This is a genomic window from Croceitalea sp. MTPC6 (genome assembly GCF_036985525.1).
In the GTDB taxonomy this organism is placed as follows: Bacteria; Bacteroidota; Bacteroidia; order Flavobacteriales; family Flavobacteriaceae; genus Croceitalea.
Genome location: NZ_BTGR01000001.1, coordinates 692,059 through 749,729, shown reverse-complemented (window position 1 = coordinate 749,729; position 57,671 = coordinate 692,059). Strand labels below are relative to the sequence as shown.

The 57,671-nt window shown below is 35.9% G+C and carries 51 protein-coding genes (2 of these 51 only partly in view); 17 read left to right on the top strand and 34 right to left on the bottom strand.

Annotation, left to right across the window (positions count from 1 at the left end; genetic code table 11):
- The 6 genes from AACP56_RS03495 to AACP56_RS03470 form a co-directional block, all read right to left on the bottom strand.
- On the bottom strand, positions 1 to 1,671 hold the 5' portion of the coding sequence (locus AACP56_RS03495) for an OstA-like protein (RefSeq protein ID WP_339333380.1). 51 nt of this gene lie to the left of the window's left edge; only the first 1,671 of its 1,722 coding nucleotides appear in the window; it begins with the start codon at positions 1,669 to 1,671; the stop codon falls past the left edge of the window.
- A 67-nt stretch (positions 1,672 to 1,738) separates the two neighbouring features.
- Positions 1,739 to 3,007: an adenylosuccinate synthase gene (locus tag AACP56_RS03490; protein ID WP_339333382.1), complete on the bottom strand. Its 1,269-nt coding sequence runs from the start codon at positions 3,005 to 3,007 to the stop codon at positions 1,739 to 1,741.
- Between the two features lie 12 nt (positions 3,008 to 3,019).
- The gene (locus AACP56_RS03485) at positions 3,020 to 3,475 is read right to left on the bottom strand and encodes a Fur family transcriptional regulator (RefSeq protein WP_339333384.1); all 456 of its coding nucleotides are present in this window, start codon (positions 3,473 to 3,475) and stop codon (positions 3,020 to 3,022) included.
- A 41-nt stretch (positions 3,476 to 3,516) separates the two neighbouring features.
- Positions 3,517 to 5,721 (bottom strand): RelA/SpoT family protein, encoded by a 2,205-nt coding sequence (locus tag AACP56_RS03480; protein ID WP_339333386.1) that lies wholly within the window; start codon positions 5,719 to 5,721, stop codon positions 3,517 to 3,519.
- A gap of 44 nt (positions 5,722 to 5,765) precedes the next feature.
- A complete protein-coding gene (locus AACP56_RS03475) occupies positions 5,766 to 6,998 on the bottom strand; it encodes a M48 family metallopeptidase (protein WP_339333388.1) in 1,233 nt (410 codons plus the stop codon).
- Positions 6,999 to 7,004: 6 nt separating this feature from the next.
- Positions 7,005 to 7,790, bottom strand: a complete 786-nt coding sequence (locus tag AACP56_RS03470; protein ID WP_339333390.1) for a TrmH family RNA methyltransferase — start codon at positions 7,788 to 7,790, stop codon at positions 7,005 to 7,007.
- 66 nt (positions 7,791 to 7,856) lie between these two features.
- Between AACP56_RS03470 and AACP56_RS03465 the strand changes: the two genes are divergently transcribed.
- Positions 7,857 to 8,663, top strand: coding sequence for a DUF6503 family protein (locus AACP56_RS03465; RefSeq protein WP_339333392.1), 807 nt, complete (start codon positions 7,857 to 7,859; stop codon positions 8,661 to 8,663).
- A 47-nt stretch (positions 8,664 to 8,710) separates the two neighbouring features.
- On the opposite strand, the gene AACP56_RS03460 is transcribed toward AACP56_RS03465, so the two are convergent.
- The 7 genes from AACP56_RS03460 to AACP56_RS03430 all read right to left on the bottom strand — a co-directional run bounded on the left by AACP56_RS03460 (position 8,711) and on the right by AACP56_RS03430 (position 17,512).
- On the bottom strand, positions 8,711 to 9,232 hold the full coding sequence (locus AACP56_RS03460; RefSeq protein WP_339333394.1) for a hypothetical protein: 522 nt from the start codon (positions 9,230 to 9,232) through the stop codon (positions 8,711 to 8,713).
- Between the two features lie 84 nt (positions 9,233 to 9,316).
- Positions 9,317 to 10,597 (bottom strand): amidohydrolase family protein, encoded by a 1,281-nt coding sequence (locus tag AACP56_RS03455; protein ID WP_339333396.1) that lies wholly within the window; start codon positions 10,595 to 10,597, stop codon positions 9,317 to 9,319.
- Between the two features lie 141 nt (positions 10,598 to 10,738).
- A complete protein-coding gene (locus AACP56_RS03450) occupies positions 10,739 to 13,687 on the bottom strand; it encodes an amidohydrolase family protein (RefSeq protein WP_339333398.1) in 2,949 nt (982 codons plus the stop codon).
- 66 nt (positions 13,688 to 13,753) lie between these two features.
- The gene (locus AACP56_RS03445) at positions 13,754 to 14,824 is read right to left on the bottom strand and encodes a DUF3810 domain-containing protein (RefSeq protein WP_339333400.1); all 1,071 of its coding nucleotides are present in this window, start codon (positions 14,822 to 14,824) and stop codon (positions 13,754 to 13,756) included.
- Positions 14,825 to 14,829: 5 nt separating this feature from the next.
- A complete protein-coding gene (locus tag AACP56_RS03440; protein WP_339333402.1) occupies positions 14,830 to 15,939 on the bottom strand; it encodes a peptidylprolyl isomerase in 1,110 nt (369 codons plus the stop codon).
- Between the two features lie 5 nt (positions 15,940 to 15,944).
- Positions 15,945 to 16,499 carry a gliding motility-associated peptidyl-prolyl isomerase GldI gene (gene gldI, locus AACP56_RS03435; RefSeq protein ID WP_339333405.1) on the bottom strand — a complete coding sequence of 185 codons (555 nt, stop codon included), beginning with the start codon at positions 16,497 to 16,499 and terminating at the stop codon, positions 15,945 to 15,947.
- Positions 16,499 to 17,512, bottom strand: a complete 1,014-nt coding sequence (locus AACP56_RS03430) for a DHH family phosphoesterase (protein ID WP_339333407.1) — start codon at positions 17,510 to 17,512, stop codon at positions 16,499 to 16,501. The genes gldI and AACP56_RS03430 overlap by 1 nt, the downstream gene beginning before the upstream one ends.
- A gap of 77 nt (positions 17,513 to 17,589) precedes the next feature.
- On the opposite strand from AACP56_RS03430, the gene AACP56_RS03425 reads away from it, so the two are divergent.
- Positions 17,590 to 18,606, top strand: coding sequence for an alkaline phosphatase D family protein (locus tag AACP56_RS03425; protein WP_339333409.1), 1,017 nt, complete (start codon positions 17,590 to 17,592; stop codon positions 18,604 to 18,606).
- 50 nt (positions 18,607 to 18,656) lie between these two features.
- Positions 18,657 to 19,076 (top strand): nucleoside-diphosphate kinase, encoded by a 420-nt coding sequence (locus AACP56_RS03420; protein WP_339333411.1) that lies wholly within the window; start codon positions 18,657 to 18,659, stop codon positions 19,074 to 19,076.
- Between the two features lie 55 nt (positions 19,077 to 19,131).
- On the opposite strand, the gene AACP56_RS03415 is transcribed toward AACP56_RS03420, so the two are convergent.
- Genes AACP56_RS03415 through recF form a run of 3 tightly spaced genes read right to left on the bottom strand, consistent with a single transcriptional unit; the run spans position 19,132 to position 20,925 of the window.
- Positions 19,132 to 19,428 (bottom strand): DUF721 domain-containing protein, encoded by a 297-nt coding sequence (locus AACP56_RS03415; protein ID WP_339333413.1) that lies wholly within the window; start codon positions 19,426 to 19,428, stop codon positions 19,132 to 19,134.
- Positions 19,428 to 19,844 (bottom strand): hypothetical protein, encoded by a 417-nt coding sequence (locus AACP56_RS03410; protein WP_339333415.1) that lies wholly within the window; start codon positions 19,842 to 19,844, stop codon positions 19,428 to 19,430. The genes AACP56_RS03415 and AACP56_RS03410 overlap by 1 nt, the downstream gene beginning before the upstream one ends.
- A 1-nt stretch (position 19,845) precedes the next feature.
- Positions 19,846 to 20,925, bottom strand: a complete 1,080-nt coding sequence (gene recF / locus AACP56_RS03405; RefSeq protein ID WP_339333416.1) for a DNA replication/repair protein RecF — start codon at positions 20,923 to 20,925, stop codon at positions 19,846 to 19,848.
- A gap of 114 nt (positions 20,926 to 21,039) precedes the next feature.
- Between recF and AACP56_RS03400 the strand changes: the two genes are divergently transcribed.
- The 7 genes from AACP56_RS03400 to AACP56_RS03370 all read left to right on the top strand — a co-directional run bounded on the left by AACP56_RS03400 (position 21,040) and on the right by AACP56_RS03370 (position 27,158).
- On the top strand, positions 21,040 to 21,801 hold the full coding sequence (locus tag AACP56_RS03400; RefSeq protein ID WP_339333418.1) for a tetratricopeptide repeat protein: 762 nt from the start codon (positions 21,040 to 21,042) through the stop codon (positions 21,799 to 21,801).
- Positions 21,802 to 21,804: 3 nt separating this feature from the next.
- On the top strand, positions 21,805 to 22,287 hold the full coding sequence (gene ribH, locus AACP56_RS03395; protein ID WP_339333420.1) for a 6,7-dimethyl-8-ribityllumazine synthase: 483 nt from the start codon (positions 21,805 to 21,807) through the stop codon (positions 22,285 to 22,287).
- A gap of 106 nt (positions 22,288 to 22,393) precedes the next feature.
- The gene (locus tag AACP56_RS03390) at positions 22,394 to 22,678 is read left to right on the top strand and encodes a riboflavin synthase subunit beta (protein ID WP_339333422.1); all 285 of its coding nucleotides are present in this window, start codon (positions 22,394 to 22,396) and stop codon (positions 22,676 to 22,678) included.
- A complete protein-coding gene (gene mutL, locus AACP56_RS03385; RefSeq protein ID WP_339333424.1) occupies positions 22,678 to 24,510 on the top strand; it encodes a DNA mismatch repair endonuclease MutL in 1,833 nt (610 codons plus the stop codon). Before AACP56_RS03390 ends, mutL begins: the two co-directional genes overlap by 1 nt.
- Positions 24,511 to 25,245 carry a rhomboid family intramembrane serine protease gene (locus AACP56_RS03380; protein WP_339333426.1) on the top strand — a complete coding sequence of 245 codons (735 nt, stop codon included), beginning with the start codon at positions 24,511 to 24,513 and terminating at the stop codon, positions 25,243 to 25,245.
- A gap of 1 nt (position 25,246) precedes the next feature.
- Positions 25,247 to 26,122, top strand: coding sequence for a rhomboid family intramembrane serine protease (locus AACP56_RS03375; RefSeq protein WP_339333428.1), 876 nt, complete (start codon positions 25,247 to 25,249; stop codon positions 26,120 to 26,122).
- Positions 26,123 to 26,126: 4 nt separating this feature from the next.
- Positions 26,127 to 27,158 (top strand): endonuclease/exonuclease/phosphatase family protein, encoded by a 1,032-nt coding sequence (locus tag AACP56_RS03370; protein ID WP_339333430.1) that lies wholly within the window; start codon positions 26,127 to 26,129, stop codon positions 27,156 to 27,158.
- A 4-nt stretch (positions 27,159 to 27,162) separates the two neighbouring features.
- Here AACP56_RS03370 and AACP56_RS03365 read toward each other — a convergent pair whose 3' ends face one another.
- The 8 genes from AACP56_RS03365 to udk form a co-directional block, all read right to left on the bottom strand.
- Positions 27,163 to 27,741, bottom strand: a complete 579-nt coding sequence (locus AACP56_RS03365) for a WbqC family protein (protein WP_445227692.1) — start codon at positions 27,739 to 27,741, stop codon at positions 27,163 to 27,165.
- Between the two features lie 51 nt (positions 27,742 to 27,792).
- The gene (gene lepB, locus AACP56_RS03360) at positions 27,793 to 29,490 is read right to left on the bottom strand and encodes a signal peptidase I (RefSeq protein ID WP_339333434.1); all 1,698 of its coding nucleotides are present in this window, start codon (positions 29,488 to 29,490) and stop codon (positions 27,793 to 27,795) included.
- A 136-nt stretch (positions 29,491 to 29,626) separates the two neighbouring features.
- A complete protein-coding gene (gene dapB / locus AACP56_RS03355; RefSeq protein ID WP_339333436.1) occupies positions 29,627 to 30,328 on the bottom strand; it encodes a 4-hydroxy-tetrahydrodipicolinate reductase in 702 nt (233 codons plus the stop codon).
- Between the two features lies 1 nt (position 30,329).
- Positions 30,330 to 30,977, bottom strand: a complete 648-nt coding sequence (locus tag AACP56_RS03350) for a DUF5683 domain-containing protein (RefSeq protein ID WP_339333438.1) — start codon at positions 30,975 to 30,977, stop codon at positions 30,330 to 30,332.
- Positions 30,970 to 31,878, bottom strand: a complete 909-nt coding sequence (locus AACP56_RS03345) for a ParB/RepB/Spo0J family partition protein (RefSeq protein ID WP_339333440.1) — start codon at positions 31,876 to 31,878, stop codon at positions 30,970 to 30,972. The genes AACP56_RS03350 and AACP56_RS03345 overlap by 8 nt, the downstream gene beginning before the upstream one ends.
- Positions 31,879 to 32,652, bottom strand: coding sequence for a ParA family protein (locus AACP56_RS03340; protein ID WP_339333442.1), 774 nt, complete (start codon positions 32,650 to 32,652; stop codon positions 31,879 to 31,881).
- A gap of 190 nt (positions 32,653 to 32,842) precedes the next feature.
- The gene (locus tag AACP56_RS03335; protein WP_339333444.1) at positions 32,843 to 33,172 is read right to left on the bottom strand and encodes an FtsB family cell division protein; all 330 of its coding nucleotides are present in this window, start codon (positions 33,170 to 33,172) and stop codon (positions 32,843 to 32,845) included.
- Between the two features lie 3 nt (positions 33,173 to 33,175).
- Positions 33,176 to 33,784, bottom strand: a complete 609-nt coding sequence (gene udk / locus AACP56_RS03330; protein ID WP_339333446.1) for a uridine kinase — start codon at positions 33,782 to 33,784, stop codon at positions 33,176 to 33,178.
- 136 nt (positions 33,785 to 33,920) lie between these two features.
- Here udk and AACP56_RS03325 point away from each other — a divergent pair, with 136 nt between their 5' ends.
- A complete protein-coding gene (locus tag AACP56_RS03325) occupies positions 33,921 to 35,129 on the top strand; it encodes a multidrug effflux MFS transporter (RefSeq protein WP_339333448.1) in 1,209 nt (402 codons plus the stop codon).
- Here the strand turns inward: AACP56_RS03325 and AACP56_RS03320 are convergent.
- From AACP56_RS03320 to AACP56_RS03290, 7 genes are all read right to left on the bottom strand, one after another.
- Complete coding sequence (locus AACP56_RS03320; protein WP_339333450.1) at positions 35,126 to 36,205, bottom strand: anhydro-N-acetylmuramic acid kinase; 1,080 nt, start codon at positions 36,203 to 36,205, stop codon at positions 35,126 to 35,128. The genes AACP56_RS03325 and AACP56_RS03320 overlap by 4 nt on opposite strands.
- Entirely contained in the window at positions 36,202 to 36,870 is a 669-nt protein-coding gene (locus AACP56_RS03315; RefSeq protein WP_339333452.1) for a class I SAM-dependent methyltransferase, read from the bottom strand. The genes AACP56_RS03320 and AACP56_RS03315 overlap by 4 nt, the downstream gene beginning before the upstream one ends.
- Positions 36,863 to 38,422, bottom strand: coding sequence for a glycoside hydrolase family 3 protein (locus AACP56_RS03310; RefSeq protein ID WP_339333454.1), 1,560 nt, complete (start codon positions 38,420 to 38,422; stop codon positions 36,863 to 36,865). Before AACP56_RS03310 ends, AACP56_RS03315 begins: the two co-directional genes overlap by 8 nt.
- On the bottom strand, positions 38,415 to 39,689 hold the full coding sequence (locus AACP56_RS03305) for an MFS transporter (protein ID WP_339333456.1): 1,275 nt from the start codon (positions 39,687 to 39,689) through the stop codon (positions 38,415 to 38,417). Before AACP56_RS03305 ends, AACP56_RS03310 begins: the two co-directional genes overlap by 8 nt.
- Positions 39,686 to 41,194: a glycoside hydrolase family 10 protein gene (locus tag AACP56_RS03300; protein WP_339333458.1), complete on the bottom strand. Its 1,509-nt coding sequence runs from the start codon at positions 41,192 to 41,194 to the stop codon at positions 39,686 to 39,688. The genes AACP56_RS03305 and AACP56_RS03300 overlap by 4 nt, the downstream gene beginning before the upstream one ends.
- A gap of 106 nt (positions 41,195 to 41,300) precedes the next feature.
- Positions 41,301 to 42,641, bottom strand: a complete 1,341-nt coding sequence (locus AACP56_RS03295; RefSeq protein WP_339333460.1) for a RagB/SusD family nutrient uptake outer membrane protein — start codon at positions 42,639 to 42,641, stop codon at positions 41,301 to 41,303.
- 10 nt (positions 42,642 to 42,651) lie between these two features.
- Positions 42,652 to 45,627, bottom strand: coding sequence for a SusC/RagA family TonB-linked outer membrane protein (locus AACP56_RS03290; protein ID WP_339333462.1), 2,976 nt, complete (start codon positions 45,625 to 45,627; stop codon positions 42,652 to 42,654).
- A 201-nt stretch (positions 45,628 to 45,828) separates the two neighbouring features.
- On the opposite strand from AACP56_RS03290, the gene AACP56_RS03285 reads away from it, so the two are divergent.
- Positions 45,829 to 46,578: a DeoR/GlpR family DNA-binding transcription regulator gene (locus tag AACP56_RS03285; protein ID WP_339333464.1), complete on the top strand. Its 750-nt coding sequence runs from the start codon at positions 45,829 to 45,831 to the stop codon at positions 46,576 to 46,578.
- 31 nt (positions 46,579 to 46,609) lie between these two features.
- Here AACP56_RS03285 and nagB read toward each other — a convergent pair whose 3' ends face one another.
- On the bottom strand, positions 46,610 to 48,541 hold the full coding sequence (gene nagB / locus AACP56_RS03280; RefSeq protein WP_339333466.1) for a glucosamine-6-phosphate deaminase: 1,932 nt from the start codon (positions 48,539 to 48,541) through the stop codon (positions 46,610 to 46,612).
- Positions 48,542 to 48,744: 203 nt separating this feature from the next.
- On the opposite strand from nagB, the gene AACP56_RS03275 reads away from it, so the two are divergent.
- From AACP56_RS03275 to AACP56_RS03260, 4 genes are all read left to right on the top strand, one after another.
- The gene (locus AACP56_RS03275; RefSeq protein ID WP_339335472.1) at positions 48,745 to 49,494 is read left to right on the top strand and encodes a DeoR/GlpR family DNA-binding transcription regulator; all 750 of its coding nucleotides are present in this window, start codon (positions 48,745 to 48,747) and stop codon (positions 49,492 to 49,494) included.
- A gap of 1 nt (position 49,495) precedes the next feature.
- Positions 49,496 to 50,311 (top strand): N-acetylmuramic acid 6-phosphate etherase, encoded by an 816-nt coding sequence (gene murQ / locus AACP56_RS03270; RefSeq protein WP_339333468.1) that lies wholly within the window; start codon positions 49,496 to 49,498, stop codon positions 50,309 to 50,311.
- A 5-nt stretch (positions 50,312 to 50,316) separates the two neighbouring features.
- Positions 50,317 to 51,411, top strand: a complete 1,095-nt coding sequence (locus AACP56_RS03265) for a hypothetical protein (protein ID WP_339333470.1) — start codon at positions 50,317 to 50,319, stop codon at positions 51,409 to 51,411.
- 122 nt (positions 51,412 to 51,533) lie between these two features.
- Positions 51,534 to 53,156: an alanine/glycine:cation symporter family protein gene (locus AACP56_RS03260; RefSeq protein ID WP_339333472.1), complete on the top strand. Its 1,623-nt coding sequence runs from the start codon at positions 51,534 to 51,536 to the stop codon at positions 53,154 to 53,156.
- A 10-nt stretch (positions 53,157 to 53,166) separates the two neighbouring features.
- Here AACP56_RS03260 and AACP56_RS03255 read toward each other — a convergent pair whose 3' ends face one another.
- Both AACP56_RS03255 and AACP56_RS03250 read right to left on the bottom strand, forming a co-directional pair.
- The gene (locus AACP56_RS03255) at positions 53,167 to 53,589 is read right to left on the bottom strand and encodes a c-type cytochrome (RefSeq protein WP_339333474.1); all 423 of its coding nucleotides are present in this window, start codon (positions 53,587 to 53,589) and stop codon (positions 53,167 to 53,169) included.
- Positions 53,582 to 54,703: a PQQ-dependent sugar dehydrogenase gene (locus AACP56_RS03250; protein WP_339333476.1), complete on the bottom strand. Its 1,122-nt coding sequence runs from the start codon at positions 54,701 to 54,703 to the stop codon at positions 53,582 to 53,584. Before AACP56_RS03250 ends, AACP56_RS03255 begins: the two co-directional genes overlap by 8 nt.
- Positions 54,704 to 54,863: 160 nt before the next feature.
- Here AACP56_RS03250 and AACP56_RS03245 point away from each other — a divergent pair, with 160 nt between their 5' ends.
- On the top strand, positions 54,864 to 57,671 hold the start of the coding sequence (locus AACP56_RS03245; protein ID WP_339333478.1) for a T9SS type B sorting domain-containing protein. Its footprint extends 5,844 nt past the window's final position; only the first 2,808 of its 8,652 coding nucleotides appear in the window; its start codon is at positions 54,864 to 54,866; its stop codon lies off the right edge, out of view.

The window sequence follows — 57,671 nt, the reverse complement described above, 5'->3', positions numbered from 1 at the left end:
GTTAGTATTTGATATTTTGGAATTTGAATTCTTACCTCCACTACGTTCCTGTTCTTCTGCATCAATATCAATAGGGTCATCAATGCCTCTAATTTTGACCAATTCTATATTGTTGTCATCCTCATCAAAAATACCTTCCTTACTAAAAATTCGTTCTTCACCTCGCCATATAAAACCTTTCAATTTTCTACTATCCACCGGTAAATCCTTTTCTGGGAAAATATCCCCATCTGGATTTACATAAAAATTAAGCTCATCTACATCATTATTCTCCATTATCATCCTGATTTTACTGCAAATGGTCTTATCAATGCCAATCAATTCTTGGTCATCGTTGTACATGTAGTAAATGACTTCGGTATTTTTAACTAAATCAATGATTTTTAATTCATTGTCTATGAATTTGCCAAACAAATCCTTCCCTTTTGCTTGATTGTAACCATTCTTTCCAATGGTATCAAATGCTATGATAAATGCATTGTTGATGACCTTAAGGGAATCCAGTTTTTCTGTTTCCAAATCTGAAATCAAATGAATACTGTCCCCTGTCATTTGATTGTCTACATTCCACAGAATGGGATTGGTAATGAGTTGGGTGATACCTGTTTTCTCCTCAGAATGGATGGAATCACATTTACCACTCAAGTCTTTTTTATAAAATTTTGAATTCCTGAATGCTCTTAATATCCTTGACTCTGGTGGACCAGTAACTAGTAATGTATCTCCATGGATGTATAAAGAATCTTGCTCTACAAGATTTATGGCAACCGCCCTTTTTGTAGCAAAAACGGAATCTTTTTCTTTATGTACTTCTGCATAATGTGCACGAATAACTCCTTTGTTGATAGTATCCGTAACAATAATATTGTTTGTTGCAGATGCGAATGATGCTACTTTGTCAAAATAAACACTATCACCTTCTATGATTCGATTACTGTAATTGATTTTAGTATTCTTAACCCCATAACCCTGCTCAATTTTCGTGTCATAAAACCCACGTTCACAGTAAATGGTGTATTCCTCCCCAACTATTGTGGAAGGTCCGTACATATATGCATTTTTTGATATTCTATAGTAGTCTAACTGCTCAGAATCGATGACATACTCTGGATTATCTACATGAACATTTTTTCTAAACTGCACTTTTTTCAGTTCTGTGAAATAAGTCCCTATAAGACTGGTAAGTACATTTACAGAATCGACAACTTTTCCCCCTGAACGATAAAAGGATTCCTGTTTTTCCCTGTTGAAATACAGCGTATCTGTGGTCAAGGTCATTTGACCATCTGTTAAATCAACTTTCTCCCATGCTTTGGCAAGTTTAGTGTCTCCATCATAATCCATTTTCCCACTATTCATCTCTATGGAGTCGCCTTGTTGCATTCTAACATTGCCAACAGCTTTTAGGCGGTTTTCCTTGGAATAAAATATAGCTACGTCACACCATAAATCGGCACCTTGGTGTTCAAACTGAACCTGTCTTTCATCATCTTTACTAAAAATAGAAGCCCCCGGAAATCTGTCTTCATCCTTTGTGAAGTTTGCTCCATAGATAATGTTTATTTGTCTTCCACCTTTAATTTTTGTTGTATCGCTTTTCGTTTGTTCTTGAGCTATAGACAGCAAAAATGAAAACAGAGCTAGAAAAAGGAATATTTTTTTCAAATCCATAAGAATTTAGCCAAAAGTAGGATTTTTGGTTAAAGTAGGTGCTTAGATTTAGAAAGGTTTAGGAAACCTATCGATGTATTGTCTGTGTTCTATCTGGTCCTACAGAAACAATTTTTATTGGAATATTCAATTCTTTTTCCAAAAACGAAATATACTCGTTGAGCTCTTTGGGGAATTCTGAAGCATTTCTCATTTTGGTCAAATCTTCTTTCCAACCTTTGAATTCTGTATAGATTGGACTTACATTACTTTCTTCGATATTAAATGGCAAATGTGTAATGGTTTCTCCTTTGTATTTGTATGCCGTACAAACTTTTAAAGTTTTAAAACCAGAAAGCACGTCACCTTTCATCATGCTTAGCTGTGTAACACCGTTTACTTGGCAAGCATATTTAAGAGCCACCAAATCTAACCATCCGCAACGTCTGGGACGACCAGTTACAGCACCAAATTCATGTCCAATACGTGCCATTTCGGCTCCAGTTTCATCAAATAGTTCTGTAGGGAAAGGTCCAGAACCAACACGAGTGGTATATGCCTTGAAAATTCCAAAGACTTCACCAATTCTGTTTGGGGCAACTCCTAGACCAGTACAAGCTCCGGAAGCGGTAGTATTGGAAGATGTCACATAGGGATAGGTTCCAAAGTCTATGTCCAACAAGGAACCTTGTGCACCTTCAGCTAAAATGGTTTTGTTGTTTAGCAAAGCTTGGTTTAGGTATTCCTCACTATCTATATATTGTAATTCTTTTAAGCGCTCAATGGCAGAAAAGAACTCATCTTCCATTTCTTTTAAATTGTACTGAATATCTACATTGTAGAATCTAATCATGGCTTCATGCTTGTTAGCTAAAGCTCTATATTTCTCTTTCCAATTTGGTAACTCCAAGTCGCCTATTCTAATTCCATTACGACCTGTTTTGTCCATATATGTTGGTCCAATCCCCTTTAATGTAGATCCAATTTTTGCCTTCCCTTTGGAAGTTTCAGAGGCTGCATCCAACAAACGGTGTGTAGGTAGAATAACATGGGCTTTTCTGGAAATTATCAGCTTGGATTTATAATCCAAGTTAAACTGGTCCAAACCATCCAATTCTTGTACGAAAACCACGGGATCTATAACAACCCCATTACCAATGACATTTATGGAATCATCATGAAAAATACCTGAAGGAATAGTCCTTAAAACGTGCTTTATGCCATCAAATTCTAAAGTATGCCCCGCATTAGGACCTCCTTGAAAGCGTGCAATTATGTTATAGTCTTTGGTAAGTACATCAACAATTTTTCCTTTTCCTTCGTCTCCCCATTGGAGTCCAAGCAATAAATCTACCATGAAGTTTTTTGGTTAGTCTGTTACGTTTTCTTCTTTGTTTCTGGTTCCGTAAAAGTATAGTGAATGGTTATTGATTTTAATATCAAAAACCTCTTCTATTGTTTTCTTTATAGATTGGATACGTGGGTCACAAAACTCTACCACCTCGCCTGTATCCGTTAAGATGACATGATCGTGTTGCCTGTCAAAATAGGACTTTTCGTATTGTGCTTGATTTTTTCCAAATTGATGTTTTCTTACCAATTTGCAATCCAACAATAATTCTATAGTGTTGTACAAGGTGGCCCTGCTAACACGATAGTTTTTAGTCTTCATTTTAATGTACAAAGATTCTACATCAAAATGGTCATCACTTTCATAAATCTCTTGTAGAATTGCATATCGTTCAGGGGTTTTCCGGTGCCCGTTCTCTTCTAAAAACGTGGTGAATACGTTTTTTACAATTTCCTGATTTTTGGTGTTTCCCATGGCAATGTCCCAATACTATCTTGCAAATGTACAGTTAAAAATTAAATCCTGCTCACTTTGTCTATACCTTCAATTTGCTTTAGATTGGTGACCAATTTTTTAAGGATAACATTGTTTTTTACCACAACTGTAATCTTACCTGAGAAGGTACCTCCATCTGTGCTAAAATTAAGGTTTCGCATGTTTACATGCATATTGTCCGATATCACATTGGTAATTTCATTCACCAGACCAAGGTTGTCTATCCCTGTAAGTTCTATTTCTGCTGAAAAATCTTCTTGAGTGGAATCTATCCACCTTGCGGACATAATGCGGTAAGCATAATGGGATTGAAGTGAAATTGCGTTAGGGCAATTTTTGGTGTGCACTTTTATACCATCTGAAACACTAACAAAGCCAAATACTTCATCCCCAGGAATTGGATTACAACATTTGGATAGTTTGTAGTTGAGCTTTTCTTCCTCACTCCCAAAAACAAGCATGTCATACTTAGCAGTAATCTCATCTTTATTGATGTCCTCTGGAACTGGAGAACGTCTAATTTTATTCTTGAAAAAATTGATAAAAGAGTTGTTGTACGAGGCTACAAAATCCTTGATTTTTTGGTTATCGATCGCTCCATTACCAACTCTAAAAAATAAGTCCAGACTGGTTTTTAATTTGAAGAAAATGACCATTTTGTTGACCACATCTTCATTTAAAGTTACTTTTTGAGATTTAAGTTTTCTTCTTAAAATCTCTCTTCCATCTTCTGCAACTTCTTTTTTCTCTTCACGTAAGGAAGATTTAATTTTTGCTCTTGCTCTTGCCGTATGCGCATAATCTAACCAGTTTTGATTAGGTTTTGCTGTTTCTGAGGTGATAATTTCTACTTGATCACCACTTTGGAGAACAGTATTTAGCGGCACTAACTTTCCATTTACTTTTGCGCCTCGGGTTTTCATACCCACTTCCGTATGGATGTTAAAGGCGAAATCCAGAGGGGAAGCCCCTTTCGGTAGAGATTTTAGCTCTCCTTTGGGTGTAAATACAAATATCTCTTTGGAATACAGATTGAGCTTAAACTCTTCTACAAAATCCACTGCGCTTACATTGGCATTTTCTAAAGCTTCTTGTAACCTATTTAGCCATACTTCAATCCCTTGCTCTTTTTGTTCCCCGTGTTTGTATTTAAAATGTGCAGCATATCCTTTTTCGGCAATCTCGTGCATACGCTCGCTTCTTATCTGCACTTCTACCCATTTTCCTTCAGGCCCCATAACGGTAATATGTAGTGCTTCATATCCTGTAGATTTTGGAGAAGTAATCCAATCTCGCAGCCGAACTGGGTTAGGTGTAAAATGGTCTGTTACTATAGAATAGATTTTCCAGGCTAAAAACTTTTCGTTTTTTCGGTCAGAACTGTAAATGATACGAATAGCAAACTTGTCATAAATTTCATCAAAAGCTACATTTTGAGCCTTCATTTTTCTTCGGATGGAAAAAATGGATTTCATCCGACCTTTGACATCATAATTTAAGCCTTCCTCATCCAAAGAATTACGGATAACTTTGGTAAAAGCATCTATATATTCTTTCTGCTCATCTTCGGTATCTTCTATTTTATCGCGAATGTCATTATAAACATCGGGTTCCGTATACTTTAAGCTAAGGTCTTCTAGCTGTGTTTTTATATTGTAGAGTCCAATACGATGTGCCAGAGGTGCATAAATATATAGTGTTTCAGAAGCTATTTTCACTTGTTTATGCTCTGGCATAGCATCCATGGTGAGCATGTTATGGTACCTATCAGCAATTTTGATGATAATAACGCGTACATCATCATTAAGCGTCAACAGCATTTTTCTAAAATTCTCTGCTTGCTGACTTATGTTTTTATCTTTTTTTAGATGGGATATTTTAGTTAGTCCGTCAACAATACGCGCTACGGTCTCACCAAACATACGTTCAATATCATCTAAAGTGTAGGAGGTATCTTCAACAACGTCATGGAGTAGGGCGGAGGCTATGGAAACAGCATCAAGGCCAATCTCAGAAGCAACTATTTTTGCAACTGCAATTGGGTGAAAAATATAAGCTTCGCCGGATTTTCGTCTTTGGTCTTTATGGGCATCAACAGCAACGTCAAAAGCAGAGCGTATCAACTTCTTGTCCCCTGGGGAAAGTGTCTGATAGCTTATGCGAAGCAATTCTTTATATTGCTTTGCAATTTGCTTATTCTCTTTTTCTATTGCTTCTACCGTCATTCTATATTAAAATTACCACAATCTTTATAGCTAAACAACAAAAATCATGCCTTTAGATTGCGGATGCGCTCGATTAATGGTGGATGGGAATAGTGCATAAAAACGTAGGCAGGATGCGGGGTCAAGTTACTTAAGCTATTCTTTGAGAGCTTTTTTAACGATGTAATAAGGGGGGAAGCAGCAAAGGTCTCTTTGGCATAGTTATCTGCCTGAAATTCAAATTTTCTAGAGAAAAAGTTCATAACTAAACCTGTTATGGTGGAAATTGGACTGTACAATAACACAAAACCAATCAATGCTGCATGAAAACTGGGTTTTGATACCCCTATAGCCAGTGAAAGTTCAGGATTATTTATAAAAAGGGAGAGTATAAACAAGGTTAACCCTGTGAGGCTTATTGTGGCAAAAAGATTGAAAATAATGTGCTTTCTTTTGTAATGCCCAACTTCATGGGCTAATACGGCAACAATTTCTTCTTCATTTAAATCATTTATCAACGTATCAAATAGTGTTACTCTTTTTTGTTTGCCAAAACCTGAGAAATAAGCATTTGCCTTAGTAGAACGTTTAGAACCATCGATGACAAAAATGTTATCCAGCTCAAATCCTACATTTTTTGCATAAGACTCAATAGCAGCTTTTAAACTTCCTATTTCTAGGGGTGTTTGTTTATTAAAAAGTGGTACAATCAACTTGCTATAAAAAAGATTTATAAATATCATTAGCATAGCAAAAAGCCCCCAAGCATATAGCCAGAAATTACTTCCAGTCCATTGTAAAAACAGCATAACTAGAGCTAAAATACCACCTCCTAAAATTGCGGTCATCACGAATCCTTTAATCAAATCGATAAAAAACAATTTTTTTGTAGTCTTATTAAAACCGAATTTTTCTTCTATGACAAAGGTTTGGTAGTATGAAAACGGAATAGAAAATATGCTGCTTCCAAAAACAATTATCCCAAAAAAGCCTAGCGCCATTAAGATAGAGTTGGATGTAAAACTTCGTATTAGGTTATCTACCCATTCAAACCCTCCAAATAGAAGAAAACTTAGGGTCAGGAGAAAAGAAAAAGCATCACTGAGTAAACCGAACCTATAATTGGTTTTTTTGTAGGCTGTGGATTTTTTGTATTCAGCTTCGTCAAAAACGTCGTTAAGCTCTTCTGGTATGACTTCTTGATATTTTTTTGCATTTAAATAGTCCAAGAAAGTATCAATTATATATTGAGCTATTAAAATTCCAATAATGAGGGTGAAGAGTAATTTGCTATCCATAGGCAATTAAAATCCGCGCTGGCGTTTAGCCTCAAAGATAAGTATTGCAGCAGAGACGGACACGTTCATGGAGTCTATTTCGCCTTGCATGGGTATAATTATGTTTTGGTCAGAATTTGCCAACCAAGTATCCGAAAGCCCTGTAGCTTCCGTACCGACGACAATTGCAGTTGGTTTTGTAAAATCAGTTTCGATATAATTTTTGGATGCGGTTAAAGCTGCGCAGTTTATAGTAATACCCTGCTGCTGTAAAAAAGAAATTATTTCTTCGGTAGTTCCCATTCCAACTTTAGTGGTAAATAAACATCCCACACTAGAGCGGATAACATTAGGATTATACAGGTCCGATTTTGGATTTGCAATCAATACGGCATCTAAATTGGCGGCATCTGCAGTACGGAGCAGGGCACCGATATTACCAGGTTTTTCAGGAGCTTCAGCAACTAAAATAAGAGGGTTCTTAGTTTTAAAATTAAGTGAATCTAAACTATGATTTTTAGACTTTGCAATTGCCAAAACACCTTCAGTAGTTTGCCGATATGCAAGCTTTTCATAAACAGTTCGTGAAATAACTATTTGGTCAAGCACTTCAATCTGCAAATTGGAATTTATATCCTCGCAATGTAAAAGAGTTTCAATACTATAACCTCCTTTTTGGGCCAATTGAATTTCCCGAAGCCCTTCAATAATAAAAAGTCCGGTCTTTTTACGTTCTCGAGACTTTTCTTGCAGTTGTAAAACCTTTTTAACCAAAGGGTTCTGAAGGCTTGTGATTATTTTTTGACTATCCACTGGATAAAAATAGCCATTCCCGTAAACTTAATTCTTACTTTTCGACAGATGTACAAAACAATAACCATGAAAAATTTAGTTTACTTAGTCTTACTGCTACCATTTATAGCTTGTAAGCAAACCACAACGACAGATACCAATAGCACACAAATCACTGTGGAAACTGTTGAAGTAAACAAAAAAAAATATCCAGAAGACTTTGGTAAGGCATTGGATGCACATGGAGGATTAGCCAATTGGAAACAGCAGCGTACACTTTCTTTTGTGCTACCAAAACCTGATAACACAGAAACCCATACTATCGATTTATGGAGCAGAAACGAAAAGGTAGAAACACCTGATTATACCTTTGGTTATGATGGGAAGCCATGGGTTTTGGATAGTAATGGAAATTACAAAGGGAATCCAGAGTTCTATCATAACCTTATGTTTTATTTCTATGCCATGCCATTTGTTTTGGCGGATGAAGGTATAATTTATAGTGAAACTGAAGATTTGGTTTTTGATGGTGTTTCCTATCCTGGAATAAAAATAAGTTACGATGCTGGAGTAGGTATAACTCCTAAAGATGAATACTACATTCACTATAATGCTGAAACGCACAAAATGGCTTGGTTAGGCTATACAGTAACCTACCGTAGTGGTGAAAAGTCTGATAATGTAAAATGGATACGTTATGATGATTGGAAAACCATAAACGATTTGGTTTTACCAAATTCTATTTCTTGGTATATAGTTGAAGACGGAAAAATAAAAGAAGTAAGAAACATAGTGGTTTTTGAGAATGTTACTTTATCCACAGTAGCAAAACCAACAGCTTTTTATGATAAACCAGAAAAAGGGGAGTATTGGGTGAAGTCAAGAAAGGAGTAATATTTTCCTATGGAAAATCTTCAGGATTAGCTTATTGGAAAACGATTTTATTTGTTTATGTCGGTTTCAAAACCATAAATAGTGGTTTGCATCCCAGCAATTTTCCATTTGCCATTTGCTTTTTCCATAAGTCTAGTTTCGCGTTTTAGTCCGCGGACAGAATCTTGCTGTTCATAAGTAACCCAAGCTCCAGTTCCGTATAAACGTACGTCAATGTCGTTCAACAATTTAGGAATAGGTTCTGGTTCTGGATGTTCTTCAATAAAAGTTTTTACAAATTGACTTATTTCTTTCCAACCTACAGATTCCGAAAAAGTACTGTTGGGAAAGTCAATATATATTTTGGTGATATCAGCGTCGTGTACCCATTTTTCTTTCCAACCCTCATAATCCCTTTGAAAAGCAGCTTTGGTCTCATTGTTTAATGTTTCCAATATGGCTTTTTTCTCCTGTCTAAAATCTATATTTTGTGTTTTCTTGTTCTCTGTATCTGTAGTTTCAGCTTCCTTGCAACCTAAAGTTATTAGGAAAAAGGTGATTACAGCTATCATTAGATTTTTCCTTGCCATATTTAACTTGTTTTCTGTATCTAAGTCTAAAGGTTTTAAAACTTATTTACTTTTATATTGTGGATGTAACAATTCCCTCAAGGTTTATTTTCCCGCAAACTTATCCATATAACGTTTCCAAAGTTTGGTTTGGTGAGTTTCCAAAGAAATTGCCCTACCATCTATAAAAGCATGGCTTAGTATGTTGGTTCGCATATCTAAGGCATCTCCTTTAGAAACAAAAAAAGTAGCACTTTTACCTACTTCTAAGGTTCCATAATCAGTATCAATACCTAATATCTTGGCAGTATTACCAGAAATTAATTGTAGCGCTTTTTCCTTATCCAACCCTTGTGCCACAACTTGCCCAGCATAAAAGGGTAGATTTCGTGTTTGGAAATTACTGGCGCTAGCATTTTGTATGCCCACCAAAAGCCCTGCATCTACTAATAGCTTTGGTAATTTAAAGGTGGAATCGTAATCATCATCCTCAAAATTGGGTAGAGTGTGGGTAAAATTCACCAGAACAGGAATATTATGCTGTTTTAAGAAATCTGTAATTTTATGTGCTTGATAACCACCTACCAATACCACATGTTGCACTCCAGCATCTTTAGCAGTAGTAACCGCATCTATAATCTCTTTTTCGCCTTGGGCGTAAACATAGAGTTTTTGAGAACCATCGAACAATCCTTGCATGGCTGCAAACGCTTGATTTTTCTCTTTTGCGCTTGCTTTGCCATAAGCAGTGGAGTTAGCTATAAAGGTTTTGACTGCGTCAATATCTTTTTGGTAGTCTTTGTTGGGTTGATATGCCCTAGGCTCACCTAACCACCAACGACCTCTTCTAAAAGAGTTTGGCCAGTTTAGATGGATGCCATCATCTACTTTTACAGTAGCATCTTCCCAGTTCCATGCGTCAAACTGTACTATGGAAGAGGTTCCAGAAATACGCCCACCTTTAGGAGTAATTTGCCCTAAAAGTACACCATTGGGTCGCATACTTTCAACAACCTTAGATTCTGCATTATAGGCTATGATACTGCGTACATGCGGAATCATACTGCCAATTTCATCAGAGTCATTACTTGCCCTAACGGCATTTACTTCAACAAGACCTAGAGATTTTCCGGGGGCAATAAAGCCTGGGTAAATATGCTTGCCAGTTGCATCTATTGTTTTCCCTTTTGCTGTAACGGAGCTTCCAATAGCGGTAATTTTACCGTTTTCAAATACAATAGAACAATTATCTATTACCGTTCCATTGCCAATATGTGCTGTAACACCAGTAACTGTAATTGCTTCCGTTTGTTCTGGTGCAGGAGTTTGCTGTGCGATACCTGCAAAACTCCATACTATTAAGATTAAGAAATTTATTTTTTTCATTTTATTTATTTTGCTATTCTTTTTTGAAAACACTTCGACAGGCTCAGTGTGACATTTTTAGTTCTCGACTCAGCTCGACCTGGCGTAATTTTAATTTCATCTAACATCTAACATCTAACATCTAACATCTAACATCTAACATCAGAGTGTTTCACATTCAAAATTTCGTTTTTTACTCTGCTTAGGAGCTTGGGTTTTTCCACCTCCAGCTTTTTCGTTCAGCATCATATTAATAAGCTTTGTTCTTTCAGCTTGGATTGCAGTTCGTTGCATTTTATCTTTTTCTAAATCAAAATAGACGGCACCTTCAATGATGGTTTTCTCTGCTTTTGCGTACACGGACATTGGATAATCTGTCCATAATACCAAATCAGCATCATTCCCTACTTTAATACTGCCAACGCGGTGGTCTATATGTAATAATTTAGCTGGATTCAGCGTCACCATTTTCCAAGCTTCTATCTCAGATACTCCGCCATACTTCATAGTCTTACCTGCCTCTTGATTCAATCGACGAATCATCTCACGGTCATCACTGTTAATTGCAGTAACTACTCCCTGACTTGCCATAATTGCCGCATTATAAGGAATGGCGTCATTTACCTCGTATTTGTATGCCCACCAATCACTAAAAGTAGAGCCACCTACACCATGTTCTGCCATTTTATCGGCTACTTTATAGCCTTCTAAAATGTGCGTGAATGTATTTACCTTAAAGTTGAATCTCTCGGCAACTTTCATCAGCATATTTATTTCACTCTGTACATAAGAGTGGCAACTTATAAAACGTTCTCCATTTAAAATTTCGGCAAGGGTTTCTAGTTCTTCATCATAACGATAAGCTTGCCCACTTTTCTTTTTAGCATCATATTCTTTTGCCATTTGAAAGTAGTTCTCAAAAACCTGTTCCACACCCATTCTCGTTTGTGGAAAACGCGAAAAACTTTGCCAATTGGACTGTTTCACGTTTTCCCCCAAAGCGAATTTGATGAACTTTGGCATATCTGGAAATTGAAGCCCTTCAGCATCTTCTCCCCATTTTAGTTTGATGATGGCTGATTGTCCGCCAATAGGATTTGCCGAACCATGCAGTAGTTGAAATGTTGTAACGCCACCACCCAAACTACGATAAATGTTAATGTCTTCTGGGTCAAGCACATCGGTCATACGCACTTCAGCAGAAGAATTATGCCCTGCCTCATTTACTGAAATTGCAGCAACATGAGAATGCTCATCAATAATACCAGCTGTTACATGTTTGCCAGTAGCGTCTATTACTTTAGCGCCACCAGCACTTAAATCTTTGCCTACCTTACTTATTTCTCCATTTTTTACCAGCACATCTGTATTTTCTAGAATGGCTTCGCCAGTCCATACCGTTGCATTTTTAAACAGCATATTCTCTTGCTGTGGTTTTGCAGCATAGCCATATCCAATATTGGGATAAGTCATAGCTACAAGCTCAGGTTTTTCAGCAGCTTCCTCAGCCTTTTTTTCTTTTTCTTCAAAAGATGCTGTTTTTATTGCTCTAAAAGAGGATTCTCTTCCGTTAGGTAAAATAAGTCTTCCAGTTATGTTGTCAGAATCTTTACTTACCATACCGCTCATACGGTACATTTTCTCTCCCTCATCAGTAGAGAAAGAAAAGTTTACCCAATTATTTTTATAGGCGAGTTTCGATTTGTGTTTTATAGTGTCCTGTTTAACCTCGATTTTTGGCTTGCTTGCTTCTCCGCTAATCGCCATCTTATAGGTAAGCCCACCAGCAGTTAAATCATAATCCCCACGAATATCTTTTTGGTCTTTATCATTGATTACATTTTTATGACCCTGTACCCAATTCTCATAGAGCGTAGTGCTTTTATCAAAAATATCCCCTGAAGTGATTAAAAAGTTGGCTTGTCTCCCTGTTTGTAGACTGCCAATTTTGTTAGAAGCTCCCAAGATTGAAGCTGGTGTTGTTGTTAAGGCTTCTAAAGCTTTAGTTTTGGAAAGACCATGTTTTATAGCTTTCATAAGCATAGTTTTAAAATCTCCAGTAGATTTTAAGCTATGAAGTGTCAATGAGAATTGAACTCCATTGTCTTCTAACACTTTGGGGTTGGTTGGTGCTAAATTCCAATGACGCATGTCTTTTAGATTAACGTATTGCGCTGCGTATGGGTCCGAAACATCATATGCTTTAGGAAAGTTTAGTGGTACAATCAATTTTGCGTTAGTATTTTTTATTGCATCTATACGTTGGTATTCGTCTCCCCCAGCAAGAATTGCATATTGAATCCCGAATTGGTCGCCAATCTTGTCCGCTCTTAATACATTGCCATTATTACCAGCTGCGAAAATTTGTGGTAGGCTTTTGTTTTCTACTAGTGCTTCAATAGAACGGTCCTTAGTATCTGCATTTCCTTTAGCGTACCAATCCATATCATAATATAACTGGCGCATTAAAGCCATTGCTCCCATTAAAGAGGTAGGGTAGGACTGTCTTTTGGCAACACTTTTGGAGAATGAAAAATATTGTGCTGAGTTATCTTCTAAAATCCGATCAGCGTCTCCGCCATCATCATTCAGGGCAACCATAACACCGGTACCTCTAGCTATTCCATCTTGAATGTGGGTATTTACTACCCCAAAACCAGCTTTTCGTAATTCTTTGGCTTTTTTGTCATCATATTCAAACTTTTCTACGGCCTTGTTTTCGGGCATTATATGATCGTTCCAATAAAAACCTTCGCGAGTGGCTTCATATTGAGGTGAACGACCTCCACCTGGGGCTCTCTTAGGTTTTTCTACTCCAAATGCTGAAAAAGCATCTATAAATGAAGGATAGATAGATTTTCCACTTAAATTTTCTACAACCGCATTCTTAGGAATAGCAACTGAACTGCCTACTTGAACTATTTTCCCGTTCTGTACTAGTAAAGTTCCGTTTTGGATAACCTGCGTTGGAGTAACATAAATTTTTGCATTGGTGAATGCATAATAATTATTGTTTTTTGATTTTACACCGTCATTTTCAGGAAAGTAATCTTGTGCAAACAGAGTAGCACCGCACCAAAGCAGTGCGAGTGTCAGGAGTCGCAATTTCATAATGTATTTTGATTGTAATTAGTCTTTCTAAAGGTAAGTGAAGCGGGGGTATTTTACAAACTGTAATTAAAAACCATATTCTTTATCATAATTGATAAGCAAGCCAACAACAGCATTATAGCTTTGGATTCCTTCTGGTTGGCTATTTGCCTTTAAGAAAGCATTAAAGACCCATTTAAAAACTGGTTCTGTAGGGTTCTCATAAGCACTCCAAAACTTACTTATTTCTTCGTAGTTTTTTTTTACCCCTTCATTTACGTCTTCCCAAAGCAAGTCGAATTTTTCTTGATCTAGTCTTCTTAAATCTGAAAGCGTGTAAGCTAATGCATGGGAATAACAGGCATATTTAAAATGCATATCCATTGTTCTAGATGTTACCAAAAAACCTATGAAATTAGTTGCAGATTCCGATGAATAGCCAACTTGGTGCCCAATTTCATGTGCACTAACTGTTGGAAATCTGATTATGGGGATTTTGCTGTTAACTTGTGCTTCACCCGTAAATGGATTTAGATAACCTCCATAACCCATGTAAGTTAGGGGTAGACTATACAATGAGGTTTTAAGACTTGGTGATGTGTATTTAAAATTAGGATAGTTTTTCGCAAAATCTTCATACCCATTAATCGTAGCACGAAAAATATCTTTTCTTGATACTGGAATTTCCACAGCTTTCGTAACATCTCTTGCTAGTGAATATTGAATCCCATTAGCTTGTTGAATTAACTTTCTGGCAAAACTTTCCAATTCTTCCACGGAATAAGTGGTTGTCACTATTCCAAATTTTTCATTAATAGGTATGCGATAATAATTCATTCCCCAAAAAAGATGAAAAATGAAGTATGCTATTGATACCGTTATTCCTAAATGTTGTACTAGTTTTAGAGGTTGTTTTCTAAAGGATTTTCCATTTAAATAAACATAGCGGATGATGGCAATTCCTAAAATGGTATAGAAGATGTCTCCTACAGAAAAAGGAATCCATCCAAATAACAACCTTAAGAATTTGGATAGTATTGGATAGATTCCTTCACTATAGTACTTTTCCACTAAATCGGGATAGCTACCAAACCATTTCACCAAAATAATCTGGGGAATAATGGAAAGCGCCAGTCCTTTTTGGATTTTTGGTTTCACAACCTCTATTCTGCTATTCCTGTGACCTCTAAATCAAATACTAAAGTAGAACCACCTGGAATTGGCCCGTAATCACGGTCTCCAGTTCCTAAATGAGGAGGGACGAATATGCGTATTTTATCTCCAATTTTCATGGTCAATAGACCTTCTCTAAAACCTGGAAACAGTGGAGCTTCTGGGCTATAAAGCATTGCTGATGGTGCATAAAGTCCTTGATCTCGTTTTCTTGGATTAAGTTTTTGAAATTTTTCAGCTACAGCTGAATCACTGGTATCAAAAAGTTCGCCATTAGCCATTAACCAACCTGAGTAGTTGACTAATACTTTTTGTCCAATTTTTGGTTGTTCACCATCATCAGTTTCAACAGGTAAAATTAGTAATCCAGAATCGGTCAAATTTGCTTTAGCTTCTTGTGCTTTGAACTCGGTGGCTAAATCGGATTTCATTTTTTCAAAGGCAGCGGTTACCGCTTTTTCTTCCTCAAAATAATCGGACATGATTTGAACTGCATCAAATTTTTTCGCCTCTTTACCGTTTCTGATAATTTCCACTTTGTTCATCACCACATCAACCTCAGGTTTATTACCAGCTAAAACCTTTACTGCAGCAATGGTATCCACAACTTCTATGCCCTTTATTACTTCTCCGAAAACAGTATGTTTCCCATTTAGCCAGGGTGTTGCTTTGTGCGTTATAAAGAATTGACTCCCGTTGGTCTTGGGCCCGCTATTTGCCATGGAGAGTATTCCTTTTCCGGAATGGGTAAGTGAGTCCACAAACTCATCTTTAAATTTGTATCCAGGATTACCTCTCCCCGTTCCCAATGGGTCTCCTCCTTGAATCATAAAATCTTTCATCACGCGATGAAAAATAATGCCATCATAAAATTCTTTGTTTTTAAGGCTATCTGTAACAAATGGGCTTTTTCCTTCTGCTAATGATACAAAGTTCGCTACAGTAATAGGAGTTGCATTGTGATGTAGTTTTACCAAAATATCACCTTTTGTCGTTTGTATATCTGCATAAATACCATCATCTATATCAGTATACTTAGCAGATTTACAAGCCGTAAAAGCTAAGGTCAGTAAAAATATTCCTAGCGTTATTCTTTTCATTTTAATTAATTTTTATTTAAACTATCTTTGTTTTTTGTGATTTTTAATAGTTGTACACTTGTTTTTAATGGCGTGCTTGGACCAATTCTGTTGCCATCTCCTTTGTAGCCATACCCCTGCGAAGAAGGAAACAAGAAAGTAATTTTTTCTGGTACTTTCATAATTTTAATTCCGTTTCTAAGCCCCGGAAATAATTGTGATTTGTCAATAGCATGTTGCACCATTCCAATTTCTTCTGCCGAATAAATAGTATCGTTATTAAGAGTCATGATAGTATAAGTAAAAACTACTTCATCATTGGTCTTGAGTTGATAGGTGTTGTTTGGATTTTCCACTTCATAGAAATAATGAAAACCATAAGGACTATTAAAATATTCTTGTGTTGAGTCGTTTTTGATGATATCTTTTATCAAAACCTGTTCTTTAGCTAGCAATTTTTTGCTTCGTTCCACAGACTCCTTAAAAAAACTTTTTGACTTTACCTGTACTGGCCTTCTTGGTTCAGGTTCTTTGCAGCCAAAGAAAAAGAGTAATACTAGCATGAAGCCTAAATATCTCATTATTGTAGCTGTGTTTTATAGTTTTCTAATAACGATTCGAAATATTTGGTTGTTTCCGGAATGGAAAGTTCACTTCTGCCACCGGCAGCATTAGTATGACCACCACCATTAAAGTGATTTCTTGCAAATTCATTCACGGAAAAATCCCCAATGGATCTAAATGAAATTTTAATAATCCCTTCTTCTTTATTTTCAATGAAAATAGCGGCAAAATTAATTCCTTCCAGCGTTAACCCATAATTTACAAAGCCTTCGGTATCACCTTTGCTGTAACTATGTTTGTCCAATTCTTCCTGACTTAAAGTGATATAGGCAGTTTTATAATCCTCCAAGATAACAAGGTTGTTAAGGGCAACTCCCAGTAAGTGCAATCTAGCTGGAGAGTTGGTATCAAAAACATTTTGGTGGATGGTCATGTTCTCTGCACCTTTATCAATCAAATCTGCTACTACTCTGTGCGTTCTACTGGTCGTTGAATAGTATTTAAAAGAACCGGTGTCCGTCATTATTCCCGTATAAAGACAGGTAGCTATTTCTTTAGTTATTTTATCTGTTCCGTTTAGCGCCTCAATAAAATTGTAGACCATTTCGCAGGTAGAGCTCATACTTACATCAGAATAGGTCACTCTTGCATAATCTGCAGGTTGTTGATGGTGGTCAATCATCACAAAGTCAGCGATGGAGTTTTCAAGTAATGGTTCTAGTTGCCCGGTACGTGAAAAATGATTGAAATCCAAAGTAAAAATAAGTGTGGCTTCTTCTATCAATCTTTTTGATTGGGAATTTTGATGTTCAAAGTTGTAAATCAAATTATCACTTGGCATCCATTTTAGAAATTTCGGGTAATCATTAGGGGTTATTATCATAGGTTCTTGACCCAAAGATTTTAGAAAATGAGCCAAAGCTAAGCAAGAGCCAATTGCATCACCATCAGGGTTTTTGTGCGGTATTATGACTATGTTTTGGGGCTTTGCAAGCAGTGAGGTAACAGTAGTGATATCTGCTGAATTCATGCGTGCAAAGATACGATAATATAACACAGCGGTAACTTGGGAAATGCTATTTTTGCCAGAATACAAATTTTTTCAAAATGAGAAAGAGTTGGTTTTTGATAGCGATATTAACTTTGTTTTTCGCCTGTAAATCTAGCAAAGACATAGTTTCTGCAGATAAGGTTATTGTCACTTTTGGCTCATGCAACAGACATGATAGGGATAATGTTTTTTGGGATGATATTTTAGCCCAAAATCCCGATGTCTTTATTTGGGGAGGAGATATTATCTATGCGGATACGGATGATGCAGAAAAAATAGCAAAATATTATAATATGCAAAATGCAGTTTCTGGTTATGCGCAATTAAAAAAGAAGGTACTGATAACCGGAACATGGGACGATCATGATTACGGACTTAATGATGGAGGGGAGGAATTTGTTTCTAAGAAAGAAAGTCAGCAGGTTTTTTTGGACTTTATGGATGTTCCTGCGAATAGTCAAAGAAGAAAAAGAGAAGGGGTGTATTCTTCGCAAGTAATAGCTAAGCCTAACGGAACGGTTAAGATTATTAATTTGGATACCCGCTACTTTAGAACTGCTTTAACAGATGATAAAACCAAGGGTAGAAGATATAAGCCAAACCAACCGGGTGAGGGTACTATTTTGGGGGAAGAACAATGGAAATGGTTAGAAAGTGAGTTAATTAATTCTAAAGCAGATTTTAACCTTATTGTAAGTAGTATCCAATTTTTATCAAATGAGCATGGTTTTGAAAAATGGGCTAATCATCCTAGTGAAGTAAAAAAAATGAAAGAAGTTATTGCAAATTCTAGGGCAAAAGGAGTGATTTTACTTTCTGGTGACCGCCATATTTCTGAATTTTCAAAAGCAAATATTGAAGGTTTATCCTATCCACTTATTGATTTTACAAGTAGTGGATTAACCCATTCTTATTCTAATTTTAGTGGAGAGCCTAATCCTTATCGTGTAAAAGGAGTGATTTCTGTTCCCAGTTTTGGTATGTTGGAACTAGATTTGAAATCAAAAAATGTAAATATGAAGATTTTAGGGGATGATGGAGTTGTTTTACAAGAACTAAAACAAAGCTATTAAACCTTGCTGGGCAACGGAAAAAGCTTAATTTTGCGCAAAATTTTGAAAGAATGACAGGAAACAGAACGTTTACCATGATTAAGCCCGATGCCGTTGAAAATGGTCATATTGGTGCTATACTAGAAAAAATTACTGCAGCTGGTTTTAAAATTGCCGCTATGAAGTATACCCAGTTAAGTGTTCGTGATGCACAGGCTTTTTATGCGGTTCACAGCGAGCGTCCTTTCTTTGGGGAATTGGTGGAATTTATGACAAGAGGCCCAATCGTTGCAGCTATTTTGGAAAAAGATAATGCAGTTGAAGATTTTAGAGCTTTAATTGGAGCTACGAACCCTGCTGATGCTGCTGAAGGTACTATCAGAAAATTATTTGCGACTAGCATAGGGGAAAATGCAGTCCACGGTTCTGATAGTGATGAAAATGCTGCTATCGAAGGTGCTTTTCACTTTGCAGGTAGAGAAGTATATTAGTAAAGAAAAGTTCTTTATAAAATAAAAAGCCATTCATAATTGAATGGCTTTTTTATTACCGCAGCACCAGTTTTTTAATCAAATCTTTACCCAATTCTTCATTGAGCATAGTTATAATTTTAGAAGTACCCATACTCAATTCTTGACGTAATACAGAAGAAGAGAGCGAAACGAACAAGGTTTCGTTCTTGAGCTCCACATTGGTGGTATAGTTATTTACCCCATTTCCCATTAACTTAATCCAGGCCTCACGTGCATCAACTTTATCTATACCTTTTTGTAGCTTGTTCTTTTGAATGAATTCATTTAAGGCTTCACCCAAATTCAAATGTGAATTATATCGTTTTGCCATCATTCAATTTTTATGGGTTCGTATCTTTTATACGTATAGATAATGTTTTCTTCATTTATAATGGAGAATGAGTTGTCATCAATAGAGGTAACCTTTTCTTCCCACTCACTCATCGTATTTTTAAATGATAGTAAAAAAGTACCGTCTTTTTCAACAATGACAAAGGGCTCAGCATCATTGGAAGTATCATAGGTGCCATCAAATTTTGGATGGACTTTCTTTTTAAAACCCTTTAAATCTTTAATTTCTATATAATCTACAGTTGGATTTACAGTGTAGTTTTTCTTTTGCCCATCAGGAAATTCTACCTCAACAATTTCCCAATACCCGTTCAGTTTTTGTAGCTCATCTTTTGAAATGGAAGAAGTGCAGCCAAAGACAAAAAAGAAAAGAGTTATGAACAGAATGTGCTTCATATTACAAGTTAAATATTTTATAACTCTGGTTGCTGTTTTTAACTACTTTTTCTGTCCGTTCAGGATGAGTGTCGCTTATAAATAACTGTCCAAAAGAATCATTATTGACCAATGAGACAATTTGGGAAACCCTATTTTCATCCAATTTGTCAAAAATGTCATCCAATAATAATATAGGTGTTGTCTTTGCTTGTTCTTTTATGAAATGAAACTGTGCCAATTTTAAGGCAATCAAGAAAGATTTTTGTTGTCCTTGGCTCCCGAATTTTTTTATGGGATGGTTGTCAATGGTAAAATCAAGGTCGTCTTTATGTATTCCTACACTGGTATATTGCAATGCCCGGTCCTTCTCCACAGCAGATTTTAATAGTTCACTTAAACTATGTTCTACAAGTTTACTCTGGTAGGTGATCGATACATCTTCTTGCTTTTTTGAAATAGTTGAATATTGCTCCTTAAAAATCGGGATAAAGCTTTCCAAAAAAATAGAACGTTTTTCAAAAATTTCGGTTCCAAAAGTGTGTAGCTGTTCATTGTAGACTTCTAAAGCAGCTGCATCAAACGTGCTATTTACGGCAAAATACTTAAGTAAGGAATTGCGTTGGACCAAAACCTTGTTGTATTTAATCAAGGATTGTAAATATCCTTTGTCAGATTGGGAAATTACACCATCAATAAACTTTCTTCTGGTATCACTACCTTCAATGATGAGGTCCCTATCAGCTGGGGAAATAATTACCAAAGGCAAAAAACCAATATGTTCAGAAAACTTGTTATAGGCTTTGCCATTTCGCTTTATGACCTTTTTCATGCCTTTTTTAAAACTGCAGACAATTTTTTCTTCTCGGTCATCTTTTTCAAATTCCCCATCTATCATAAAGAATTCAGTACCGTGTTTTACATTTTGTGTGGCAACAGGGTTAAAGTAGCTTTTCCCAAAACATAAATGATAAATGGCGTCCAAAATATTGGTTTTACCTACCCCATTTTCTCCTACCAAGCAGTTGATAGTAGGGTCAAAATCTAAGTTTTTTGAATCAAAATTCTTATAATTAACTAAGGATAAGCTTTTTAAAAACATAGGTGCTATAAAAATCTGGCGATTTTAAATGACAGTAGCTACCAAAAATAACGAATAATTTGCCTTTACGTTTTGGATAAAACCTTTATTTTTGCGCGATTAATAAAATGAAGAATGGCCACATATAAGAAGAGGGGCTTTAAGCCAAAAAATAAAGCCGAAGAAGCAGCAGTTGAAGAACACAACAGTACTACTGCAGAAGTTTTTAGTACTCTGGACGAGAGCGCTTCTAAAACTGAAGCTTGGGTATCCAAAAACCAGAATTATATTTTAGGCGCGATTGGAGCGATTGCACTTGGTGTTTTAGGTTACTTAGCTTACTCTCAATTTGTTCAAAAGCCAAAAGAATCTAGTGCGGCAAACGAGTTGTTTTATCCACAACAGTATTTTGATCAAGCTATGGCAGATGAGACTGCCAAAGATTCACTATTGAACTTGGCACTTGAAGGTGCAGATGGTAAATATGGTTTTCTAGACATCATAGATGAATATAAAGGGACTAAAGCGGCAAACTTGGCAACTTATTCTGCTGGTATGGCTTATCTGAACCAGCAAAATTACCAAGAGGCAATTTCTTATTTGGAGGACTTTTCATCAGATGATGCAATTCTTGGTGCCTTGGCAAAAGGAGGTATTGGTGATGCATTTTCCCAACTGGAGCAACCTGAAGAGGCTTTGGATTACTACGAAAAAGCGATAGCACATGACTCCAATGATTACACCACACCTAGATTTTTATACAAGGCAGGAGTAATAGCCATGGATTTAGGATACGCGGACAAAGCTTTGGAATACTTTACTAGAGTAAAGGACGAGTTCTCCAAATCTCCCGAAGCGACAAATATTGATGCTTTAATAGGCTTTGCAAAAAAGTAGCAAATGGCTACCGAGATAAAAAACTTATCGGTTTACAATAAAGAAGAAATCCCAAATGCGAAAAACTTTCGATTTGGGATTGTTGTTTCTGCTTGGAACGATAATATAACTGAACAGCTTTACAAGGGTGCTTTTGCAGCTTTATTGGACTGTGGCGCATTAGAAAAAAATGTTATCCGCTGGAATGTTCCTGGTAGTTTTGAATTGGTGTTTGGCAGCAAAAAATTGTTGCAAACACAGAACGTTGATGCCGTAATTGCTATAGGAAGTGTTATTAGGGGAGAAACTAGTCATTTTGATTATGTCTGTGGTGCTACCGCACAGGGAATTAAAGATTTGAATGTAAAGTTTGATGTTCCTGTTATTTTCTGTGTATTAACGGACGATACCTTGCAACAATCTATAGACCGTAGTGGCGGTAAACATGGTAATAAAGGGGTGGAAGCTGCTATAGCTGCAATCCAGATGGCTTCCCTAGGCAAGTAATTTTTTACTCAGGGTTCACTCATTTTGTGTTAACAAATTTTGTGAATGGCTAGGTCCACCATTTTTTCATTTTAAGTACCTTTGAGTTAATACGGAAAATCAATTCATGCGGAAGTTTTTAAGACTTAGGGGGAATAAGAGTTTCAACTATAAACCTCGTTATTACAAGGGTGAAGGAAATCCGTACAAAATAGAACATAAACTCGATAAATTTAGAAGCACAGCACATACCAACCGTGGACTTAAAAATAAATTTTCATCTGCCTTTGAAGACCTTAAAAATGAAGGGGACAAAAATGTAAAGATTCGATTTATAGTTATCCTTGCTGTATTACTTTTAATCTTTCTTTTTATAATCGACTTTGATTTATCAATATTTTTCAACCCCTAATGGCTGATATTATCAAACTTTTACCGGACCATGTAGCCAATCAGATTGCTGCTGGGGAAGTGGTTCAGCGACCTGCATCTGTTGTTAAAGAACTATTGGAAAATGCTATTGATGCTGGGGCCACTACCATAAAACTTATCGTAAAAGATGGGGGGAAAGCATTAATCCAAGTGGTAGATGATGGTATTGGTATGAGTGGAACTGATGCCAGACTTTCTTTTGAAAGGCACGCTACATCTAAAATATCCTCGGCTGAGGACTTATTTGATTTAAGGACCAAAGGATTCCGAGGAGAAGCCTTGGCATCTATTGCTGCTATTGCCCACGTGGATTTGCAGACAAGAACTGCTAAAGCAGAAACGGGCACTCATATCAAAATTGAAGGTAGCAAAGTAGTTTTCCAAGAAGTTGCAGTAACACCAAAAGGAAGTTCAATTTCAGTCAAAAATCTTTTTTTCAATATTCCTGCAAGACGAAATTTTTTAAAATCAAATCAGGTTGAACTAAGGCATATCACGGACGAATTTCAACGGGTAGCATTGGTTCATCCATCCGTAGCGTTTCGGTATTACAATAATGGTTCAGAATTGTTCAATCTGCAAAAAGAAAGTTTTAGACAACGTATAGTTCATGTGTTCGGAACTCGTATGAATGAACGTTTAGTCCCCGTTGAAGAAGGAACTGAGGTCATAAGAATATCAGGATTTATTTGCAAACCGGAATTTGCCAGAAAGAGTAGGGGAGAGCAGTTCTTTTTTGCGAACGGGAGGTTTATTAAAAGTCCATATTTGCATCACGCTGTTATTGCAGCATTTGAGGGTTTAATAAAATCAGATACTCATCCTGGTTATTTTTTGAACTTAGAAGTTGACCCGGCATCAATTGATATTAATATTCATCCCACAAAGACAGAGGTTAAGTTTGATGATGAAAATACGCTTTATGCTATTTTGCGTTCTACCATAAAGCATAGTCTAGGTCAGTTCAGTGTGGCTCCAGTACTGGATTTTGAACGCGATGGAAATTTGGACACACCTTATGCTTATCAAACTAAAGAAGCCACATTGCCAAAAGTTACGGTAGATAGGGCATTTAATCCATTTGACCAGATAGTTGGTAAAACCAAGCAAGCAGCAAATTTTAAAAAGCAAAATGTTCAAGGCTGGGAGAATCTGTATGTGGATACAGATTCCAATAACTTTAGTAGTGTTGAATTCGAATCTGAAGGTATAACACCAGAAATTTTTGAAACTCAAAGTGATGAAGCACCTCTGACCCAGACAACTTTTCAGCTAAAGCGAAAATATATAGTCACGACTATTAAGTCCGGAATGGTGTTAATTGACCAGAATAGGGCACACCAACGTATTTTGTACGAACGTTTTCTCCAAGATATTACAGTAAAAGATGCTATAAGTCAGCAATTACTCTTTCCATTGGATTTTCAGTTCGGCAAGAAAGAATTGGAAGTGCTGTCATCCATGGAAGAAAGTTTGATAAATCTGGGTTTTGTGCTGAATATTACTAATGAAGCGGTTAAAGTGACAGGTATTCCCAGCATTATCACGGAAAGTGGAATTGGCATAGTATTGGAAGAACTTATATTAAACTTCTCTGAAGGTTATGAAAGTGAAGGCTTTTCCCAAGCAGAGCTTATGGCAAAAACCCTAAGTAAAAGTTTGGCGGTAAAGACAGGACATATTTTAGAGCAGGATTCTCAAATTGCATTGGTAAATGACTTATTTGGCTGTAAGGAGCCTAATTTAAGTCCTTTTCATAAAAAGACATTTGTTACTCTTGCTGCTGACGAGATTGATAAAAAATTTAGTTAAATGGGAAGACTTACGGAGGCTATTAAACATCTGATTATAATTAATGTGATATTTTTTATCGCATCCCTGTTGTATGGCGAACAATTGCTTCTGTGGTTGGCACTATATTTTCCCAAGAATGAAAATTTTCAGCTTTGGCAGATTGTAAGCCATATGTTTATGCATGGTGGGTTAATGCACATTGCGTTTAATATGTATGGTCTTTGGGCTTTTGGTTCACCTTTGGAACGGGCATGGGGTAAGAATAAGTTTTTATTCTTCTATTTTTCTGCAGGTCTGGGAGCTGCTTTATTGCATATAGCTTCTAATTACTACTTTTTTAATGATGGTTTAAATGCTCTGGTTGAGGCAGGAGTTTCTAAAAATCAAATACTGGATACTATTTCCAGTGGAAGGTACAGTCCTCAATGGTATGAAATTACTTCAAGAGCATCTGTAGATAGTATGATTTCAGCATTTAGCACACCAGCTGTTGGTGCTTCTGGTGCTGTCTATGGGGTTTTGGTCGCTTTTGCATTTATGTTCCCAAACGCTGAACTAATGATGATATTTTTACCTATTCCTATCAAAGCAAAGTATTTTGTACCCCTTATAATACTTGGAGATTTAGTATTTGGTGTAACAAATACTGGTACCGGTATTGCGCACTTTGCTCATATTGGAGGTGCTTTGGTTGGTTTTATTATGATGTGGTATTGGAAAAAGAATCAATTTAATAAAAATCGTTGGGACTAAAATGGCTAGTGGAGGATTAGGTTACCAGCTTTCTAGATTAAATGTTGCCGAGAAACTTATCGCTGCAAACGTTTTTGTGTTTATTCTAAATGGATTGTTTATTGCGCTATTGGGATTTTCAAGCAATGGTATCGTCCAATGGTTTGAGTTGCCAAAAGATTTTGTTTCCTTTTTAACACAGCCATGGTCCTTGATAACCTATTCTTTTTTCCACGCTGGAATTGGACACATCTTTTGGAATATGCTCATGTTGTATTTTTCAGGTAGAATATTTTTGAACTTTTTTGACAATAAACGATTTATCAATGTATATTTTTTAGGGGTGATTCTTGGCGGATTACTTTTTTTACTTAGCTATAATGTATTTCCAACACTTACGAATATTAATAGTACCTTAATTGGAGCATCAGCTGGAGTAACTGCAGTACTGATTTTTATTTGTACTTATATTCCAAATCAGGAAGTTAGGGTTGTTTTTTTCAATATTAAATTATGGTACGTCGGAGTGTTTTTTGTGCTGGTAGATTTAGTACAGATAGCTTATGGGGGTAATATTGGTGGAAGGATTGCACATTTAGGAGGAGCTCTATTGGGTTACTTATATGCAAGACAACTGCTTAAAGGGAATGATATAGGGGTAGGTTTCACAAAACTTATTGATGGTATTGGTAATCTATTTAAGGCTAGAGAAAAGAAAGCTCCTTTGAAAACGGTTTATAAGAATAAAACTAAAGCTTCTAAAAACAAGGCAGATTACGATAAACAGGCTAGGCAGCGAAAAATAGATGATATACTTGACAAAATAAGTAAGTCAGGCTACGAAAGTTTGTCGAAAAAAGAAAAAGATTTTTTATTTAAAGCAGGTAAAGAAAATTAAAATTTTGAAGAAACTTTCTTTATTTAATAAACTTGTCTTTACTGCGAATATACTATTTGCTTTATCCTTATTATTTATATGTTTGAATTCTTATTTGACAACTAATATATTATCACCTTTATATATACTTAGCTTATTCGTCCCTATACTTTTTTTGGTTAACGTATTCTTTTGCTTGTATTGGATATTAAAACGCAAAAAACATTTTTTCTTATCATTTCTATGCCTTTCAATTGGTTACTTTGCGTTTGGTTCATTTTATAAAGTCAATAACGTCTCCGGAAAGATTGAATTAAATGATGCCTTAAAGGTTATTTCTTATAATTCACAAAGCTTTAATATATATGAACACGTAGAAGGAAAAGACATTGGAAATGAAATTGTTTCATTTGTTTGTTCAGAAAATGCTGAAGTTGTGTGTTTTCAAGAAGTAAGCTATGCGTATTTAAAGAAATTTGAGAAATACCCTTATCAATGTCGGAGTTCTAAAAGTGGTTCTGGTAAATCTAAGTTAGCAATACTTTCTAAATACCCAATAATAAGAAATGCTTCAATAAGCTTTCCAAATACAGGCAATGATGCTGTATATGCTGACATCGTTTATAAAAATGATACTATACGAATTTATAATTTACACTTACAATCGTATAAAATAGTTCCCTCATCGAAGACATTTAGTGAAAAAGAGTCTGAGCGAAATATAAGAAAAATGGTAAATACGTTTGATAAGCAATTGGAACAGGCTAAAATATTCAAAGAGCATAGAGCAAGTAGTCCATATAAAACCTTAGTTTGTGGAGATTTTAATAACACTCAATTTTCAAACATTTATAGGATTGTAAGAGGAGATTATCAAGATTCCTATATAGAAGAAGGGAAAGGCTTTGGCCGCACATATGATTTAAAAGGCTTGCCAATGCGTATAGATTATATAATGGCAGATGAATCATTTGAAATCCTTGACCATCAAAACTACGATGTTAAACTATCTGATCATTACCCAATAAAGGCTACTTTAAGATTAAAGGAGAATTGAGAAATTAAAATAGATTGTTTATCTGCTTAAGATAACTTAAAGCATTTGGCCCTTCATTAAAAAGTAAATCCAACACACTGGTATTTTCTACAAAACCATGTCTTTCTCCAAAAACCTGATTATATTCCTCCTGATCTAGTTTGATTTGACCCTTGGCATTTACTAAATGCCGCATGTCTTTGCCATCTCTAATTTCAACTTTATATGTTGAGGTTTCTTTTTTAGGTTTTTCTATGGATAGACTTGAACACAAAAAATCTATGGTTTTGAAGTTTAAATCAAGTAGGTAGGAATGTGGTTTTTCGTAAATTGGTGCTAAATCATCTTCATAGAATTCAAAAAAAGGGGAGGTGCGATATGCTGTTTGCAACGTACGCCAATGTTGCCGTTGCCAATTAGACGTATTGTCCAACTTCACCTCTTTATACTTTTGTCTTCCCTGGCTGCCACCAACATGGACAATAGGAATATTTAACATATGCTTTCCCAAATCAGTGCAGATATGACAACGATTACGATAGGTCTGTTTTTGGTAATTATCTTGAGTTTCCCAAATTACCTCAGTATTCGATATGACAGCCATGGTGGCTATGTTTGGAAAATAAACTGGATGAAGAACTGATTCCAAAATCTATTATGCTTTAGATTTTCTTCTTTTTCTGAAAAAATCGAAAACAAACCAACCTACCAAAAGAATTAGAAAATATTTGAAATAGGACCTTGGTTCGCCACTTCCTCCTACAGTTGTAAATACTCTATCCCAACGAATTTTCCAATTACCTATACTTTCATCAAAATTGTCAAAACTCATCCAAATAAATACAGGTTTTCCAACAATGTGATCTTCTGCCACATAACCCCATGCACGACTATCTTCTGAATGATCGCGGTTATCACCCATCATCCAGTAATAATCCTGTTTAAAAGTATATGAACTTGTTTCTTTATTATTGATGAAAACTTTATCACCAGTTACCTTAACATCATTATGCTCGTAGTCCCGTATAATTTTTTTATAAAATGGGATTGTTTTTGCATTTATATCTACCGTAGCACCAGCCTGAGGGACATAAATAGGTCCAAAATTGTCAACATTCCATTTATAATAAGGACTTTGCGGGAATACATTGTAGCCGGCCGTTCCTTTCGGAATCACTTCCATTACAATAGAATCTATATTTTTATTCTTTTTTAGTTCAGCAACCATATCGTCTGTCATGTTTGCCAAGCGTTGTCTGGGCGTTTCTTCTTTGAGTGATAATCGTAACTGTCTTATGATTTCCGGTGCTATTCCCTTTTTATCAGTAAAGATTACAGGTTTGTCATTTTCAGCTACCACTTGGAACCCATTTTGCATAAGCAAATTGGCCTGATTTTGAGTGATACTAGCAGGTATGTATTTACGTCTAAAATCATCTGCTCCAACCTCAGTCAACAACCGACTTGACACTCCTTTCTGAGCATAAACAATATAATTGTTCATCACCTTGGCTCGGTCAGATAATTTGAGTTTTTTTCCATTTATATGAACAAAACCATTAATTACAGCCAAGGAGTCCCCTGGGGTTCCCACACATCGCTTTACATAGTTTGACTTTTTATCAATAGGTTTTTTTACCCCTTTATCCTTAACAAAAAATTGCTTAACGGTATCAGCTGGCCAGCTAAAAACCACTATATCATTTTTTTTGGGAGATTCGAATCCGGGTAAGCGGAAATACGGAATCTGAGGCTTGTTTAAATAGGACCTTTTCTTTATTAGAGGTAATGTGTCATGAACCATAGGAGCAGCTACCGCCGTCATCGGGGTTCTAGCTCCGAAATGAAATTTACTGACAAATAAAAAATCTCCAACTCGCAAAGTACGTTCTAAAGAACCAGTAGGTATTACATAAGGTTGAATAAAATAAGTGTGAACCAAAGTAGCGGCAACAATAGCAAAAACAATGGAGCTAACCCACTCTCCAAGCCCTGTTTGTGGTTTAAGACTTCTATCCTCTATGTACAATATATCTTCAGCATAATTGATGTAATAGATGTAGAAACCAAGGGTTAAAATAACCAACCAAGTATCCCATAATTTATTTTTCCCAAAACTTCTAATGGTCTCTACCCAAACTACAGGAAACATCAATAAGTTGATAATAGGAATGAACAATAAAATCACCCACCATTTAGGACGATTTATGATTTGCATTAGGACTACTCCATTATATATTGGGATAGCAGCTTCCCAAGCTTTTCGGCCTGCTTTGACATAAAGTTTCCAGGTACCTAAAAAATGAATGACCTGAACTACTAGAATAAAAATAATCCACTGTGTACCGTTCATAAAAAGCGTTTTACTCGATAATCGAGATTTAAATGTTCCGAGGTTTACCTCGAAACCTAATTAGTTTTCAATATATCTCGAGGGCTTGCCCGAGGTAACTTATTCTTAGACTAACAAAGATAGGTTTTGTTACTATTTAACGAAGATTTAGCACATCTTCCATAGTATATATGCCTGTTTTCCTATAGAGCCATTCAGCGGCAATGATTGCACCAAGTGCAAAGCCCTCTCTGTTGTGTGCCGTATGTTTAATTTCAATGCTATCTACAGGGCTATCATATTTTATAGTATGTGTCCCTGGGGTTTTACCTATACGTTTTGATGTTATGGGAATTTCATTTTCGCCATTTTCTTGCATCTTCCAGCCTTCGTATCCAGAATTTTCAATCACACCTTCAGCTAGTGTTATAGCAGTTCCACTGGGTGCATCCAATTTTTGGGTATGATGTATTTCTTCCATAGAAATACTGTAATTCTTTACATCGGACATCATTTTTGCCAATTGCTTATTAAGCTGAAAAAAAACATTCACACCCAAACTAAAGTTAGAGGCATAAATAAAACCGCTATTATTTTTTTTGCAAATTGCAACAGCCTCATCAAATTTTGATAGCCAGCCAGTTGTACCAGAAATCATAGGAACATTATTTTTAAAGCTGTTTGTGATATTATCAAAAGCAGCATCTGGAGTGCTAAAATCAATACCCACATCTATTGATTCATATTCTATAATCTCAGTGTCTAAATCTACTTTAGCAACAATGGAATGTCCCCTTTCCAATGCTATTTTTTCTAGCATTTTACCCATTTTACCGTAACCAAATAATCCTATCTTCATTTTAAAATTTGATTAGTAGTGCCATACCATAGTTTGGTTGCGCTGTGACTTGATTATAGTCCAAATAGGGTTTAAAGTCCATGGATAACTTATCATCAATATTGTATTGTTTTAAATGTGCATCCACATTGGCATCTACAACATTAAGTGCATATAATAAGATGGTAATGAGCAATGCAAGGTCTCGCTGTTCTTGAAAGCGATTTTGAGCATCTTGAAGCGCAGTATCAGAAACATCAGGATTGTCGACTACCACACCACTTCCGTTAATATCATAAAACTCATCATCGATAAAACCAGCTCTCCTTCTTTTAAATGCATCTCTAAAACGATTGTATTCTGTATTGTTGAATGAGTAGGTATAAATTCCCGTACCAATGGCAGCCCATACAATTGGGGTTTTCCAATAACGTTTATTGTAAATTTGTCCCATACCAGGTAAAATTGCGGATAGAAAAGCTGCTTTGCTGGGCGCAAGTGGATTTATTTGTTTTTGAAAAGTTACCTCTTCAACAACAATTCCCTTACCCTTAAGGTCAGTTGATAATGAATCTGCCTTTTGTGTAGCAATGGAATCTTTTTTGGTTTCCTGTGAAAAAATTGAGCTAGTACATAGGCAAAGAGCAAGTATGATAAGGTATTTACCCACCTGTCAATATTTTTTTCAGCCTTTGAAACTCTTCTTTGGAATGAAAAGGGATAACAATTTTACCCTTACCATTTGCAGACGATGTCACATCTACTTTCACCGAAAGACTTTTTGTTATGGCATCAATATTTTTACTTATGTAGCCCGGTAATTCCTTTTCAGATGTTTTTTTGCTTTTAGAATCACCACCTTTGGATTCTTTAAAGGATTTTACCAATTGTTCGGTTTCCCGAACAGATAGCCCTTCGGCCACTATTCGTTCATAAATTGAAATCTGGTCTTTTTTCTTGTCAATATTTACCAAGGCTCGCCCGTGTCCCATGGAAACGAAACCGTCTCGCATCCCAGTTTGGATTATTGGATCCAACTTTAAAAGACGCATATAATTGGTGATGGTAGAACGTTTTTTGCCGACACGTTCGCTCAATTTTTCTTGGGTAATTTGGATTTCGTCAGTCAACCTCTGGTAAGACAAAGCAATTTCTATAGGGTCCAAATCTTGACGCTGTATATTCTCTACCAACGCCATTTCTAAAGATTCTTGGTCATTGGCAATTCTTATGTAAGCCGGAATTGTGTCTAGACCAACTAATTTTGAAGCTCTAAACCTCCGCTCTCCAGAAACCAATTGGAATTTATTAAAATCCAATTTTCTAACTGTAATCGGTTGTATGATACCTAATTCTCTGATAGAACTGGCCAATTCCTCAAGTGTTTCGTCATTGAAGTTTGATCGGGGTTGAAAAGGATTGACCTCAATTGAATTTACATCCAATTCCACAACATTACCTATAACCTTGTCCGCATTTTTGTCAGAAACGGATTGAATATCATTTTCCGGGTCTTTTAAAAGTGCGGATAGACCCCTGCCCAAAGCTTGCTTTTTTGTTGCTTTCGCCATCTAAACTTTTTCCTTGTTTTTATTCAAAATCTCATTAGCCAAGTTCAAATAATTGGATGCTCCTTTACTACTTGCATCATATTTGATAATACTTTCACCGTAACTCGGTGCTTCACTAAGTTTTACATTTCGTTGGATTATGGTATCAAAAACCATATCTGCAAAATGTTTTTTCACTTCTTCCACAACTTGATTTGATAACCTTAAACGGGAATCAAACATAGTAAGTAACATCCCTTCAATATCCAAATCTGGATTATGTATTTTTTGTACGCTTTTTACAGTGTTCAATAACTTTCCTAAACCTTCCAAAGCATAATACTCACATTGTATAGGTATCATCACAGAATCTGCAGCAGTCAATGCATTTAATGTCAAAAGCCCCAAAGAAGGTGCGCAATCTATCAAAATGTAATCGTAAGACTCTCGGAGCGTGCTTATGGCCTCTTTCATCATATACTCTCGATTGTCTTTATCTACCAACTCAATTTCAATGGCAACCAAATCTATGTGGGATGGTATTAAATCAACGTTTGGAGAATTTGTACCAACTATGGTGTCCGAAGCATTAAGGGTGTGTTCCAATAATTGATATGTACCTTTTTCCACATTATCTACCTCAATACCAAGTCCTGATGTGGCATTGGCTTGTGGATCTGCATCTATCAAAAGCACCTTCTTTTCCAACACTCCAAGTGATGCAGCCAAATTAACGGTGGTAGTGGTTTTGCCTACGCCGCCCTTTTGGTTTGCAATAGCAATTATTTTGCCCATTAGTCAAGTAAGTTAGGGGCTAAAAATACAATTATTTAGCGTGCCAAAAAATGTATTTTGTTAACACGAAGTGAATAAATAGGGAATGCGACGTTAAAGAAAGTTAAACAAATCGTTGTGAAATGTATAATTCGACTTTTATGACCAAAATTAATTGGACACGGGTATAAAATTTCAGGGATAAAGGGTCTTACTTTTCTTTATTTTTAATACTGTCTTCGTATTCTATTAGGAAAATTTCTTCGTCATCTTTCTTCATATAATATTGCTCGCGGGCAAATTTTTCTAACTCTTCAGGTGTAGAGAGTTCTTTTAGTGCCTTTTTGTCTTTTGCAATCTCGTTTTTTAGAAAGTCTTTTTGTTGCTCCAGCTTTTTAATTTCTTGCCGTAGCTCTAGATGGATGAGTAGTGAATTTGTATCAAAGAAAGCCATCCAAACTACATAGATGGTTAAGACTAGCACATAGGTATTGGTCAGTAGTTTAAACCATTTTTTTTGTCTTAATTCTTTTAAGCCCATAAATCAATTTAATTTATCATTGATTATGGTTTTTACAATATCCACCGCAACGGTATTATAATGGTTATTGGGAATGATAATATCCGCAAATTCTTTAGAAGGTTCAATAAACTGATTGTGCATTGGTTTTACTGCAGTCTGGTATCTATGGAGCACTTTTTCCAAGTCATGCCCACGTTCTTTAATATCTCGTTGTAACCTTCGTATCAAGCGTTCATCAGAATCTGCATGGACAAAAATCTTGATATCAAAAAGCTCACGTACTTTGGGGTTACTGAGTACAAGAATGCCTTCCACAATCATCACTTTTCTTGGTTCTGTTAGAATGGTTTCTTCCAAGCGAGTTTCTTCAACAAAAGAATATACCGGTTTTTGAATGGGCTTATTTTGTCTTAGCTGGTTGAGGTGTTCTATTAATAAATCAAAGTCAATGGAATTCGGGTGGTCAAAATTAACTTGACTCCGTTCTTCTTTTGTCATGTGTGACAGGTCATTATAATAAGAGTCTTGGGAAATAACCCCTACAACATTCTCTGGTAGTTCATTCACAATCTGATTTACCACAGTTGTCTTTCCGCAACCAGTTCCCCCAGCTATTCCAATTATAAGCATTCAAAAGAAGTTTGATTCAAAAGTAAGAATTTGATAATACACCTACTTCTAGTTTTAAAAATATTGAAGGACTAATTTATTGTAAATAGTACCTCCAAAAATTTAGCACTAGGTATGGTATACCTACTTTTGCCAAATGCAAATTGAAAATCAAAAGCCAAACTTTGAATTTGTGGCCCTCATGGCTTCCTTAATGTCTATAGTAGCTTTGGCTATTGACGCCTTATTACCTGCAATTTCTGATATAGGAATAGCAATTAATAGTATAGACCCCAAGGCAAATCAATTACTTATCACTATGATTTTTCTAGGATTAGGGGTAGGGCAGCTTTTTTTTGGACCGCTCTCTGACTCTTTTGGAAGAAAACCGGTGGTTTATATTGGGTTTATAGTGTTTGGAATAGCGAGTGTAATTTGTTTATTTGCTCCAAATATTGAAATAATGGTGGTTGGGAGGATTTTGCAGGGAATAGGTCTTTCCTCACCTAGAAGTATTACTATTTCTATAATTCGGGATTCTTATAAAGGAGACTATATGGCTAAAGTAATGTCATTTGTGGTTGCTTTTTTTATTTTGATACCAGTTGTTGCCCCTGCAATAGGTAAAGTTATTTTAGATGAATTTGGATGGGAAGCTATATTTTATTTTCAGTTATTGTTTGGCCTAATAGTAGCAATCTGGTTTTGGAAACGCCAAAAAGAGACGCTCAAACCAGAGTTCAAAATTCCTTTTTCTTCAAGTGTTTTCACTAGCGGGTTAAAAGAGTTTTTAAAGTATCCCGAGACTGTTGCTTTCACTATGATTTCCGGTTTGGTGACTGGAGCTTTCCTAGTTTATTTAAGTGCATCGCAGCATATTTTTGAAAACCAATACGATTTAAAAGAAGCTTTTCCATACATATTTGCAGGATTGGCGGTTTCTATAGGTCTTTCTACTTTTTTAAATGGCACTTTAGTATTGCGATTTGGCATGCGTAAACTTTCCTTTATGGCGCTTCTTGTTTTTTGTTCCATAGCCTTACTCTATGTTCTTTTGTTTTGGAAAGCAAGTAACCCGAGTATATACATTTTAGTTGGCTTCCTCTTTGTGCAATTTTTCTGTTTAGGTTTTATGTGGGGAAATTTTCGTTCAATTGCCATGGAACCAATCGGTCACATTGCGGGTATCGGAGCAGCGATCAATGGTTTTATTTCAACACTACTTTCTATACCAATAGCAAGTTTGATAGGCTATTATGTAAACGATACTGTTTGGCCAATGTTTTTTGGTTTAGCCATATGTGGATTAGCCTCATTACTCATATTCATGATTTCCAAAAGAAGCAAAAGAATGGCTACGCTTTAATTTGGTACAAAAACAACCCCACTACAGGAATCTTTAGAGGCACCAGTTACAGATGAAAGCACATTGATTTTATTTTCAGTTCTTAAGACTCCCATTAAGGCAAAAACTAGTGCTTCTTTAAAGTTGATGAGCTCTTTTGAAGGAATTTCTAGAGTAGCGATTCCGTTTAAATTTTCTCGAAGCTTTTTTATGAAAAAGTTGTTTAATGCACCACCACCACAGACAAGCATAGTATTTTCTTTTTTTAAAGTGTTGGCTTCAATACTTTGAGCAATTTGATAACAGTTATGATGAATAAATGTGTGAAGAAGGTCTTCAGTATTACTTTTTGAGGCTTCTATTAGTGGAATTATTTCATTCGTAAACCACTCGTAACCAGTTGATTTTGGAAACGGTAAACTGTAGTATTTTAACTTGTTCAAGTTGTCAAATAAATTTTTATCCAGTTTCCCTGAAGTTGCCAATTTTCCTCCCTCATCATATTCTAAATTGATTTTTTGAGTGATGTAATTCAAAGGCATATTTGCCAGTCCAATATCATAAGCTAGACGAACGCCATCTTTTTGAAAAGAAATATTACTAATTCCACCAAGATTTAGACAGAAATCATATTTATTGAATAAGATTTCGTCTCCTATGGGAACTAGAGGAGCACCATGACCTCCAAGTTTCACATCTAAAGACCTAAAATCACAGATTACTTTTTCACCGGCATAATCTGCTAATTCTTGTCCATTTCCCAACTGAAAAGTGTAGCTGTCCTCAGGTCTATGATGTGAAGTGTGACCATGACTAGCGATAAAATCAATATTTAAATTATTCTTTTGAATAAATTCCTTGGCTTGTTCGCCCAACCATTTTCCATACGTTTTATCAAGTTCCGAATGTGCTGCATCAGAAAGTAGAATAGCATTTTTTAGCTTTGGTTTCCAAGAATCACTGTAAGGTTGGGTTTTTGCTTCAATAATTTTGAAATCCCAAACTCCATTCTCTTTTTTCCAAAGTTGACAATAAGCCATGTCAAGACCATCTAATGATGTACCCGACATCATTCCCAAAATATTATATATTTTCATTTGTTTTTCTGAATTTTTAGGATAAGTGATACAGGTTTTTTTTCGGTATTGACAACTTCTGTAATTTCAGTGGTGGTATTTGCTAATTTATTAAGTTCAGCCAGCCAATCATCCAGTGTACGCGCATACCATTTATGACCATTCACAAAGCTGCCCGGTAGTCCTTTCCAAGAATCATTGAGCCACTGACTTTCATATGGTAAATTATTGGATAATAAAAAATAAGGGTGTAACGTTTGAATAATTACAACACCATTTGATGCAAGGGCTTTTAACGTGTTGTTTAATAGCTCTTCTAAACCTTCTTTAAGATAAAGACAGAAATTATATACTGCCATATCATACGGCGCTTGAGGAATTAATTTTCCTTTAATAATGTCTTCATAGGTCATTTGAAAATAGCTTTCATGTCCTTTTTCCTTTGCTGTCTCCAAAAGTGTTTTAATGGCATCTATTCCTACACCTTCTTTCCCCATTTTACTTATTTCTCTAACAAGCCAACCTTCACCACAACCTATATCGATAATGCTATTGGCCTTTGAATCCTTTATCTGATTGATGATAGCTTTGTTGGTAAATTTTCGGGATTCTATTTGGTTTTGTTCTATTACCGAAATCCATTCCTTTGCATTTTCTTCCCAAGAAGCAATAATATCATCACCCATTTTTTCCGTTTTTAATTTTTACTGGTAATTTACCCTTAGCTGAAGTTGTACCCATAAAATGGGCGGTGGCATTTTCTTGGAATGCTTTAAAATCTTGATAAACCAATAATGTTGCTTTGGTTTTAGTAAAGTCAAAAAGGTTTAAGACGTAAGGATTTCCAAATATGTAAAGTATTGAATTCTTGGAATTTAGTGTGTTTTTTAATAAGTCTAACTCTAAATCAGAAAGTCCAAAATTACCTTTAGGTTTCATTTTTGGTGGAAAGAGGGCGATTAAGACATTTTCACCTTTTATTGACTTGATTTCTTTTGTCAGTCCTTCAAAAAAATAATTATTTTTTGGGTTACCAATCTGTAGCAGTTCAACAGAATCACTTCGGAATTCTTTTATTATATTTTCATTCCCATGAAATATGCTAAGGCTTTCCACAGCTAATTCCTTTATAAGTTTTGAATAGTTTTTGGTATCTAGTATTTGAGGTGATTTCTCAAAAAACACTTTCTCTTTTAGCTTCCAAATACGCTCAAAGCTTTTCTCAATTTTTGTTTGATTGGACTTTTCTGATATGAAACCAATACCTTCTTGTGGGTTTTCTGCAAAGCAGAGCATGTCATTACCAGCTTCAAAGGCATTCCATTCCAATTCTCCTTTTTTTGGATATAATTTTGAAACCGCATGCATGTTTAAAGCATCTGATATAACTACACCATCAAACCCAAGTTCTTCTCTTAATATACCTTGAATAATTTCTTTTGAAACCGTAGCTGAAGTGTTACGTCCATTACCCAATGCTGGTACGGATAAATGACCGACCATTATTGAATCTATATCTTCTTTTATCAATTTTTGATAAGGATATAGCTCGTTATCGAGTAAAGTCTCTTTTGATTTTTTAATTGTTGGCAGGTCCAGGTGAGAATCAACAGCAGTATCTCCATGTCCTGGGAAATGTTTAAGGGAGTTTAAAACGCCAACACTTTGCATGCCTTGTAAAAATGCCTTTGCTTTTTCAGTAACCTCCTCTTTTTTATCACCAAAGGAGCGATAACCTATAACGGGGTTATCGGGATTATCATTTATATCCACTACTGGTCCTAAATTCCAATGGATATTCGCTTTTTTGCAATCTAAACCAATATATTGACCAACTTTAAAAATCAAGTCTAAACGATTTTGCAGGGCTCCTAAAGTAACGGCATAGGGGTATTGAGGCGTATTTTCAATTCGCATTGCTAAGCCCCATTCGGCATCGATAGCTATTAACAAAGGATATTCAGTGACCTTCTGGTAACGTGCAATAAGATATTTTAATCTTTCATAACTATTCTCATTGTATAAAACCTGTTTTTTTCCTTCAAAATTGGTAGCTGCACTGGCCCGACTATGAAAAAAACATAAACCACCGATACATTCTTCTTTAATTAATTTTTCTATCTGAAGTATTTCTTCTTCACTATCATTAATAAAAGCCGCTGGCATAAAGAGTTGACCTACTTTTTCTTGTGTAGTCAATTCCTTCTTAGCATCTATGTAGCTTTTAAAATTAATCATCTAGGGTCTTCGTTTTCTTTCCAAAATCAGCAGGGTATTTTATAAATTTCATTAAAAGAATTGCTGGTAAGGCAGCGATAACTACCCAAACAAAGAAGCCACTGTAACCAAGCCATTCTTGCATGTAACCACTTATCATTCCAGGGAGCATCATGCCTAAAGCCATAAAACCAGTCGCAATGGCATAATGGGATGTTTTTGATTTTCCTTCAGCTATATAAATCAGATACATTAAAAAAGCAGCAAAGCCAAAGCCATAGCCAAACTTTTCAAAAACTACAGTAGCAGTAACAGCTACTACACTTGTGGTTTTGGTAATTGCTAAGATTGCGTAAAGAATGTTTGGAATGTTTAATGAAAGTATCATGGGGAACATCCATTTTTTTAAACCATCTCTAGAAATAAGAATACCACCAAGAATACCACCGATAGATAGCATAATTACCCCAACTGTACCAAAAATAGTACCTAGCTGTTCAGTAGAGTAACCGAGTCCACCTTGCTCTGGTTGATCCAGTAAAAAAGGAGCTGCCATTTTTACCAATTGGGATTCACCTAAACGATAGGTGAGTATAAATACAAGTGCAATCCCAATATTGGGTTTTTTAAAAAAGGATTTAAATACTTCTAAAAACCCTTTTGGTTTTTCTTCAGATACGATATTTGAAACCTCATATTTTGGGGTGACGAAAAAGTTAGAAACGGTTAACAATAACATCAAAAAAGCGGAAGCGGTCATAGTTATGCTCCAGGCTTTAGTATTATCTCCATATTTATTTTCTAAAAAACCGGCAAGAACTACAATCAATCCCTCTCCGGTTACCATGGCCAGTCTATAAAAGGTGCTCCGCATACCAACAAAGAAGGATTGTTTTTTTTCTGTTAGTCCAAGCATGTAATATCCATCAGAAGCTATATCATTAGTAGCAGAAGCAAAAGCTGCCATCCAAAAACAGGCTAGGGTAGTCGTAAAGAACATATTTGTTGGTATTGTAAGACCAACACCAAATAAAGCGATAGCGATTAATAATTGCATAGCCAAGAACCATTTACGTTTGGTACTTTTTAAATCTACAAAGGGACTCCACAAAGGCTTTAGCACCCAAGGCAAATAGAGTAAACTAGTGTACAGTCCAATATCCTCATTGCTTACGCCAAGTTTTTTATACATGATAACCGAAACAGTGACCACTAACACATACGGTAACCCTTGGGTAAAATATAGTATAGGTACCCACACCCATGCTCCTTTGTCTTTTTGAATCATTTAGTTTGCTTTGTATCTAGAACTATTGGTTTACTTTCTTGACCAAATTTATTTATTAAAGTGATTGCAATTTGCTTTTTCCTCTGGATTTCATTTTTTGAAATTGAAAAAGAATCATTGCCGCTAAGGAATTTTTTTAGGACTAATTTATCCATGGGATAATTAGATGAAAGTTCTTTATCCAATTTATATATTAATGCATATCTCTGGTTTTTTAAAGAAGCGAAATTTAAATGAATACTATCCTTTGTTATCGTATTGGACAGTAACTCAAATGTATTTTCTTTTCTTTCTTTAAATAGCGGTGAGATTGGTGTTAGGGCTTTTTGTCTATAAAAGTTTCTTTTAAGATGCCGTACAATATCCTTATTTTTTTGCATTAAACTTTTTGCACTGAAAAAAATATTTCCAGCAATTTTAGTTTTTTCGCGCGACAACGCTATCTGATTAGGAATTTCTTTTTTCTTATCCCAAGCCTTATCACTATTATTTCGGATTTTGTAGGTGCCATTCCCCATATATAGATTTGTGTTTTCACTATTTTTCGCCCACCAATCAGTAATTATCCTATGTGATGCTACAGGAAGTTCCATGCTCCAATAGGCTTGTGGAGCTAGATAATCTATCCAACCTTTTTTCATCCATAATAAGGGGTCTGCATATAAATCTTCATAAGTAGTCTGACCAGCTTTTGTTGCTGAACCTCTAGGGTCAGTAGATTTGTTTTTCCAAACTCCAAAAGGGCTAATTCCAAATTGGACCCATGGCTTTTCTAATTTAATGACTTTATGAATGTTTTTAACCAGAGAGTCTACATTGCTCCGCCGCCAATCATCTAATTTTTGGTTTTGTAAAGCATGTTTTTGGTATGCAATTGAATCTCTAAATACTTCGTCTTTTATTTTATATGGATAAAAATAATCGTCAAAATGAATAGCATCTATATCATAGCTTATAACTATCTCTTTCATTATAGAAACCAACCTTTCTCTAACTTCTGGTAAACCTGGATTGTAATAATATTTTTTACCATATTTTATCATCCACTCAGGATATTGATTAAAATCATGCTTCGGACTCAAGCTTTCTATATTCAAATCAAAAGTAGCTCGATAAGGATTTAGCCATGCATGGAATTCCATTCCCCTTTTGTGGGTTTCGTTTATCATCCATTCCAATAAATCATCAACTATATCAGGTGCTTTCCCTTCCTCTCCTGTAAGATATCTAGACCAAGGCGCATATTCTGAATCGTAAAATGCATCCCCTGCAGTTCTTACCTGGACTATGGCTGCATTAAAATTAAGATCATCATAAAAGTCCAATATTTTTAGATAATCTTTTTTCTGTTTTTCGACAGCATCCTTTCCACTTTTAGGCCAATCAATATTAACCACAGTAGCTACCCAAAACCCTCTAAATTCTGTTTTTGGTTGTAGTACAGATTTATATGAAGAACATGAACACAGTGTAGCTGTGAAAACAAAAAACAATATTCTTTTCATCTTTTTTAAATAGTTTTCCAATAACTTAAAGTATTAGCTAAAAAAAATAAAGGCCTACTATCCAAAAGAATTATGTAGGCCTCTTCTAAAATTAAACTAAACAATTTTATAGTTGTGGGTCAGAAGGTGTATTTGGATTACTATTTCTTTCTGTATCAGGATAAGGATAAAAATTCCTGTTACGTTCTTCGGTATAGTTCATCGCTGCTCCGCTTGGTTCGGGTCTGTTAAAACGTCTACTGTCCTCTAAACTCAACCCTGTTAAAAATAACTCTGCTCTTCTATTTTGATAGACTTCATTTAACAAAGCTTCAACAGTTGCAGCACCAGAATAAGCCGCTATGTTTGCATTTACTCCAAACGGGTCGTCGTTATCTGTACGTACTTCATCAATCGCAGTTGTTGCTGCGGCAGTATCAGGAGCACTTTTTCTAAGATTAGCTTCTGCTATTATTAAATTCATTTCGTCAGGTATGTACAATGGGAGAGGTCCAGTATTCACATTAAAGAACCCTGCTAAATCTTCAATTGGCAATCCATTTTGGTTTGTCTCATCTAAAGGCACCAGATAAAAAGAAAATCGCCCGTCCGCAGCATCAAATACAAATTCTGTAGGTAACCCAAAATTATCACGTGGCTTAAAGTTTGGAGCGTCGTTTAAAAACACACGACTCCATATTGGATTTAAGTTTTGCGAATCGTAAACAAAAACTGAGGTAGATGAAAGGTCTACATTGTTTGCAGCTGAAATTGCTGCATCATAGTTGCCTGCAAAAAGGTTATATCTTGCGGACATTGCATTTATCGTATTCCCTAGATCAATATTTCCCAAGGTGACCTGTTCAATAAATTCTGTTGACGCTGGAGTACTAGCGATTAAAGACTGTGCTTCCTGTAACAGACTTATGGCAGTTTCATATCCGGATTGTCTAGGAACAAATTGTGCATTGTTATCGTTACTGGTTTGCACAATAACCTGCTCATAATTCTGAGATAGACTTCCTATGGCTAAAGCTTTAAATAATTTAGCATGAGCTATCAGACCGCTTTGAGTGCCTGGTTCCAAATCAATATTTGCAGTATTTGCTTCAATATCTTCAGCTATTTTGATAACTCTTAGCATAGTGGACCATAATCCTTGAACATTGGAATTAAAGTTTGGCAGAGCTGTTCCACCATCTTCTAATTCAATCATATTCTGAAAAGTAGTTGTAATACCTCCTTCTCTTGTAGTAACTGCTGGTGTTTCCACGACCCAGCGAACTCCTGTCGTAGAGTATAATTGTTGCATGCCTACAGCTGCAGCCAAAATTCCCTCCCTCGAAGAAAATGTTTGATCTGCAGTAGCGGAGTTTGGATTGTCAAAATCGGTTTCACATGAGGTTAATACCAACAAAATTGCTGACATAACCATTGTAACTGTTTTATATATGCTGTTATGTTTCATTTTATTGTTTTTAGAAATTAACATTAATACTAAATTGGTAGGTTCTTGGAATAGGTACACCTGCAAAATCAAATCCTCTGACACCATTACTCTGCCCAGCTGTATTTATTTCTGGGTCCCATCCACTATAATCATCCCAAGAAACTAGATTTCTACCAATAAGGCTTAGTTTAATATTATCGATGGACTTAAAAGGAGATTTAAAATCATAACTAATAGCTAATTCCCTTAATTTAACAAAAGAACCGTCTTCTACAAATTCCTCAAATATTCCAGCTTGTGCTCCACCAAAACCTTTAGGTCTGTTACCTAGCAATTCCTCTCCTACGTTAGAACCTCCACCAAAAATCACATTATCAAGCAGTCTTCTATTCCAGTTGAATACATCGAATCCTTGTACAGCGTCAAATTGAGCTCTTAACGTAAAATTCTTATATGAAAATTCGTTAATTAAAGACCCAAACCACTCTGGATTAGGATCACCAATAACTTTTGATGATGCACCATCTTCAGTAGTGCCCCTAAAAGGATATCCGTCTGCATCCAAAGAAATACTTCCATCAGCATCTCTGGCGTAGAATTGTCTGTAGAATACTCCCAATGGTTCACCTTCGATTACGAAATTAGTAGCAAAACTTCCAGCAAGAGCAAATTGTCCACCACCAGCTACACTGGTCACAACATTTTCATTTTTAGAATATGTTGCTGTAATATCCCAAGAGAAATCTTCGGTCTTAATTGGAGACCCTTTAAGCAAAAGTTCAATTCCTTTATTTTCTAGATTTCCAACGTTCTCTATCCTAGAGCCAAATCCAGTAGATGGCGCTAACTCTCTTGGCAGCAATAAGTCTGTTACATCTTGCTTATAATAAGTGAACTCAAGCCCTATTCTGTTATTAAGGAATCCTGCATCAAAACCAAATTCAATTTCTTCTTGACGCTCAGGAGCAATATTTAAGTCTCCTTGTTGTGTACTCGGTATTAAACTTGGAGATCCATTAATGGCTGAAGGATTAAGAAGAGTAAAACGCTGAAAAGCCGACAGTGCGGTTAGGTTTCCTGCTTGTCCCCAAGAACCTCTTAATTTAAAAATGCTAAATGCATCCCCAAAAGTATTTTCCCAGAAGTCTTCTTCCGACATTACGTAAGAAAGACTAGCTTTTGCGTATAATTGATTTCTTTCATCTTTACCAAAAGTTGAGGCACCATCCAGTCGTATAGCTCCGTTAACGTAAAGTTTATCTTTGTAACTAAAGGATTGCTGTAGAAATGAACCCCAATAAGAGATTTGTGATCTACTTTCTCCTTGTGCCAGAATACTGCCACTTTCTGCAGTTTCTACAATAGGAGGAAGCCCGTTGGCACTTATGCCTACTCTATCAAATTCTTCATATTGCCATGAACCACCAATTGTAGTGGTAGATGCAATATCTTGATTAATATCAAATTGATAGGATAGGTTTAAGTCACTATTGTATTGAAAATTGTTTATATCCGACCTTCGCGCAAATCCGTCTCCATTTGGTGAAGTATTGTTAATAGGGATAAATGCTGTAGCTGATTGATTAAAATAATCAAGACCCAAAGTATAATTGGCAGATAAACGTTCTGTGATTTTTGCATCCAGGGATACACTTGTGATAAATCGATTTGTTTTTTGTCCAAAATCGAATCTATTTACGGCTTCTAATGGATTTGTTCTTGGTACAAGTAGCGAGGTTATTGGATAAACTCCAGACTCATTAGGAAAAGGATTTACAGAATTATCGCTAAAAACAAAACCTGTAATTGCTCCATACGCAGAGTTTATACCCCCGTTGGGAATATCTTTACTTTGACTTCTTACATAGTTAAGACCAGCATTAATGGTCAACCAATCAAATGCTTTTTGTGTAAGGTTGGTTTTAAAGCCTATTCTTCTAAAATCAGTATTCTCTATAATACCCTCATTATCTAGTTGTGAAGCAGAGATAAAGTATGATGTTTTATCGTTACCTCCGGCAACTGATAAATAGTTTTCCAAGCCAAAGCCAGAACCAAAGAACTCATCTTGAAGGTCAAATCTAGTTACAGGTACCGTCTCTAAATCAGTTCGATCAAATGGATCTACCCAAGCTAGTGGCGCAGTATTATAATCGATTTTTTTTCTTAATTCATTAACTCGAACATTGGTTGAGAAACTAAACCTTGGTTCGCCAGACTTTCCCTTTTTTGTAAAAATCTGTACAACACCATTACTTGCTCTAGACCCATAGATTGCTGCTGCTGCTGCGCCTTTAATGATTTCTATACGCTCAACATCATTTGGATTTAAATCAGCTAGCCTGTTTTGAGCATTTCCCCCAAGGTCGACAAGTTGATTACTGGAATTACTAATAATAATTCCATCTACGATATATAAGGGGTCAGAATTACCTAAGACTGTACTTGGTCCTCTTAGTCTAATGCTAATTCCACCAGCTGGATCACCAGAATTCTGCTGAACTAATGCCCCCGTTATTTTACCGGCAATAGCTTGATCAACGGCAGTAGCACCATTATTTACTAAATCTTCTGATTTTACTGAGGAAATGGCATTACCTAAGGTTCGTTTATTAACTCCAACAGTATTACCAGTTACAATAACTTCATCTAAGTTTAGTAAATCTTCACTTAAGGTTACGTTATTTACAATTTCAGTAGCGGAGCCCAATACAATTGCAGTTCTCTTGGTAGAATACCCTAAGTAACTTACGATTAGAGTATAATTTCCAGAATCAAGGCTTCCCTTAAAAGAATAGTTTCCATCAAAATCGGTCACGGTGCCAATTGTGGTGTTTTCAATAAATACCGATGCTCCAGGTATTGGATTTCCGTTATCTCCGTCAGAAATATTCCCAGTAAAGGAATATTGTAAGGTTTGACCAGCAACAGATGCCGAGGCTAAAAAAAATATACCCAACAATAAGTGGAGCAACTTTTCTTTAACAAAGTTGATTTTTTTCATAAAGTGTTCGTTTTTAGTTAAAGTAGAATAGTCTTCTAAAATTTTATTCAAGTAATGTACGTTAGTACTTTATAAAAATATGCAAAAAATTGCAACAATATTTTTTTTTGCAATCTTTTTAGTTAAAAAAGTCATTGATTATTGTTGATATTGTGAATATTTGCAATATTTTGCATGATAGATAACTAACCAGTACAGCAAATGTTGAAAGAAGAGCGTCATCAAATCATCTTGAATGAGGTAAGGGTGCACAACAGAATTTTATTAACTGATATTGCAAATCTTTTAGATGTTTCTGCTGATACTATAAGGAGAGACATAAAAAGCCTGGATAACCAAAAAAAGCTAAAAAAGGTTCATGGTGGGGCTGTTTCTCTAGGATTCAATAACTATAATCCTACCATTGAAGATATTTATGCACTTTCTGAAAAGAAAATGATTGCTAAAAAGGCTATTCAACTTTTAAAGGATGGCCAGGTGATATTATTAACCGGAGGAACAACAAATATTGAAATCGCCAAATTAATACCAGCAAGATTAAAGCTAACTTGTTTTACACCAAGTCTACAAGTTGCTATACAAATGCTGAATAAACCTGATATAGAAACAGTTTTTATTGGGGGAAAACTTTCCAATAATTCACAAATTACAATTGGTGGCAACGCAATAAACATGTTATCACAAATAAAAACCGATATCTGTTTTTTAGGAACTAACTCTATAAGTTGTATAGACGGACTATCCGAATTTGATTGGGATATTGTACAGGTAAAAAGGGCTATGATAAGAACTTCTTCGAAAGTGGTTTCGCCGTCTATTTCGGAAAAATTGGATTCTACCCAACGCTATAAAATTTGTGAAATTGAAGCAATAGATATTTTAATAACGGAGCTTGAGCCTTCCAATTCGCTATTAAAGCCTTATGCTGATAGAGGCTTGTCAATACTATAAACACCTTACACGTCATACATAACAGGCTTAATTAAAACCTGTGGCGAACAAAACCTTCTATTGCGGCATATTCTGCAAGGCCAAGTTTTCTGTATTTATCTGCAGTATTCTTGTTTCGCTCCTCCGCTCGCATCCAAAATTCCCTAGTATCATCTCCTTGGAACATTACACCGTCTTTCTGTGATTGATGGCAGAATATAGCATTACGTTTTTTGAGCACTTGTACAGGACTCATGGGTACTGCCATCTCTATTTCGTGGATATCCCATTCGTGCCATGCACCTTTATACAACCAAACCCAACAGTCTTTCATAAAGGATTTCGGTTTTAGTATTTCAAGGGCAGAATAAACGGCATCCAAGCAAACACTGTGTGTTCCATGTGGGTCAGCTAAATCCCCAGCAGCATAGATTTGATGCGGTTTTACTTGGTCAATAATTCTAACCATGATGTCAATATCATCCTTGGAAAGGCTTTTCTTTTTTATTGTTCCTGTCTCATAGAAAGGTAAGTCCAAAAAGTGTACGTTTTTGTCTCTCAAACCTAAATATCTTGTAGCCGCATAAGACTCACCTCTTCGGATACTACCTTTTAAATTTCTTACTTCAATTGGATCTACGGTACTCTCCGTTTTGTTTCTTAAAGAAGTCATTATTTGATTAACCTCATTGGAAGGACTAATACTTTTACATATTTCAGCGAATTTTAATGCTTCAGTGTCACTTACAGCAATATTTCCAGAGGTTTGATAGACTACATGCACCTCATGCCCTTGTTCGATTAACCTATCAAAAGTGCCACCCATTGAAATAACATCGTCATCTGGGTGAGGACTAAAAATTATAATTCTCTTTTTCTCGGGTAATGCTCTTTCAGGTCTATTGGTATCATCCGCGTTTGGTTTACCACCTGGCCAGCCAGTAATTGTATGTTGCAGCTTATTGAACATTCTTATATTTAGGTCGTAAGAATCTTGTTGTGCCAATAAACCAGACATTCCATTGTCATTATAATCCTTGTCCGTAAGACTTAATATAGATTTACCGAGCGTAATACTTAACCATAGTACCGCTTTTGCCGTTAGAGCAGGAGTCCAATCACAAGACTCATCTACTAACCATGGAGTTTTATTTCTGGTAAGTTTACTACCTGCACCATTATCTAAAACAAAAGTGCAATTATCATGCTCTTGTAAGTAAGTGGCCGGTACTTCTGATGAAATTTCTCCTTCAACAGTTTTTTTGATAATGTCGGCTTTATTTTGCCCCCAACCTAGTAAGACTATTCTTTTTGCATTCCGTACGGTCGCTATCCCCATAGTTATGGCCCTCCTTGGGACATTGTCAATACCTAGAAAAGCTGGAGCTGCATCAACTCGTGTTATATGATCTAAAGTAATTACTCGAGTTCCAGAATTAAAGTGGGAACCAGGTTCATTAAAACCTATATGCCCTGTCCTACCAATACCTAAAAGTTGAAAATCTATTCCCCCTAAATCTTTTATTTTTTTCTCATAGGCCAAGCAATAAGGAATAACCTCATCTCCAGTAAGTGTCCCATCTGGAATATTTACATTTTCGGGTGAAATATCAATATGGTTAAATAGGTGCTCGTGCATAAAGTAAAAATAACTTTGCCTGTTATCTTTCTCCATGGGCAAATACTCATCAAGATTAAAGGTTATTACGTTGGAAAATGACAACCCTTCTTCTTTGTGCATACGAACCAATTCTTCATAAACTCTAATCGGAGAAGAACCCGTGGCCAGACCAAGAACACATTTTTTTGCTTCTTTTTGCTTCTTTTTAATGAGCTCTGCAATTTCTTTTGCAACTATTACCGAGGCTTCATTCGAGTTATCAAAAATGATATTATGAATTTTTTCGAACCTAGTCTCTTCAAATTGACCTACAGGTCTATACGATATATCAAAATGTCTTCTATTTTGTGTTGCCAATTCCATGGATTCTTGACTATTTAAAATTATTATAGTATTTAATTTTCGTTTTAAATCGACACAAATATATGATTTTTTGCTGTTTTTTGCTGTTTTTTGCTGTTTTTAATGCTTTTTTATGCAATAAATAACAATTAATTTACATTAAAGAAGAGTAAAACAGCATAATATTCAAATTACTATCTTTGGATGCAACTAGAGTGTTAACCATGTTAAAAGAAGAACGACAGCGAATTATACTAAATGAAGTAGAGCTTCATAATCGTGTGCAGCTAACGGATATTGCTGAGAAATTAGATGTTTCTATAGATACCGTACGCCGGGATGTTAAAGAGTTAGATGCTGAAGCTAGACTTAGAAAAGTACATGGGGGAGCTATTTCTTTAGGATTTGCAACATATAGTCCTAAAAGGAACAGTGTCTATGCTTTGGATGAAAAAATCATTATTGCAGAAAAAGCGGCCAAACTTTTAAAGGAAAACAGTGTAGTTTTAATAGATGGTGGCACTACCTGTCTTGAACTGGCAAGACTTTTGCCTGCGGAACTAAAACTAACTTGCTTTACTTTGAGCCTTCCTGTAGCTATGGAACTGTTGCATAAACCTAATGTAGATACTATTTTTATTGGTGGGCAACTTTCTAAAGATGCACAGATTGTTTTGGGATCTAATACGATTAACAATTTATCTGAAATAAAAGTGGATTACAGTTTTATTGGAACTGGTTACGTTGACGTTCAATTTGGGCTTACGGAGTTTGACTGGGATATTGTACAGACAAAAAAGGCAGTGATTAAAGCATCTAAAAAGACAGTTTTGCTTTGTATTTCTGAAAAACTGAACTCACAGCACCGTTTTAAGACTTGCGATTTAAATGCTGTACACTCTTTGGTTACAGAGTTAGAGCCTACCCACGACCTTTTGAGAAATTTTAGAAATCAGGAAATAGCGTTATTATAGTATGGGCGATTATCAAAAAATAACAGAATTAGCATCATTACACGACAATCTAGAAAAGATGAGTTCCGAAGATTTATTGAAAAAAATAAATCAAGAGGATAAAAAAGTAGCGGATGCAGTTTCGGAAGTAATTCCCCAAATAAGTAAATTGGTAAATGAGCTTGAAAAACGCTTTAAAAATGGGGGTAGGTTATTTTATATTGGTGCAGGCACAAGTGGGCGTTTAGGTATTCTTGATGCATCTGAAATTCCTCCTACCTTTGGAATGTCTCACGATAAAGTTATAGGTATTATTGCAGGTGGCGATGGTGCCATACGCAAAGCAGTAGAGTTTGCAGAAGATAATACAATACAAGCTTGGAAGGATCTACAAGAATTCAATATAAATAATAATGATACTTTAGTTGGTATAGCCGCATCTGGTACAACTCCATATGTTTTGGGAGGAATTAAAGATGCAAAGGCAAATGGACTTTTAACTGCAGGAATAACAAATAATCCCGGTTCTCCTTTAGCTACAGAAACTGATATCCCAATCGCAATAAATGTGGGGCCAGAATTTGTTACTGGTAGTACAAGAATGAAAAGCGGTACTAGCCAAAAGCTGGTCTTAAATATGATTTCCACAGCTTTGATGATTAAAATAGGGCGTGTTAAAGGAAATAAAATGGTTGATATGCAATTGAGCAATAACAAGCTGGTCGACCGAGGTGCCCGTTATTTGGTAGAAGCATTGGATTTATCTTATAGTGAAGCTGAGAAGGCTTTAAAAAAACATGGGTCAGTTAGAGAAGCTATAAAAGCGAATCAAAACTAAATGCAATGCATTTAATTTTTATAAATCAAGAAGCTTCCCTTTTTTATGGGTGGTGGCAATTTGCTGCCTGCCTTTTTGCATTTATGGCATTGCTATCCATTTGGTGGCATATTGGTAAAAAACAGAACGATTTTGGACAAGTTTGGTTGGCAGTATCAATATTATGCTGGAGTTTGTCTGGATTGGTTGAGGTTTATTTTGTGAATTCTGGTCAAGAAAATCTGATTTTAGCAGATGGTTTTCGTAGTATTTTGTCCTTGTTCAATAGTCTTTTTATATTGTTGGCATTGCCTTGGTTTAGATATCTTCCAGGTTTTCTAAAGAATATTATTAAATCTAAATATTGGGTTTTCATCGTTGGATTACCTTTCTTATTCTCCTTGTTGCCAACTCTAAATACAATGATATCGGGTAGGGAAGGAGTAATAAATGAACTTGATGTTTATTATGCTGTATTGACCTTACTATTTCTTGGTTTTGTATTGTGGCATTCATTTGCTAAAAGACGATTGATGACCTTGGCTTACTTATCACTGGTTTGCATAATTATTACTTTACTGGCACAGTTTTATAAACTAACAGGTTCAGCAGTAAATCTTACTCTGTTTTCAGCGATTTTCAAAACCTGGTTAATTATGATGTTTTTTGCTTTGGCACTTAGTTGGGTGAAAGAACTGTCAGAGAATATCATTTCAGATGCAGCTAGCCTTAGGATAGCACTAAAAACAATAAAAAAGGATAGTAAGATAGAACGTTGGGTTTTTCTTGAAGGTCTGCCTGGCAGATTAAAGAGCGAAGTAAAGCTGTCCAATGCTTCTTTTGAACTTTTAAAACGTTTTGCGGAGTCTCGAAAGTTGAGTCCTGAATCGTGGCTTGAAATAAAACCTAAACACCATGCTATAAAGGAAAGGGCATATGATATTAATGACTATAATGAGGTAAAACGATTGCTTATTGCTTTAGTAGATGGACTTTTTGGTAAGGGAAATTGGACAAATGAGCACCATCTTTTGCCATTAAAGAATACATTATTCGAATTATCAGAAAAACGGGAACGTAAAATTCGTTTATCAATTCCCCCAGACAACATAACACTCTAAGGATTGGTCACATCCCTTTTTGTCAGAAAGCCACTTTCCGACATTTTCATTTTTTTTCTGACTTTTCCTCTTCTCCAAAAATATACTTTTCAATTTGCAGGCTAAATCAAAAAACGAGCGTTATGCAAGTAGGTTTTCCTGTGAAGTTAAAGAGTTGTTTGGCTTTAGTTTTACTTCCATCATTGGCAAACGCACAATCAAAAGGCTTGGACGAGCAAATAAATGATGCTTTTATGCCCTTTGCCATTTGGTGGGAAAACCTAATTTTTTCTGAGGTAAACATTTTTGGAAATGGTATCCCTATAGTACTGATATTACTGTTGACAGGAGCATTATTTTTCACTATTTACTTTGGTTTTATAAATGTCAAACATTTTCCTACCGCAATAAAAGTTGTTCGTGGTAAGTACGATGATTTTGAAAAAGAATTAGTAATAAAAACGGTTAATGTAAATACCCATGGAAATGATATTATTGATACCATTAAAGATGAAAGTCACCATGGTGAAGTGAATCACTTTCAAGCATTGACAACTGCGATATCTGGTACAGTGGGGCTGGGTAATATTGCAATGGTTGCTGTCGCTATATCAATTGGTGGCCCAGGTGCTACATTCTGGATGATTATTGCTGGCTTATTGGGTATGTCATCAAAATTTGTAGAGTGTACCCTTGGGGTTAAGTATCGCGATATTGATGAAAATGGCAATGTTTTTGGAGGTCCAATGTATTATCTCTCCAGAGGGCTTAAAGAAAGCGGTTTTACTTTCTTAGGTAAAGTGTTAGCCGGCATCTTTGCTGTGCTCTGTATTGGCGCTTCCTTGGGAGGAGGGAATGCTTTTCAAACCAATCAAGCGGCAGCGCAAATCATAAATAGATTTGGAGTAGAAGGTTCTAATTCGGGAACCATTATTGGAGTAGTGTTTGCAATTTTGGTGGGTATAGTAATAATTGGGGGTATCAAACGTATAGCTAAAGTTACGGAGAAAGTTGTTCCATTTATGGCTGCACTGTATGTGGCAGCAGCTTTGTTTATTATTTTTTCAAACTTTGATAAGATTGGTGAGGCATTGAGTTTAATTGTATCTGAAGCATTTTCGCCCAAAGCCACTATTACCGGTGGTTTTATAGGAGTTATGATACAAGGTTTTAGAAGAGCCGCATTTTCTAATGAGGCAGGTGCTGGATCGGCTGCAATTGCCCATTCTGCAGTAAATACAAAGTTTGCTGCTTCAGAAGGTTTGGTTGGTCTTTTAGAACCATTCATAGATACTGTTGTTATTTGTACCATAACTGCTTTGGTAATCATTATTTTTAATGTGGATGGAATGTTTATTTATGGAGATGTTATTAATCAGCAAGCGTTAATGGCAGATGGTAGTAGGATGGGAGGGGTGAATTTGACATCCACAGCCTTTGAAAGTGCTATACCAGGTTCCTCTTATGTTTTGGTAATCGCTGTGGTACTTTTTGCCTTTTCTACTATAATTTCTTGGTCCTACTATGGGCTGCAGGCTTGGAAGTATTTATTTGGAAGAGGAAGACTCTCTGACTTGATTTATAAATTACTATTTCTGGTTTTTACTGTTTTGGGAGCTGCCATCACATTGGATGCAGTCATAAAATTCTCAGACGCTATGATTTTGGCTCTTGTTTTTCCCAATATCATAGGCTTATTGCTATTATATCCAAAAGCAAAAGAAGAGTTGACAAAATATTTAAAAATGATAAAAACAAACCCCTAATCTTATGTTGTTAGTTACCTTTTGAAAACTTTAAGCGGACCTCTTGTACTTGACTATCCGAAACCGTAATATCATTTTTATTTCCCCAGGAATTTTGAATATAGTTCATAACATCAGCAACTTCTTGATTACTTAGTTTAATCGCCTTCATTTTACGATTATAAACTATTCCATTCACAGTAATTTTCTCAGATTGTCCAAATAGAATACCACGGATACTAGCTTCTCGATTGTTAAATAAATAATCGGAATTAGCCAATGGTGGAATTCGTTTTCCTTTTCCCAACCCGTCTTTAGAGTGACATACTGCACATTTTTTCAGATATACATTTTTGCCTCTAGAAATGCTGGTATTCAAATCAATATTTTGCGCTTGAAGATTTAAATTGCTTAAAAGAAAGAGTATCGTTAATAGCAAGAGTTGCTTAATCATTGGGAATTAACTTATAAATACCTTTCCCTTCAACCCCTACATAAATATAACCATCAGGCCCTTGTTTTACATTCCGTACCCTACCAAGGCGATCCAATAACTTTTCTCTATAAATTACTTTGTTATTTTTTAATTCTAATCTTTCCAAGTACTGGAAAGCCAGTGAACCCACTAATAGGCTACCCTTCCAATCAGGATATTTATCTGAAATAACAAATGTCATCCCGCTGGGTGCAATGGATGGTGTCCATTGATATAAGGGCTGTTCCATTCCTGGTCTTGAGGTTTCATCTGTAATTTTTGTACCAATATAATTGATGCCATAAGTGATTACTGGCCATCCAAAGTTTTTGCCTTTTTTAATGATATTGATTTCATCACCTCCTCTTGGACCATGTTCATGATTCCAGATTTCACCTGTAAAAGGATTTTTAACAAGTCCTTGCGGATTTCTATGACCATAGCTAAATATAGCTGTTTTAGCACCTTTTTTGTTAACAAAAGGATTATCTATGGGTATGCGCCCATCATCATGGATACGGTATATTTTTCCACCGTCCTGGGTAATATCTTGTGGATTTACATCTCTATTACCCCTATCTCCAATCGAAAAGTAAAGGAAGCCTTTATCATCAAATTCTAATCGAGAACCCCAATGTTGTCCCTTTGTGGTATTTGGGACTCCTTTGTACAATAACTCTTTATCGGTTAATTTATGGTCTTTAAGTTTCGCTCGCATGATGGCAGTGTTACCACCTTTTCCATCCCCTTCAGATGAGGAAAAAGAAAAATATATCCATCCATTGTTCATATAATCAGGATGTAATTCAATATCTAAAAAACCACCTTGTCCACGCTCATAAATATCTGGTAAATTGCCTATTTGAATTTTTTTTCCATTTTCAAAAAGAATAAGCTTTCCACTCTTTTCTGTGATTAAAATGGCATTTTTTGAAGGAAAAGTCATACCCCATGGGTTTTGTATTCCGTCAACAACTAATTCTTCTGAAAATGAGCTAGTTATAGGTTTTTTAATGTTCTTGTCTGTTGTCTGGGCACATGATTGAGTGAGCAGTACAACGAAAAAATAGAGACAAATCGGGTGTTTTTTCATAATTTTAACGTTATAAGTATACTTTTAACAGTTGAAATGCAGTTAGAAATATACCGAACAGAGTAACTAATGTATAAAATAGATTTTATTGTTTAGATAATTATAAACTAAGAATATAGGATCCCAAATCTAACTATTCTACCTTAACCTAAATTGACCTATGCTGCCCAACACCAAAAGGCGTATTTTGTATGCCGTGCTATTGATACTATTATCAATAAGCACTTTCTCTGCGGTTGCAAAAGACAACATTCCCAGTATATTTAAGATTATAACTTCTAGTGTTGAAAAACCAGAAGATACTGTTGCTGCTAAAAATGAAGCTGCTTCTTTTGAAATAACAAAAGCTAGCAATACAGTTTCGGCACCACTTTTCATGACGATAATACAAGGGGCCGATGAAGAGGTTGCATGTAGTAACAATGGTTTTACAGTCGCTAGATTTAATTTATGTGGTGATTCTGATGATAGGACAATATCACTCTCAGGAGGACCTTATGGATCTGTAGAGTGGCAAATATTAGGGGGTTCTTGTACCCCGGACATCAATGAAGATTGCCCAAATACGACCACTACATGCTACACTACAGTTGGTACTTCCCAAACTTTTAATATAGATGCAAGTACAATACCTGCTGGCTCTGGTGCTGAATTTAGGGTGCTTGCAGATGGTGCCCAGTACTTTTTTAAGGTAAAGAAGAGTACAATTACACAAACTCATGTAAAAAGAGATTTTATCTGTGGTGTTGATGGGCGTATTCAAATTACTAATCTATCCAGTTCTTACGAATACAGTATAGATGGTGGTACTAATTGGCAGGCTTCGCCAATATTTGATGGCTTAGCCCCAGGAACTTATAATGTGACTGCACGTTTACAGAATACTCCAAATACTTGTGAATATCCTTATGACCCAATAGTTATTGAGCAATTGGATATTAGTATGGATGTGGAATTTATTGATGCGCAATGTTTTGGAGATACAGGCAGCATTACAGTAACTGTGAACGATGTACCAGGACCTTATAAATATACGTTGTTGGATGAAAATGGGGTGCCTCAGGAGTTTACTACGTTTATTACCACAAATCCCTACACATTTAGCGCAGTTGGTTTTGGAACATATAGTGTTCAGGTTGAAACACAACAGTGTACAGGTGATCCAGGAAATGGAATACCACCACCGCGACAAAATATAGACATAAATGGTAACCCAATCAGTATTGGGGACGGTATTACACCTTTGTCAGCTTCAACAGAAGTGAATGAAAGTTTAAGTGCAGAGCCATCTTGTGGTGCAACTAGTGTTGATATTATCGTTAGGACATCTGGAGGTTCAGCACCATATACTTTTACAGTGAGTGATGGAGGTACTTCCACGGGTTCTTATACTACCCAGACTACTTATACGGTAACCACTGCTGGCAGTTATGATTTCACGATCACAGATGCCAATGGATGTACCATTGATGCATCAGCTAATGTAGTGGAGTTGACCCCACCTGATGTTACTGCGACTGGAATCGATGGGACTTGTACCAACGGAGGGGCAAAATTAGATATTGATGTTATTGATGGGAAAGGATATAATCTTTCGTTTCGGGCAACATCAGGAGACCCATGGAGTACAGATCCTTTACTAACAGTGCCTGCGGGTACGTACAATTCGATTGAGGTTAGATACCAACAAGGAAGCTTTGATTGTATTTTTACCATTCCAACATCGGTGACTGTAAATTCAGTTGGAACCATAAATGGAAATGCGGTAAAGATTGCAGATCGTACATGTGATGGAAGCGGAGGAACAGTTGGTGGAGTAATCGAATTTCAAGGACCTTTTTCTGGAGGTTCAGGTAGTGGCTATGTATTCAGTATTTCAGGTGATAGCCCATCAAACTTTACAACTCAAACGTACTACGATAATTTAGCTCCAGGAACATATACTCCTATTATTAGAGATAGTGGTGGTTGCCGTTTAGAGTTGACACCTATCACGATATTGGATATAGACCCGCCAACAGCAATTGCTTTTGCACAGAGTGATATTAATTGTGCTGGAGGTACTTCAGATGTGCAATTAACAGCAACAAGTACAAATCCTATTGTCAGATATGAAATAATAAGCCCTGCTTATTTTGATAATGCTGGTAACGATACATTTAATGATATTAATGTAAACACAGCTTATGAATTTAGAGTTACTGATGATCAAGGCTGTATCTATACAGATAGTTTTACGCCGGCTGTAATTAGCTCAATTCGTGCAAGAGTAAAGTCTGGTGGCGACACAAGAGTTTGTATTGGTGCGACTGATGGTAGTGGAACGTTTATAATAGATGGCTTTGCTAATACATATACTTATAATATCAATGGGGGAACTGAAAGTACTCCCCAAAATGATTTAGAAGTAGATCTTCCACCATCTGGTGCTGGTACTTATCAAATCACCATAACAGATACGGATACAGGATGTCAAGATACTGCTTCAATCACTATTGTTGAGCCAACTCCTTTTGATTTAAGCACAACGGAGGTAACTCCAATGAGTTGTAATAATAACAATATTGGACGAGTAAGAGCTAATGTTACTGGTGGTTTTGGAGGTTATACTTATAGTTTGGAAGATCCTACAGCAACAACCACTCCATTTCAATCTAATAGAACATTTGGTAATCTTACTATTGGAGGTGATTATATCTTAACAGTAAGAGATACAGAAGGTTGTGAGGATACTTTCAATTTTACATTAACACCGCTTACAGCACCAATAATCGCGATTGCGAGTTCAGATTTATGCTATTCATCAACAAATGATGGCTCTGTTACGGTAAGCTCTTCAGGTGGCGGTCCAGGTCATGAATATCGAATTAACAATGGTGCTTTTCAAGCTAGTCCAACATTTGGCAATTTAGTGCCAGGAAATTATACTATTGAAGTTGAAGATGATAACAACTGTAGTGCACAAGTT

Coding starts and splice junctions, on each gene's coding strand:
- AACP56_RS03490 (WP_339333382.1), bottom strand. CDS start 3,007: ATGGTAGATTTATTGCTTGGACTCCAATGGGGAGACGAAGGAAAAGGA.
- AACP56_RS03485 (WP_339333384.1), bottom strand. CDS start 3,475: ATGGGAAACACCAAAAATCAGGAAATTGTAAAAAACGTATTCACCACG.
- AACP56_RS03480 (WP_339333386.1), bottom strand. CDS start 5,721: ATGACGGTAGAAGCAATAGAAAAAGAGAATAAGCAAATTGCAAAGCAA.
- AACP56_RS03475 (WP_339333388.1), bottom strand. CDS start 6,998: ATGGATAGCAAATTACTCTTCACCCTCATTATTGGAATTTTAATAGCT.
- AACP56_RS03465 (WP_339333392.1), top strand. CDS start 7,857: ATGAAAAATTTAGTTTACTTAGTCTTACTGCTACCATTTATAGCTTGT.
- AACP56_RS03460 (WP_339333394.1), bottom strand. CDS start 9,232: ATGGCAAGGAAAAATCTAATGATAGCTGTAATCACCTTTTTCCTAATA.
- AACP56_RS03455 (WP_339333396.1), bottom strand. CDS start 10,597: ATGAAAAAAATAAATTTCTTAATCTTAATAGTATGGAGTTTTGCAGGT.
- AACP56_RS03450 (WP_339333398.1), bottom strand. CDS start 13,687: ATGAAATTGCGACTCCTGACACTCGCACTGCTTTGGTGCGGTGCTACT.
- AACP56_RS03440 (WP_339333402.1), bottom strand. CDS start 15,939: ATGAAAAGAATAACGCTAGGAATATTTTTACTGACCTTAGCTTTTACG.
- gldI (WP_339333405.1), bottom strand. CDS start 16,499: ATGAGATATTTAGGCTTCATGCTAGTATTACTCTTTTTCTTTGGCTGC.
- AACP56_RS03430 (WP_339333407.1), bottom strand. CDS start 17,512: ATGAATTCAGCAGATATCACTACTGTTACCTCACTGCTTGCAAAGCCC.
- AACP56_RS03425 (WP_339333409.1), top strand. CDS start 17,590: ATGAGAAAGAGTTGGTTTTTGATAGCGATATTAACTTTGTTTTTCGCC.
- AACP56_RS03420 (WP_339333411.1), top strand. CDS start 18,657: ATGACAGGAAACAGAACGTTTACCATGATTAAGCCCGATGCCGTTGAA.
- AACP56_RS03415 (WP_339333413.1), bottom strand. CDS start 19,428: ATGGCAAAACGATATAATTCACATTTGAATTTGGGTGAAGCCTTAAAT.
- AACP56_RS03410 (WP_339333415.1), bottom strand. CDS start 19,844: ATGAAGCACATTCTGTTCATAACTCTTTTCTTTTTTGTCTTTGGCTGC.
- recF (WP_339333416.1), bottom strand. CDS start 20,925: ATGTTTTTAAAAAGCTTATCCTTAGTTAATTATAAGAATTTTGATTCA.
- AACP56_RS03400 (WP_339333418.1), top strand. CDS start 21,040: ATGGCCACATATAAGAAGAGGGGCTTTAAGCCAAAAAATAAAGCCGAA.
- ribH (WP_339333420.1), top strand. CDS start 21,805: ATGGCTACCGAGATAAAAAACTTATCGGTTTACAATAAAGAAGAAATC.
- AACP56_RS03390 (WP_339333422.1), top strand. CDS start 22,394: ATGCGGAAGTTTTTAAGACTTAGGGGGAATAAGAGTTTCAACTATAAA.
- mutL (WP_339333424.1), top strand. CDS start 22,678: ATGGCTGATATTATCAAACTTTTACCGGACCATGTAGCCAATCAGATT.
- AACP56_RS03380 (WP_339333426.1), top strand. CDS start 24,511: ATGGGAAGACTTACGGAGGCTATTAAACATCTGATTATAATTAATGTG.
- AACP56_RS03375 (WP_339333428.1), top strand. CDS start 25,247: ATGGCTAGTGGAGGATTAGGTTACCAGCTTTCTAGATTAAATGTTGCC.
- AACP56_RS03365 (WP_445227692.1), bottom strand. CDS start 27,741: ATGGCTGTCATATCGAATACTGAGGTAATTTGGGAAACTCAAGATAAT.
- lepB (WP_339333434.1), bottom strand. CDS start 29,490: ATGAACGGTACACAGTGGATTATTTTTATTCTAGTAGTTCAGGTCATT.
- dapB (WP_339333436.1), bottom strand. CDS start 30,328: ATGAAGATAGGATTATTTGGTTACGGTAAAATGGGTAAAATGCTAGAA.
- AACP56_RS03345 (WP_339333440.1), bottom strand. CDS start 31,878: ATGGCGAAAGCAACAAAAAAGCAAGCTTTGGGCAGGGGTCTATCCGCA.
- AACP56_RS03340 (WP_339333442.1), bottom strand. CDS start 32,652: ATGGGCAAAATAATTGCTATTGCAAACCAAAAGGGCGGCGTAGGCAAA.
- AACP56_RS03335 (WP_339333444.1), bottom strand. CDS start 33,172: ATGGGCTTAAAAGAATTAAGACAAAAAAAATGGTTTAAACTACTGACC.
- udk (WP_339333446.1), bottom strand. CDS start 33,784: ATGCTTATAATTGGAATAGCTGGGGGAACTGGTTGCGGAAAGACAACT.
- AACP56_RS03325 (WP_339333448.1), top strand. CDS start 33,921: ATGCAAATTGAAAATCAAAAGCCAAACTTTGAATTTGTGGCCCTCATG.
- AACP56_RS03320 (WP_339333450.1), bottom strand. CDS start 36,205: ATGAAAATATATAATATTTTGGGAATGATGTCGGGTACATCATTAGAT.
- AACP56_RS03315 (WP_339333452.1), bottom strand. CDS start 36,870: ATGGGTGATGATATTATTGCTTCTTGGGAAGAAAATGCAAAGGAATGG.
- AACP56_RS03310 (WP_339333454.1), bottom strand. CDS start 38,422: ATGATTAATTTTAAAAGCTACATAGATGCTAAGAAGGAATTGACTACA.
- AACP56_RS03305 (WP_339333456.1), bottom strand. CDS start 39,689: ATGATTCAAAAAGACAAAGGAGCATGGGTGTGGGTACCTATACTATAT.
- AACP56_RS03300 (WP_339333458.1), bottom strand. CDS start 41,194: ATGAAAAGAATATTGTTTTTTGTTTTCACAGCTACACTGTGTTCATGT.
- AACP56_RS03295 (WP_339333460.1), bottom strand. CDS start 42,641: ATGAAACATAACAGCATATATAAAACAGTTACAATGGTTATGTCAGCA.
- AACP56_RS03290 (WP_339333462.1), bottom strand. CDS start 45,627: ATGAAAAAAATCAACTTTGTTAAAGAAAAGTTGCTCCACTTATTGTTG.
- AACP56_RS03285 (WP_339333464.1), top strand. CDS start 45,829: ATGTTGAAAGAAGAGCGTCATCAAATCATCTTGAATGAGGTAAGGGTG.
- nagB (WP_339333466.1), bottom strand. CDS start 48,541: ATGGAATTGGCAACACAAAATAGAAGACATTTTGATATATCGTATAGA.
- AACP56_RS03275 (WP_339335472.1), top strand. CDS start 48,745: ATGTTAAAAGAAGAACGACAGCGAATTATACTAAATGAAGTAGAGCTT.
- murQ (WP_339333468.1), top strand. CDS start 49,496: ATGGGCGATTATCAAAAAATAACAGAATTAGCATCATTACACGACAAT.
- AACP56_RS03265 (WP_339333470.1), top strand. CDS start 50,317: ATGCATTTAATTTTTATAAATCAAGAAGCTTCCCTTTTTTATGGGTGG.
- AACP56_RS03260 (WP_339333472.1), top strand. CDS start 51,534: ATGCAAGTAGGTTTTCCTGTGAAGTTAAAGAGTTGTTTGGCTTTAGTT.
- AACP56_RS03255 (WP_339333474.1), bottom strand. CDS start 53,589: ATGATTAAGCAACTCTTGCTATTAACGATACTCTTTCTTTTAAGCAAT.
- AACP56_RS03250 (WP_339333476.1), bottom strand. CDS start 54,703: ATGAAAAAACACCCGATTTGTCTCTATTTTTTCGTTGTACTGCTCACT.